The 55,087-nt window shown below is 67.7% G+C and carries 47 protein-coding genes and 1 other RNA gene; 29 read left to right on the top strand and 19 right to left on the bottom strand.

Annotation, left to right across the window (positions count from 1 at the left end; translation table 11 throughout):
- Positions 1 to 238: 238 nt before the first annotated feature.
- Together NXI30_27935 and NXI30_27930 are read right to left on the bottom strand one after the other, a co-directional pair.
- Positions 239 to 1,120, bottom strand: a complete 882-nt coding sequence (locus tag NXI30_27935; protein ID MCR9098068.1) for a phytanoyl-CoA dioxygenase family protein — start codon at positions 1,118 to 1,120, stop codon at positions 239 to 241.
- 103 nt (positions 1,121 to 1,223) lie between these two features.
- The gene (locus NXI30_27930) at positions 1,224 to 1,946 is read right to left on the bottom strand and encodes an enoyl-CoA hydratase/isomerase family protein (GenBank protein ID MCR9098067.1); all 723 of its coding nucleotides are present in this window, start codon (positions 1,944 to 1,946) and stop codon (positions 1,224 to 1,226) included.
- A 126-nt stretch (positions 1,947 to 2,072) separates the two neighbouring features.
- Between NXI30_27930 and NXI30_27925 the strand changes: the two genes are divergently transcribed.
- The 5 genes from NXI30_27925 (at position 2,073) to NXI30_27905 (ending at position 8,238) form a co-directional block, all read left to right on the top strand.
- Entirely contained in the window at positions 2,073 to 2,723 is a 651-nt protein-coding gene (locus tag NXI30_27925; GenBank protein MCR9098066.1) for a hypothetical protein, read from the top strand.
- Positions 2,724 to 3,043: 320 nt separating this feature from the next.
- Positions 3,044 to 4,546, top strand: a complete 1,503-nt coding sequence (locus tag NXI30_27920) for a GMC family oxidoreductase N-terminal domain-containing protein (protein MCR9098065.1) — start codon at positions 3,044 to 3,046, stop codon at positions 4,544 to 4,546.
- Positions 4,547 to 4,691: 145 nt separating this feature from the next.
- The gene (locus tag NXI30_27915; protein MCR9098064.1) at positions 4,692 to 5,153 is read left to right on the top strand and encodes a (2Fe-2S)-binding protein; all 462 of its coding nucleotides are present in this window, start codon (positions 4,692 to 4,694) and stop codon (positions 5,151 to 5,153) included.
- Positions 5,150 to 7,321, top strand: a complete 2,172-nt coding sequence (locus tag NXI30_27910) for a molybdopterin-dependent oxidoreductase (protein MCR9098063.1) — start codon at positions 5,150 to 5,152, stop codon at positions 7,319 to 7,321. The genes NXI30_27915 and NXI30_27910 overlap by 4 nt, the downstream gene beginning before the upstream one ends.
- Positions 7,318 to 8,238: a helix-turn-helix transcriptional regulator gene (locus tag NXI30_27905; GenBank protein ID MCR9098062.1), complete on the top strand. Its 921-nt coding sequence runs from the start codon at positions 7,318 to 7,320 to the stop codon at positions 8,236 to 8,238. Before NXI30_27910 ends, NXI30_27905 begins: the two co-directional genes overlap by 4 nt.
- 17 nt (positions 8,239 to 8,255) lie before the next feature.
- Here the strand turns inward: NXI30_27905 and NXI30_27900 are convergent, their stop codons facing one another.
- A complete protein-coding gene (locus NXI30_27900; protein ID MCR9098061.1) occupies positions 8,256 to 8,657 on the bottom strand; it encodes an MAPEG family protein in 402 nt (133 codons plus the stop codon).
- A 187-nt stretch (positions 8,658 to 8,844) separates the two neighbouring features.
- Here NXI30_27900 and NXI30_27895 point away from each other — a divergent pair, with 187 nt between their 5' ends.
- Both NXI30_27895 and NXI30_27890 read left to right on the top strand, forming a co-directional pair.
- The gene (locus NXI30_27895; GenBank protein ID MCR9098060.1) at positions 8,845 to 9,510 is read left to right on the top strand and encodes a TetR/AcrR family transcriptional regulator; all 666 of its coding nucleotides are present in this window, start codon (positions 8,845 to 8,847) and stop codon (positions 9,508 to 9,510) included.
- 35 nt (positions 9,511 to 9,545) lie between these two features.
- Positions 9,546 to 10,712 (top strand): FAD-dependent monooxygenase, encoded by a 1,167-nt coding sequence (locus NXI30_27890; GenBank protein ID MCR9098059.1) that lies wholly within the window; start codon positions 9,546 to 9,548, stop codon positions 10,710 to 10,712.
- 21 nt (positions 10,713 to 10,733) lie between these two features.
- Here the strand turns inward: NXI30_27890 and NXI30_27885 are convergent, their stop codons facing one another.
- Positions 10,734 to 11,351 (bottom strand): TetR/AcrR family transcriptional regulator, encoded by a 618-nt coding sequence (locus NXI30_27885; GenBank protein MCR9098058.1) that lies wholly within the window; start codon positions 11,349 to 11,351, stop codon positions 10,734 to 10,736.
- Positions 11,352 to 11,663: 312 nt separating this feature from the next.
- Between NXI30_27885 and NXI30_27880 the strand changes: the two genes are divergently transcribed.
- Positions 11,664 to 13,349, top strand: a complete 1,686-nt coding sequence (locus tag NXI30_27880) for an FAD-dependent monooxygenase (GenBank protein ID MCR9098057.1) — start codon at positions 11,664 to 11,666, stop codon at positions 13,347 to 13,349.
- Positions 13,346 to 14,365 (top strand): VOC family protein, encoded by a 1,020-nt coding sequence (locus NXI30_27875; protein MCR9098056.1) that lies wholly within the window; start codon positions 13,346 to 13,348, stop codon positions 14,363 to 14,365. The genes NXI30_27880 and NXI30_27875 overlap by 4 nt, the downstream gene beginning before the upstream one ends.
- Before the next feature lie 27 nt (positions 14,366 to 14,392).
- Here the strand turns inward: NXI30_27875 and NXI30_27870 are convergent, their stop codons facing one another.
- Positions 14,393 to 15,070: an inorganic diphosphatase gene (locus tag NXI30_27870; protein ID MCR9098055.1), complete on the bottom strand. Its 678-nt coding sequence runs from the start codon at positions 15,068 to 15,070 to the stop codon at positions 14,393 to 14,395.
- Positions 15,071 to 15,433: 363 nt separating this feature from the next.
- Between NXI30_27870 and NXI30_27865 the strand changes: the two genes are divergently transcribed.
- A complete protein-coding gene (locus NXI30_27865; protein ID MCR9098054.1) occupies positions 15,434 to 16,777 on the top strand; it encodes a flippase in 1,344 nt (447 codons plus the stop codon).
- 14 nt (positions 16,778 to 16,791) lie between these two features.
- Here NXI30_27865 and NXI30_27860 read toward each other — a convergent pair whose 3' ends face one another.
- On the bottom strand, positions 16,792 to 17,949 hold the full coding sequence (locus NXI30_27860) for a hypothetical protein (GenBank protein ID MCR9098053.1): 1,158 nt from the start codon (positions 17,947 to 17,949) through the stop codon (positions 16,792 to 16,794).
- Between the two features lie 110 nt (positions 17,950 to 18,059).
- Positions 18,060 to 19,799: a hypothetical protein gene (locus tag NXI30_27855; protein ID MCR9098052.1), complete on the bottom strand. Its 1,740-nt coding sequence runs from the start codon at positions 19,797 to 19,799 to the stop codon at positions 18,060 to 18,062.
- Positions 19,800 to 20,167: 368 nt separating this feature from the next.
- Between NXI30_27855 and NXI30_27850 the strand changes: the two genes are divergently transcribed.
- The 3 genes from NXI30_27850 to NXI30_27840 all read left to right on the top strand — a co-directional run bounded on the left by NXI30_27850 (position 20,168) and on the right by NXI30_27840 (position 24,340).
- Positions 20,168 to 20,851, top strand: coding sequence for a DUF4956 domain-containing protein (locus tag NXI30_27850; protein MCR9098051.1), 684 nt, complete (start codon positions 20,168 to 20,170; stop codon positions 20,849 to 20,851).
- Positions 20,852 to 20,942: 91 nt separating this feature from the next.
- Positions 20,943 to 23,651 carry a CotH kinase family protein gene (locus NXI30_27845; protein MCR9098050.1) on the top strand — a complete coding sequence of 903 codons (2,709 nt, stop codon included), beginning with the start codon at positions 20,943 to 20,945 and terminating at the stop codon, positions 23,649 to 23,651.
- On the top strand, positions 23,648 to 24,340 hold the full coding sequence (locus NXI30_27840; protein ID MCR9098049.1) for a polyphosphate polymerase domain-containing protein: 693 nt from the start codon (positions 23,648 to 23,650) through the stop codon (positions 24,338 to 24,340). Before NXI30_27845 ends, NXI30_27840 begins: the two co-directional genes overlap by 4 nt.
- A gap of 42 nt (positions 24,341 to 24,382) precedes the next feature.
- On the opposite strand, the gene NXI30_27835 is transcribed toward NXI30_27840, so the two are convergent.
- Positions 24,383 to 26,044 (bottom strand): sulfatase-like hydrolase/transferase, encoded by a 1,662-nt coding sequence (locus tag NXI30_27835; GenBank protein ID MCR9098048.1) that lies wholly within the window; start codon positions 26,042 to 26,044, stop codon positions 24,383 to 24,385.
- Positions 26,045 to 26,164: 120 nt separating this feature from the next.
- Here NXI30_27835 and NXI30_27830 point away from each other — a divergent pair, with 120 nt between their 5' ends.
- Both NXI30_27830 and NXI30_27825 read left to right on the top strand, forming a co-directional pair.
- Positions 26,165 to 26,749, top strand: a complete 585-nt coding sequence (locus tag NXI30_27830) for a TetR/AcrR family transcriptional regulator (GenBank protein ID MCR9098047.1) — start codon at positions 26,165 to 26,167, stop codon at positions 26,747 to 26,749.
- Positions 26,750 to 26,775: 26 nt separating this feature from the next.
- Positions 26,776 to 27,819 (top strand): MBL fold metallo-hydrolase, encoded by a 1,044-nt coding sequence (locus tag NXI30_27825; protein MCR9098046.1) that lies wholly within the window; start codon positions 26,776 to 26,778, stop codon positions 27,817 to 27,819.
- Between the two features lie 13 nt (positions 27,820 to 27,832).
- Here NXI30_27825 and NXI30_27820 read toward each other — a convergent pair whose 3' ends face one another.
- Genes NXI30_27820 through NXI30_27805 form a run of 4 tightly spaced genes read right to left on the bottom strand, consistent with a single transcriptional unit; the run spans position 27,833 to position 32,608 of the window.
- The gene (locus tag NXI30_27820; protein MCR9098045.1) at positions 27,833 to 28,924 is read right to left on the bottom strand and encodes a hypothetical protein; all 1,092 of its coding nucleotides are present in this window, start codon (positions 28,922 to 28,924) and stop codon (positions 27,833 to 27,835) included.
- A gap of 41 nt (positions 28,925 to 28,965) precedes the next feature.
- A complete protein-coding gene (locus NXI30_27815) occupies positions 28,966 to 29,847 on the bottom strand; it encodes an LLM class flavin-dependent oxidoreductase (GenBank protein ID MCR9098044.1) in 882 nt (293 codons plus the stop codon).
- A gap of 48 nt (positions 29,848 to 29,895) precedes the next feature.
- Positions 29,896 to 31,761, bottom strand: coding sequence for a PQQ-binding-like beta-propeller repeat protein (locus NXI30_27810; protein ID MCR9098043.1), 1,866 nt, complete (start codon positions 31,759 to 31,761; stop codon positions 29,896 to 29,898).
- Positions 31,762 to 31,804: 43 nt separating this feature from the next.
- The gene (locus tag NXI30_27805; GenBank protein MCR9098042.1) at positions 31,805 to 32,608 is read right to left on the bottom strand and encodes a VOC family protein; all 804 of its coding nucleotides are present in this window, start codon (positions 32,606 to 32,608) and stop codon (positions 31,805 to 31,807) included.
- A 152-nt stretch (positions 32,609 to 32,760) separates the two neighbouring features.
- Here NXI30_27805 and NXI30_27800 point away from each other — a divergent pair, with 152 nt between their 5' ends.
- From NXI30_27800 to NXI30_27790, 3 genes are all read left to right on the top strand, one after another.
- On the top strand, positions 32,761 to 33,879 hold the full coding sequence (locus tag NXI30_27800) for a Rieske 2Fe-2S domain-containing protein (GenBank protein ID MCR9098041.1): 1,119 nt from the start codon (positions 32,761 to 32,763) through the stop codon (positions 33,877 to 33,879).
- A gap of 175 nt (positions 33,880 to 34,054) precedes the next feature.
- The gene (locus NXI30_27795; GenBank protein ID MCR9098040.1) at positions 34,055 to 34,693 is read left to right on the top strand and encodes a TetR/AcrR family transcriptional regulator; all 639 of its coding nucleotides are present in this window, start codon (positions 34,055 to 34,057) and stop codon (positions 34,691 to 34,693) included.
- 48 nt (positions 34,694 to 34,741) lie between these two features.
- Positions 34,742 to 36,034: a cytochrome P450 gene (locus NXI30_27790; protein ID MCR9098039.1), complete on the top strand. Its 1,293-nt coding sequence runs from the start codon at positions 34,742 to 34,744 to the stop codon at positions 36,032 to 36,034.
- A gap of 97 nt (positions 36,035 to 36,131) precedes the next feature.
- On the opposite strand, the gene NXI30_27785 is transcribed toward NXI30_27790, so the two are convergent.
- On the bottom strand, positions 36,132 to 37,217 hold the full coding sequence (locus NXI30_27785; GenBank protein MCR9098038.1) for an alcohol dehydrogenase catalytic domain-containing protein: 1,086 nt from the start codon (positions 37,215 to 37,217) through the stop codon (positions 36,132 to 36,134).
- 270 nt (positions 37,218 to 37,487) lie between these two features.
- Between NXI30_27785 and NXI30_27780 the strand changes: the two genes are divergently transcribed.
- From NXI30_27780 to NXI30_27765, 4 genes are all read left to right on the top strand, one after another.
- Complete coding sequence (locus tag NXI30_27780) at positions 37,488 to 38,258, top strand: SDR family oxidoreductase (GenBank protein MCR9098037.1); 771 nt, start codon at positions 37,488 to 37,490, stop codon at positions 38,256 to 38,258.
- Between the two features lie 16 nt (positions 38,259 to 38,274).
- Complete coding sequence (locus tag NXI30_27775; GenBank protein ID MCR9098036.1) at positions 38,275 to 38,691, top strand: VOC family protein; 417 nt, start codon at positions 38,275 to 38,277, stop codon at positions 38,689 to 38,691.
- Positions 38,692 to 38,813: 122 nt separating this feature from the next.
- Positions 38,814 to 39,389, top strand: coding sequence for a TetR/AcrR family transcriptional regulator C-terminal domain-containing protein (locus NXI30_27770; protein MCR9098035.1), 576 nt, complete (start codon positions 38,814 to 38,816; stop codon positions 39,387 to 39,389).
- 22 nt (positions 39,390 to 39,411) lie between these two features.
- The gene (locus NXI30_27765) at positions 39,412 to 40,491 is read left to right on the top strand and encodes a hypothetical protein (GenBank protein ID MCR9098034.1); all 1,080 of its coding nucleotides are present in this window, start codon (positions 39,412 to 39,414) and stop codon (positions 40,489 to 40,491) included.
- A gap of 251 nt (positions 40,492 to 40,742) precedes the next feature.
- On the opposite strand, the gene NXI30_27760 is transcribed toward NXI30_27765, so the two are convergent.
- Positions 40,743 to 41,339: a glutathione S-transferase family protein gene (locus tag NXI30_27760; GenBank protein ID MCR9098033.1), complete on the bottom strand. Its 597-nt coding sequence runs from the start codon at positions 41,337 to 41,339 to the stop codon at positions 40,743 to 40,745.
- A 614-nt stretch (positions 41,340 to 41,953) separates the two neighbouring features.
- On the opposite strand from NXI30_27760, the gene NXI30_27755 reads away from it, so the two are divergent.
- The 4 genes from NXI30_27755 to NXI30_27740 all read left to right on the top strand — a co-directional run bounded on the left by NXI30_27755 (position 41,954) and on the right by NXI30_27740 (position 45,891).
- Positions 41,954 to 42,484, top strand: coding sequence for a MarR family transcriptional regulator (locus NXI30_27755; GenBank protein ID MCR9098032.1), 531 nt, complete (start codon positions 41,954 to 41,956; stop codon positions 42,482 to 42,484).
- Positions 42,485 to 42,693: 209 nt separating this feature from the next.
- Entirely contained in the window at positions 42,694 to 43,548 is an 855-nt protein-coding gene (locus NXI30_27750) for a class I SAM-dependent methyltransferase (protein ID MCR9098031.1), read from the top strand.
- Positions 43,541 to 44,386, top strand: a complete 846-nt coding sequence (locus tag NXI30_27745) for a methyltransferase domain-containing protein (GenBank protein ID MCR9098030.1) — start codon at positions 43,541 to 43,543, stop codon at positions 44,384 to 44,386. The genes NXI30_27750 and NXI30_27745 overlap by 8 nt, the downstream gene beginning before the upstream one ends.
- A gap of 8 nt (positions 44,387 to 44,394) precedes the next feature.
- Complete coding sequence (locus NXI30_27740; GenBank protein ID MCR9098029.1) at positions 44,395 to 45,891, top strand: BCCT family transporter; 1,497 nt, start codon at positions 44,395 to 44,397, stop codon at positions 45,889 to 45,891.
- Positions 45,892 to 46,425: 534 nt separating this feature from the next.
- Here NXI30_27740 and ssrA read toward each other — a convergent pair.
- Positions 46,426 to 46,792: a transfer-messenger RNA gene (gene ssrA / locus NXI30_27735) on the bottom strand.
- Positions 46,793 to 46,985: 193 nt separating this feature from the next.
- Here ssrA and NXI30_27730 point away from each other — a divergent pair.
- Positions 46,986 to 47,831, top strand: coding sequence for a glutathione S-transferase family protein (locus tag NXI30_27730; protein MCR9098028.1), 846 nt, complete (start codon positions 46,986 to 46,988; stop codon positions 47,829 to 47,831).
- Here the strand turns inward: NXI30_27730 and NXI30_27725 are convergent.
- Positions 47,812 to 48,426: a hypothetical protein gene (locus NXI30_27725; GenBank protein MCR9098027.1), complete on the bottom strand. Its 615-nt coding sequence runs from the start codon at positions 48,424 to 48,426 to the stop codon at positions 47,812 to 47,814. The two genes, NXI30_27730 and NXI30_27725, sit on opposite strands and share 20 nt — an antisense overlap.
- A gap of 495 nt (positions 48,427 to 48,921) precedes the next feature.
- Between NXI30_27725 and NXI30_27720 the strand changes: the two genes are divergently transcribed.
- Positions 48,922 to 51,180 (top strand): DUF3604 domain-containing protein, encoded by a 2,259-nt coding sequence (locus NXI30_27720; GenBank protein MCR9098026.1) that lies wholly within the window; start codon positions 48,922 to 48,924, stop codon positions 51,178 to 51,180.
- 204 nt (positions 51,181 to 51,384) lie between these two features.
- Positions 51,385 to 52,344, top strand: coding sequence for a thioredoxin family protein (locus NXI30_27715; GenBank protein ID MCR9098025.1), 960 nt, complete (start codon positions 51,385 to 51,387; stop codon positions 52,342 to 52,344).
- A 135-nt stretch (positions 52,345 to 52,479) separates the two neighbouring features.
- Here the strand turns inward: NXI30_27715 and NXI30_27710 are convergent, their stop codons facing one another.
- From NXI30_27710 to NXI30_27700, 3 genes are all read right to left on the bottom strand, one after another.
- Positions 52,480 to 53,553: a Zn-dependent alcohol dehydrogenase gene (locus NXI30_27710; protein ID MCR9098024.1), complete on the bottom strand. Its 1,074-nt coding sequence runs from the start codon at positions 53,551 to 53,553 to the stop codon at positions 52,480 to 52,482.
- Positions 53,554 to 53,717: 164 nt separating this feature from the next.
- A complete protein-coding gene (locus NXI30_27705; protein ID MCR9098023.1) occupies positions 53,718 to 54,710 on the bottom strand; it encodes a phosphotriesterase-related protein in 993 nt (330 codons plus the stop codon).
- A 161-nt stretch (positions 54,711 to 54,871) separates the two neighbouring features.
- On the bottom strand, positions 54,872 to 55,087 hold a 216-nt coding region (locus NXI30_27700; protein ID MCR9098022.1), incomplete at its 5' end, for a hypothetical protein.

Raw genomic sequence — 55,087 nt, 5'->3', positions numbered from 1 at the left:
GTGCGTACAGCGGTACCGCTGGATCCGGCGCGGCCGTGCCTCTCGTTCGTAGAAGCCCTTCTTCTGAAATCGCCAACCGGCTGGATTTGCATGGAAATCACAGTCGGGGTTGGGGCAGTGGGGTGGGCGGCGCAGGAAGGGCGTAGACGACATGCAGACCGACATCGCACGATGCGTGCCGGGTGCAGACTACGGTCCACGTCTCATCCGATGCGCATCGGCCGACGACCCCGCGACGCTAGCCGCGTCGGGACTCGCGCTGGCGCAGCGCCTGGTACGTATCGCGATCGACGGGAATCGCCGGGGGGATCACGTCCTTCGGCGGCGGCGCATGGTCGTGGGCGCGGCCTCGCACGAGTGTGAACTGCCGCTTGTCCTCGTCGGGCGTCGCCCAGGTCCGCACGCACTCCGCCGACACGTAGTGCCCCGAGATCGCGCGACGGAATCCGTTGCTCCGATTGCGGCCCGATCCATGGAGGAGGACCGGATGGAAGAAGAGCGTGTCGCCCGGCTCGAGCTCGACGTGCACGCGGTCGGGATGGGCCCCCACGCCCTTGGCGCCCCAGTAGCCGGCGTTCGCGCCTTCCCACGGCATCGTCTCGTGGTCGATCAGTCCGCGATCGTGGGAGCCGGGGACGACGGAGAGGCACCCGTTCTCCCGGGTCATCGGCTCGAGGGCCGTCTGCGCCGCCACGATCTTGTCCGCCGGCCGGAACCCGAAGTAGACGAGGTCCTGATGGAGCGGGTGGCGACCGTCGACGTTCGGCGGCTTGTTGATCAGCATCGTGTGCAGGGTCTGGATGTCGGGGCCGATGATCTGCTCGACGACATCGAGGATCCGGTCGTCCTTCGCGTAGCCGAAGAAGACAGGGTCCTCCGCGAAGTCCTGGATCTTCGCGATCTCCTCTTCCGGCGTCGCCGCCTGGACCTTGCCCTTGGCGACGAGCACGTCGCGCATCACGAGCATGCCCTTGGCCGGCGGAATCGACCCGTGGGTCACGGCCTGGAAGCGGTCGCGCAGGGTCTGGACCTTGTCGGCGTCGATCAGCCCGCGCTTCAGGACGTAGCCATCGAGCCAATAGGACTGCAGCTCTTCCTTGGTCAGGATCGTGCTCGCCACGGGGTCTCCTCGTCCGACGCCTCGGCGACGGCCGGGCGGCATCATAGCGCCGCGGGAGACCACCGACGGGACGTGGAGTTCGCCGAAGGAGCCCTTTCGCGACTCAGCGCCGGATCGACTCGAACGGGTTGCGGGTCGACGCGTCGGCCCTCAGCAGGGCGCTCCTGGCGACGGCGGCCTCCCATGCGGGCTCACGGAGTATGCGCTTGTTCAGGCGATAGGCCTCGGGATCCACGTCCGCGAGCGCCTCCGCCCGAGCGAGCGACGCGCGCTCGAGATCGGCGGCGTCCGACACCAGCTCGTCGGTGATTCCCCGGTCGAAGGTCTCGCGGGGGCTCACGAGTCGGCCGTGCAGGATCAACTCGTTGTGGTGTTGAGGCGGGATGGACGTCGTGCAGAGCGCGGCGGTCCCCGCCGTGATCGGGATCCCCGTGACCGCTTCGTTGAGGCCCATGCGCACGTCGTCGCGGTCGACGGCGACGCGGACGTCGGCCGAGAGGTAGATCATCATCCCGCCGGCGATCGCGTGGCCGTCCGCCGCGGCGATGATCGGCTTCGGAAAGAGGAAGAGCCTGCGCATCGCCTCGACGAACGCACCGGCCGTTCGGCTCAGCTCGTCCGGAGGGAGCTCCGGAAGCTCCTTCAGGTCGAGCCCGGCCGAGTAGATCCCCGGGCGGCCGAAGACGACCAGCGCGTGGGCGGCCGAGCGCTCGATCTCGTCCAGCTTCTCGTTCAGCTCGGCCAGGAACGCGCGGCCGATCGCGTTCGCGCGACCGTCGTCGAGGGTCAGCGTGGCGACGCCGTCCCGCTCGCCGAGGGCCATCATCGGGCGATCGCCGGCGAGGCGAAGTCTTCGAGGGCGACGAGCGATCGGAATCGGCGGTCAGCGTGCATGGCTAGACCCTAATCGACGCCCCCGGTACGGTCTACCACTCGCCCGCGAAGGTCCCCCATGCACTACACCGATCGCATGCTGCTCCACACCCCCGACGCACTCCCCTTCGAGAGCGGCGTGGAGCGGCAGGACGACGGCGTCTATCACGTCGCCGCACTGACCCGCATGCCGGGCGTCCGCGCCGAGATGATCGCCTGGTGGTTCGGGACCTACATGCAGACGACCGAGCACTACAAACGCTGGCACCCCCGCGACCACGTCTGGATGGACTGGGCGAACAAGTCGCCCGGGACCCACATCGGCGCCTCTCATCTCGTCCACGAAACCATCGGGGGCAAGATGAACGAGCTGGCGATCACCTTCGTCGACCCGACCGAGAACATGGGCCCCGAGGCGAAGACGGCCGGCCGCCTCTTCGTCTGCGCGAAGGTGAGCCCCCTCGATCGGCGGGACGTCACGATCGCGCGCATGGTCCACGCCGCCTACGACACGGAATGGGGATGCCAGCTCCGCAGCCACTTCTGGATGGGGATCGTGGAGACCGACCTGCTGGGCGGACTCGCGCAGAAGCTCGCCAGTACGCGCTTCGCACGAGAACGGCTGGTCCCCCGTGCGGCGGCGCAGGCGCTCGAGGCGCACTGTTTCGAAGAGATGACGACGCTCGCGGGCTTCCTGCCGGCGCTCCATGCGAGCGAGACGGGAACCTGAGGCGTGGCCCCACGCGTCCGGATCGCGCGGACGCGGTCTCGATTTCCTCGCGATCGGCGTAGAGGCTGGCGAACCGCCGGCATGGAGGGCGCGCTCGCGCGCTTCAACGACAGCGTCGACGCGTTGATCGCGCGCTGAGGCGCGCGGCCTCCCGAGTCCGCCCCGCGCGCGCTTTCGAGCTCGAAGTCCGCTGACTCTCGTCCCTCGCGCAGCCCATCGATCTGGGCGACCGTGCGAGTCGCGCGTGCGGCGGTCGCGCTCGGTCGACCCGGAAGTGTGCGGTCGATCGGGCATGCGGCGCGCGACACGGGGGAAGCGACGTGGACCCGAAGGCGAGACGCATTCTCATCGTGGGCGGCGGGACCTCGGGCGCCGTCCTCGCTGCCCGTCTCAGCGAAGACCCGCGCTTCGCCGTGACCCTCCTCGAAGCCGGCCCCGACCACGCCGAATATGACGAGGGGATGCTCGACCCCGCCCTCGCGCCGGACCGCTGGCCGGGGGTCGGCGAGCACCTGATCGTCCAGCCCATGACGAGCGACACGGGGCCGGTCCCCATGATCCAGGGCCGCATCCTCGGCGGCACGTCGGCGGTGAACGGGCTCGCGACCCTGCGCGGTCAGCCCGCCGACTACGACGACTGGGCGAAGGCCGGGCTCGAAGGCTGGGGCTGGAAGGACGTCGAGAGCACGTTCGCGGCCGTCGAACGGGACCTCGACTTCGGGGACGCCCCGATCCACGGCTCGACCGGCCCCCTCCCCGTCCGTCGTTGGCGCCCGGACGAGATGAGCCGGAGCCAGCTGGCATTCCGCGAGGCGATGGTCGAGTGCGGTCAACCGGCGAGCGCCGACATCAACGACCCACGAACGCTTCCGGGGGTCGGGGTCTTCCCCGTCACGATCGACGAGAACACGCGGCGCGTGAGCACCAGTCTGGCTTTCCTGGACGACGAGGTCCGCGCGCGCCCGAACCTCGAGATCTGGACACGGGCCGAGGTCGCACGGATCGAGATCGCCGGCGGCGCCGCGCGCGGCGTCGTCCTCGCGAGCGGTGAGGAGATCGAGGCGGACCAAGTCGTCGTGACCGCAGGCGCGATCTGGACGGCGGCGATGCTGCTTCGATCCGGGGTCGGTCCGAAGGAACACCTCGGCGAATACGGCCTCGCCGTCCACGCCGATCTCCCGGTCGGATCGACGATGGCGGACCACCTCGGTCCCGGCATCCCCTACACCCACCCCGGTCCGCGCGGCGGGATCGCCGGTCCCGCACAGATCGTCTACGTCGGCGCGTCGGACGGCGCGCGCGTCGACCATCACCTGATGCCGATCTCGCTCCACGATCCCGCGCGACAGCCCCTCGACGCCGAGGTCGAGAAGACGATGTTCGTGCTCGCCGTCTTCCTGCTCTGTTCGAGCGGTCGTGGGAGCGTGCGGTTGGGGATCACGCCCGACGGCACCCCGGTCGTCGTCGCGCCGCCTCTGCCGGACCACGCGCCCCGGATCCTCCGGCACGCGCTCGATCGCGTCGCCGACTGGGAGCGCTCCGAAGCCTTCCGCACCCTGGGCGCCGAGCCGCTCATGCCCCACGACCTCGCGGACCCCGACGCCGGACAGGCCGCCCTCGAACGGAACACGATCAGCTACGGCCACATGGTCGGCACCTGCCCGATGGGCCCGGTCCTCGACGCGGAGGGTCGCGTGCGCGGGATCGCGAACCTCCGCGTCGCCGACGCCTCGGTCATGCCGATCATTCCGGCCGGCAACACCTACCTGGGCTGCGTGATGGTCGCGGAGCGCATCGGGCGGAAGATGCTGGCCTCCGACTAGGCGACCCGCTCCGTCTCCGAGCCGACCAGAATGCTCCGCCTCTCGGCCCGGCTCGGTTGGCGCGAATATTCAATCGCGACGGGTCGAGATACAGCACACTCTCCTCCGGAAGGTCGCACGCCCTCGGCCGGCCGGGAGGGCCGCAGTGAAGCTCGAGATCAACGGGAAATCGATCGAGATTCCGGAGGCCTGGCGAGAGGCACGGCTGCTCTGGTGGCTGCGCGACGGCCTCGGCCTGATCGGTACGCGGTTCGGGTGCGGCGTGGGGGCCTGCGGCGCCTGCACGGTCCACGTCGACGACGCGCCACAACGAAGCTGCCTGCTGCCCGTTTCGTCGCTCGAAGGGCGGCGTGTCCGGACGATCGAGGGACTCGCCGACCCGGACGGAACGCTCCATCCCGTCCAGCAGGCGTGGATCGACGAATCGGTGCCCCAATGCGGCTACTGCCAGGCCGGACAGATCATGAGCGCCGCCGCGCTCCTCGAATCGGAGCCTGCGCCTGACGACGAACGGATCGAGCGAGCCATGTCCGGAAACCTGTGCCGCTGCGGGACCTACGCACGGATCCGCAAGGCGATCCGTCGCGCGGCCGAGGCGCAATCGTGAGCGCTGCGGGGGCGACGCGCGTACGCCGGCGCGACGTCCTTCGCGCGCTCGGCTGGTCGGCGACGGGGATCACGGCGCTCATCGCATTCCCGGGTTGTTCCCGCCTCCTGCCGCCGCTCCCGACCTCCGGCGCACCGGACGCGGGCGCGGGCCACGCGTGGCTCCAACTCGACGCGCAGGGCCACTTTCGTCTGGTCTCGCCTCGACAGGAGATCGGACAGGGAATCAGCGCCAGCCTTCGCGCGATCGTGGCCGAGGAGATCGGGATCGCGCCAGAACGCGTCCTCCTCTCGCTGCTGCGCACCGATCGGATCGAACCGGTGGGCTCGACCGTTGGTAGCCAATCGATCCTCGACTACGCGCGTCCCCTCGCCATCGCAGCGGCGAACCTGCGCGAAGCCCTCGTGGATCGCGCCGCGACGCAGCTCGACGTGTCGGCCGCGGACGTCACGCACTCGGACGACGGCATGGCCGCCGGCGGGAAGCGCCTCGACTGGGCAACGCTCGCCGCCGGTGAGCCCATCCTGCTCGAAGGGATCGAATCGAAGGGCCTCTCCCTTCGTAGCTTCGCGCCGGAGGGGCGCCGCCACGTCGGCCAGCCCCACGCGACAGACCGGATTCGGGAGATCGTGACCGGCGGCGCGCTCTTCGCCGGGGACGTCCGACGAAAGGGCATGCTCTACGGCCGGTTCGCCCAACCCGCGAAACTCGGTGCCCGGCTGAGCGGATTCGAGGCACGAGCCGCCGAGGGCGAATCGGGCGTCGTCTCGGTCGTCGAGTTCCTGGGAAGCGTCGGCGTCGTCGCCGAGACGCCTATGGCACTCGAACGCGGGCTCGTCTCCCTCGCCTGTCGCTGGGAGGTCGACGGCGAGGTCGACCAGGGGGCGATCGACGCGGCCATGGACATCGACGCGAACGAGCACGCGCTCGAGCACGAGATCCGGGGCGATCGGGTCGAGACCGACAGGGGCTGGTCCGTCGACCTCCGCGTCGACGTCCCGATGGCGGCCCACCTCTGCATGGAGCCCAAATGCGCGGTCGCCGAGGTGCAGGACGATCGCGCCGAGATCTGGACGGGGACCCAGGATGCCTTCTTCGTGCGCGACGCCGTTCGCAAGCATCTGGGCCTCCCGACCGAGAACGTGGTGGTCCACAGCCAGCGTCTCGGAGGTGGCTTCGGTTCGGGAAGCCTCTACTGGCCAGCCGTCGAGGCGGCCCTCCTCTCGCGCGCAGTCGGGCGCCCGGTCAACGTCACCTGGACGCGCTCCGACTGTTTCCAACGAGGCTATCACCGACCTCCTTCGACGCACCGTCTCCGTGTTCGCGTCGGCGACGATGGACGAATCACGGACTGGCACCACCGTTTCAAGTCGGGGCACGTGATCTTCACGTCGGCCGCGATGCCGGCGTGGCTCCAGAAGGCGACCAGCCTGATCGGCGACTTTGGCGTCGCGCGCGGCGCGGACCCGCCCTACGCGGCGAACCGAACGCGCGTCGAGTTCTCGGACGTTCGCATCCCCGTCGACACCGGACCGTGGCGCGGACTAGGCGCCGCGCCGAACCACTTCGCGGTCGAGAGCGCCGTGGACGAAACGGCGCGGGCGACTGGGCAGGACCCCCTCGCCTTTCGCCTCGCGCACATCGACGACGAACGACTGCGCCGAGTCCTCTCCCGCGCCGCCGAGCTCGCGGGTTGGACCGAGGGCGACGAGCGACGCGGTCGCGGCCTCGCCTGCGGGATCTACAAGGAGATGAGCTACGCCGCCGTCGTCGCCGACGTCGAACTCGGCGAGACCACGGGCACGCCTCGCGTACGGCGCCTCGTCTGCGCGCACGATTGCGGGCTCGTCGTGAATCCCGACCAGGTCCGTGCACAGATCGAGGGCAACTTGATCTGGGGGCTCGGAATGGTCCTGAGCGAACGACTCGGCGTCGCGGGCGGGCGGATCGACGCGGATGCACCCGGCCCGTATCGCGTCCCTACCGTGGGCGACGTGCCGGAAATCGAGATCGAACTCGTCTCCGCGGACGCGACAATCCCGACCGGTGCCGGCGAGACCGCGATCGTGGGCGCGGCCGCCATCAGCAACGCCCTCGCCGGGCTCGTCGGCCAGCCGGCCACCCGGCTGCCCGTCCGACCCGAAGCGCTCCTCGCGAGGTTCCGTTGAGCGGCGCTCCCGACGAGACGAGCGCCGCCCTCTACAACGGCGTCCGACGCGTACTCGAGCGGATGGGGATCGCGCTCGAATTCGCGACGGCCGTCCGGGGCGAGTCCCGGGCGCCCCACACCGCGAAGCGCGCGCTCCTGGATGCGGCGCTCGGTCACGGCGGTCCGCACCTGATCCTCTCCCTCGGCGAGAAACTGATGCGCGCGCGCTCCGACCCATCGGTCACCGTGCTTCGCCGCGCGACCGATCCCGCCGACGCGCTTCTCCGCTGGCAGCGCCTCGAACGGTTCTTCCACTCCCGACACCGGACCGAGACCCTCGACGCCTCGGAGCATGGGTTCGGCGCTCGCCACGCCGCGACCCAGGGCGAGGCGCCAGCGCCCGTCGACGACCTGCTGATCGCCGGGATCGTCCTCGCCCTGATCCGAGCAGCCGGCGGGCGCGGAGTGCGCGCACGATTCGGGGACGGCGTTCCCTTCGTTTCGGGCGACGAGCCCTGCCTGGCAAGGCTCTCCGACACGACCGACAGCGCGACCTGGTGGCTCGAGTGGGATCGCCTCGAGCGGCCGGTCCCACCGACGGCCGACGAACCGCCGACGGATCCCGAAGCCCTCGAGGCCCGCCTGCGCGTCGAGTTCACGCGCGACCCCGCACGCGCCTGGACCGTCGCCGATCTCGCCAGCCGCTGCGGTATGAGCGCGCGCACCCTGCAGCGCCGCCTCGAAGCCGCCGGAACGAACGCAGGCACGCTCGTTCGCGAGCTTCGCGGTCGCCACGCCGCACGAATGCTGGCGGAGACGGAGGCCTCCCTCGCACAGATCGGCTTCGCTTCGGGGTACGCGGACCAGGCCCACTTCGGCCGCGAGTTCAAGCGCTGTATCGGCATGCCGCCCGGGCGATACCGGTCGATGCTCTGACCGACCGCGCGCGCTTCCTACATCTGCTGCATCAGCAGCAGGATCGACACGGTCAGCAGCACCAGAAGCGTCGACACCGTCCCGATGAAGCGGGCCGGCTTCGGGTCCGGGCTCGGCGACATGCCGAAGGGGTGGAGGATTCGGCCGACGAGCAGCGTGCCGCCGAGGCCGTGGATCCACGCATCCGAAGCTCCCCCGGCTTCGGCGAAGGCGATCAGCAAGAGGATCATCGGTACGTATTCGACGAAGTTCGCTTGGCTGCGGATGATGACGAGATTGTCCGCGTCGCCGCCGTCGCCGATTCCGACGCCCTTCGCGCGAACCGAGGCGATCACGCGTCCGCTCAGCACGAGCAGGACGAGGCCGAGGAGCGCGGCGTAGAGAGGGGTGATCGTGACGCTGTTCACGAGGCTGTTCATGGCATGCCCTTTCGTCGGGTCGATCGCGACCGATGAGCCGTCACGATCTTAGTCGAATCCCCCCGCCAGGAAACGGTGGCGGGATCACCGCGGCGCGGGGATCCCCTCCTGCGCGGCAGGGAGAGAGACGAAATCACGCGCAGCCCTTGCGCCGACATAAACAGAACGATTATTCTAGTTCTAATTCATGCCGCGCACGACGCAGAACAAGACCGGGGGGCCGGGGAAGGCCCGTGCGCCGAAGCAGGCGCGAAGCCGCCGCACCCTCGAATCGCTCTTCGACGCCTGCACGCGACTCCTCGACGAGCGGGCCTTCGTGGACGTCACCGTCAAGGACATCGTCGCCGAGGCAGGATCCTCGGCCGGCTCGTTCTACGCGCGCTTCGAGAGCAAGCACGAGCTCCTTCACGCCTTGCACGCGCGCATGCACGACAGTGCGCGCGAGGGTGTCGCCGACGCCGTCGAACGTCTCGATGGCGCCAAGCTACCGCCCGGACCGTTCGCGAAGCTGCTCGTCGGGAGCGCTGTCCGACTCCAGGCCGTCCACGCGGGCCTGCTTCGCGCCGTCCTGATCGAATCCCTGACGGATCGCGTCTTCGCCCAACGAGGGCAACAACTCGTTCGCGACACCGGCGACGCGCTCGCCTCCGCGCTGGACGCGAAGGGCTCGAGCCGAGCACGCAGGGCTCGAGCGATCGAGTCCGCCCTGCTGGCCGTCATGGCGATCCTCGATCAGGAGCTCTTCTACGGCGCCGCCCTGCTCGGCGAGCGACGCATTCGGCCGGCGGAGCGGATCGCCCGTCTCGAACGGATCGCGCTGGCGGCGATGAACCTGCCGAACCGATCGACCTGACTCTCTCTTCCCCGAGCCACCCCAAGGAGCCGCTCATGCCCAAGCCCCCCGAACCGAAGTCCGTCCGCCGAGCGTTGATCGTAGGCGGGGGAATCGCAGGACTCGCCACCGCCGCAGGCCTCCACCGTTCGGGCATCGAGTGCGAAGTGCTCGAACGGCGCGACGACTGGGCGCCCACCGGCGCAGGGATCGTCATGAGCGTGAACGCCATGGCCGTGCTCCGGAGGCTCGAGATCGCGGAGGAGGTCGAAGCCGCGGGCCACGTCCTCGGTGCCGGTGCGATCACGAACGAACGGGGCGAGCCGCTCAGCACGGGTGATTTCCGGAGCATCGCCGCCGATCACGGCCCCACCGTCGCGATCCATCGCGTGGCGCTCCACGAAGCGCTCCTCGGCGCCGCGAAGGACGTTCCGATCTCGTTCGGAACGACGATCGACGCGATGACCGAACGGCCGGACGGGATCGAGGTGACCCTGACCGATGGACGCACGCGAGAGGTCGACCTGGTGATCGGTGCCGACGGCATCCGGTCCGCCGTGCGCCAGCATTCGATCGGTCCCGTCGACATCCGCTACACCGGTCATACCTGCTGGCGAATGGCCGTTCCGATTCCCACGCGCTCGATCACTCAGGACATCATGTGGGGGCCGGGCATGGAGTTCGGAATCGTTCCGATCGGGAGCGATCACCTGTACTGCTTCGCCGTCGTCCACGCGCCCTACGGCCAGCCGGACCCGCTCGAAGGGCGACTGGAACGCTTTCGAGAAACCTTCGGCGTCTTCGGGGGACAGGTTCCGGAGATCCTCTCTTCCCTCCAGACGCCCGACCAGCTGATCCATGACGATCTCGAGTACCTGGCCCCCTGCGACCGGTATCGCGGCCGAACCGTCCTCGTCGGCGACGCAGCCCATGCCATGCCGCCCAACATGGGCCAGGGGGCTGCCATGGCGCTCGAGGACTCGGCCGTCCTCGTGGAAGAGTTGACGAGGGCCGGGGAGGCGCCGATCTCCGAGCGGCTCGGGAAATTCGCGGGGCGGCGTGCGCGCCGCGTGCGTTGGGTGCGTTCCCGCTCTCAGCGGATAGGCAAGATCGGGATGATCGCGAACCCGCTGCTACGGGGCCTCCGCAACGCGCTCGTCCGGCGGATGCCCGTGAACCCGGTCGAGCAGGCGCTCCGCAAGCTCGCCGAGGAACCGATCTAGGACGCGGGCCCGAACCGCGCGCTACTCGACGCCGTTGCCCTCGGAGACCTCCGCCCGGAGCGCGAGTCCTGCGGCTTCGGCCGCGTCCACGCCGAGGGCCACGAGCCCTCGCTCCACCGCCTCGCGCTCCGCGCCCTCTCGCGCCCGGCCGTCGACGAAGCGCCGCATCGTCATCACGACGAGCCCCGCGACCTGATCGAGCGCCGCATCCTCCGCGCCGACCGAAAACCGCCCCTGCGCGTACCCCTCGTTCAGGTCCTCGCTCAGATAGCGACTCAGATCGAGCCCCGACCCCGGACGACTCACCAGACGCAGCATCACGCGCGCCCAGGTCTCGTCCCTCCGCGCGCGGCGCAGCATGCCCATCGTGGCGAGAGCGAAGCGCTCGGCGGGATCCTCGATCGGCTGCTTCGCGGCGTCCGCCGCCAGAGAGAGCGCCGAGTGCTCGGTGACCGCGTCGATGAACACCTCGCGGTCGGGGAAGTAGTTGTAGAAGGTGCCGTTCGAGACCTCGGCCTCCGCGACGACGTCGCTCACGGTCAGCCCCTCGCCCTTCGCGGCGAGCGCGCGCACGCCGGCTTCGACCAGCTGGCGTCGCGTCCGTTCCTTCTTCTTGTAGCCCCGCGTACGGGCGGGCATCGGCGTCTCCGGCATGACGCCACGCTAGCAGAATTGCCATCTTTCCCAATATTGACAAATTCATCATTTTTGGATTCAATGCCCGTCGACCGCTGGGACGAGCCCACGAAGCGCCCCCGGTCGCCTCGAAGGAGAGGGCCGAAGCGATCCGGGCTGACCTCGGTCGGCAAGGCAATCTCGAAGGACGTCGCGAAAACGAACGCAAGATCCACGGCCTCCTCCCCGAACGGATCGACACGGCTCGCCAGCGCGGTCGGGCCGAGGTCCACGCGAAGCCCGCCGGCCTGCGCTGAGCAGAGAGAGAAGAACGCCATGCCCGAAGCCACCCTGGACGTTCCCTTCCTGATCGTCGGTGCCGGCCCGGTTGGCATGATCGGCGCCCTCCTGCTCGCGAAGCGAGGCCAACCGAGCCTCGTCCTCGAACGCCGCGACGGTCCCCAGACCGCGCCCGCCGCCCACGTCGTGAACGCGCGCACTTTCGAGATTTGTCGCCAGGCCGGACTCGACATGGCCGCGATCGACGCGGCCTGCAAGAAGCCCGAGGACGCCGGCCACGTCCGCTTCGTGACCCGGCTGGCCGGAGAGCTGATCGGCTCGCTGCCTTTCGAGAGACAGGGCGACGAATGCCTCCGCTTCACGCCGACGCCCCTTCGCAATCTCTCGCAGCACCGATTCGAGCCGGTCCTCGCGGACGAGGTGGGGAAGCGACCGGAGATCGATCTCCGCTACGGCTGGCAGTGGGAGAGCAGCCTCCAGGACGCGGACGGCGTGACGTCCGTCGTGCGCAACCTCTCCACCGACGAGACCGTCGAGGTCCGGAGCCGCTACGTGATCGGCGCGGACGGCGCCGGGAGCCGCGTCCGCCAGGCCCTGGGAATCGAGATGCAGGGGCCGCAGCGCATCCAGAGCTTCCTGATGATCCACGTAGGGGCCGACCTCCGCGAACGGGTCCGCGATCGTCCGGGCGTCCTGCACTTCGTGATGGATCCCGAAGCCGGCGGGGCCTTCATCGCCCACGACATCGATCGCGAGTGGGTCTACATGCACGATTTCGACCCGGACAGCGAGAGCGAAGCGGACTACGACGACGCGCGCTGCAAGGCCCTGGTCCATCGTGCGATCGGCGGGGACGTGCCCCTCGAGCTCCTTCACAAGGGCACGTGGCACATGAGCTCCCAGGTCGCCGACGGGATGCGACGCGATCGCATCTTCCTGGCGGGGGATGCCGCCCATCGCTTCCCGCCGACCGGCGGCCTCGGCCTGAACAGCGGCTTCCAGGACGCCCACAACCTCGTCTGGAAGCTCTGTAGCGTCGAGGAGGGACGCGCCTCGGCGGACCTCCTCGACACCTACGCCGAGGAACGCCTGGCGGTCGCGCGGGAGAACACGAACCAGAGCCTCAAGAACGCGCTCAAGATGGTCCTGATTCCGCAGGCGCTCGGGACCGACACGGAACCCACCACGGCTCGCATGGCGTCGAGCCTCTCCGACCCGCAGAAGCGAGACCGGGTCGTGGCGGCCTGCGAGGCCCAGGCCGAGCACTTCGACATGCTGGGGCTCCAGCTCGGCTACGTCTACGAGACCGGCGCGCTCGTGCCCGAAGGCAGCCCCCCGCCCCTCGAGTCGCCGCGCGAATACGTCCCCACGGCGCACCCGGGCGCGCGGCTGCCCCACGGCTGGCTCGACGTCGACGGAGCGCGGCGCTCGACCCTCGACCTCGTCGACTACGGGACGATGACGCTCGTCAGCTTCGATGCGCACGAGCGCTGGGCGGACGCGATCGCGGACGCCGGTCGCCCCGGAATCGTCCACGTCAGGATCGGCGTCGATGCCCAGCCGGAAGACGCCGCCTGGGCCGCGACCTGCGGAATGGAACGCGGCGGCGCGCTGCTCGTTCGCCCGGACCAACACGTCGGCTGGCGCGCCTCGTCGCTCCCAGACAGGCCGGCGGACGACCTGCGCTCGGCAGTCGATCAGATCCTCGGAGGTGTCTCGTGACCGAACCGCTCGTCAAGGTGAAGCGACTCGCCTACGTCCGCGTGGCCGCGCCGGACCGGCCCGAGGCCGAGGCGTTCCTGCTCGATTTCGGGCTTCAGATCGCCGCTCGAACCGATCGCGCGACCTACCTTCGCGGAACCGACGCGGAGAGCCACTGTTATGTCCTGACCGAAGGCCCCTCGGACGTCCTCGCGATCGCGTTCGAAGTCGACAGCGAGGCGGACCTCGAGTCGATCGCCCGCGTGAACGGCGCCTCGGCGATCGAGAAGCTGGACGAGCCCGCCGGCGGCCACGTCGTCCGCCTGACGGACCCGAACGGCCAGCGGATCGAGATCGTGCACGGCCAGGCCACCCTCGAGCCGATCCCGGCGGCGCCGGCGCACGAGTACAACATGAACGGCGAACGCCGACGTCAGGGCCCCCTCCCCGGCATTCGCCCCGGCGCCTCCCACGTCCGCCGGATCGGCCACCTCGTCCTCGAGAGCCCCGATCCTGCCGGACTCCACGACTGGTACGAGGCGCACTTCGGCCTCCGAAAGTCGGACGAAGTCCACCTGCCCGACGGCAGCACCCAGATGCGCTTCGCCCACGTCGACCGGGGCGAAGAGTACGTGGACCACCACGCCGTCGGATTCCAGTACGCCCTCGACGAAGGCGTGCGCGTGCAGCACATCGCCTTCGAGGTCGGCAACTTCGACGACCTCATGGCGGGGCACCAGCACCTGAAGGCCGAGCGGCGCAAGCCCATCTGGGGCGTCGGCCGCCATCGCTACGGCGGACAGATCTACGACTACTGGGCGAATCCGTGGGGCGTGATCCACGAGCACTGGACCGATACCGACCTCGTCAACACCAGCAGTGTCGCGACGGACAGCGAGTTCGAGCACCTCGAGGAGTACTGGGGGCCGCCACCGCGACCGGCCTTCGTCGTGGCGCGGTGGAACGGAAAGGCCGTTCGCAATCTCGCGAGCCTGCTCTTCGCCCGCTTCCGAGCCGCCCGCAAGGCCGCCCCCTGACGCCCCGCCCGCCGCCGTGCGGCGCCGCTACCGCTCCAGGGGGCGCGGCGAGCGCTCCAGGAGGCGCCGCGAGCGCTCAAGGAAATGGCGGCTCGCTTCACGAATGACGGCCAGCGCTTCTTCCGCATCTCCGAATCCGTCGGAAACCATCTTGCCCGGACCCTTGTAGTTCGTGAACCAGGTCTCGACGATGGTTCGCGCGCCCGCGTACTTCGCGTCGAGCGTCGCGAGGTCCCGCACGTCCGAGAGCGGGCCGTCCTCCCGAACCGCGAGGATCTTGTCGTCCCGTTCTCCGCCGTCGAGGAGGCGGAGAACGCCGATCGGGCGCGCGACGACCACGCTTCCGCGTTCGAGGGCCGGCCCGAGGAGGAGCACGTCGAGCGGATCGCCATCGCCTCCGATCGCCTCCGGCAGGGTCGTGCTCGGGATCATCCCGTAGTTGCCGGGATAGGCGAGGTACTGGACGACGCGGGGGCGCCCATCCTTCTCTTCCCAATGCAGGCCGCCGGTCTGCTTGTCGACCTCCCACTTGTCGTTCGTGCCGGCGGGAATCTCGACGACGAAATGGAAGAGCGCCAAGGTCGGATCGGCGTCCGGGAAGGCGGGATAACCGTCGACGAAGCTCGGGCGGTCTGTGCCAGCCGGGAGCTGACAGGCGCAGAGGAGCGCAGCCGCCAGAAAGAGCAGGGAATGCCCGAGCCGCACCCGCCTTCGCTCGGCGTCCGGTCGACCCTCTCCTGAGCGTCCGGTCCGGATGGAAGCGATTCTTGCGCGAATCGGAAGCGGTTCTGAACGGTTCAACGGCGCAGGCTCCCCCTTCGCCGTCGCGTTCGATCGACGCCCGGCGCGCCCGGAATCTATCACGATCCTCGTCCGAAGCGTGCGTCGCCGGTGTCGCGCGCGAGTCGAGCGAGGCCCCATCGAGCGGATTCGGTACTTTCCCGCTCCGGGGATGCGTCGCATCCGTCAAGCCTCGAGGCAAATCGGCTCCGCCCATGATTCCGCGCCTGGTCCAGAGAGCGAAGCCCCACTGCATCCTGCAACCTGCCCCTACGAGCATGGGATGAGATGGCCGGCTCTTTGTTCGATCGAGTCCTGAAGGGAGGCGGTCTCCGGGCACAGCTCGCGCGCGGCGCGGGCGCCTCGTTCACGTTCCGGATCGGCGCGGTCCTGATCGGATTCGCCCTGCACCTCGTGCTCGCGAGAACGCTCAGCCTGGAGGCGTACGGGACCTACACCTACGCCTTCTCGTGGGCCACGGTCCTCTCGTTCATCGCTCGACTCGGATACACGAACTCGATCGTCCGATTCACGGCGGACTACGTACGCCGCGAGGCCTTCGGCCGACTTCGAGGCCTGCTTCGCCAGGCCCGGACGCGCGTCCTCCTGACGTCGGTGGTCTTCGCCTTGGTGGCCGGTACGGTCGCCTCGCGAACCGGGGACGGTGCAGACGAGGCCTTCTTCCTCTCGCTCCTGCTGATCCCCCTGCTCTCCCTCGCCTCGCTCCAGGACGGAGTACTCCGGGGCCTCAAGCGTCCAGGGCTCGCGATCGCCGTCGACGGCGTGATCAGACCCGGCACGACGATCGTCCTCCTGCTCGGAGCGGCCGCCCTCGGCGTCGCCGGATCGACCGAGGGGGCGATGCTGGCGATGGTCTGCGGTGCCGTCACGGCGCTCGCCCTGTCACGCGTGTGGGAGCGGCGATTCCTCCCGACGCGCGCACGAACCGAGGCCCCCGACTTCGCCGGATCCCGGGAATGGACCTCGGTCTCGCTCGCACTCTTGATGATGGGCAGCATGAGCCTGATCCACAATCGAGCGGACATCATCATGCTCGGGTGGCTGCAGGGGCCGGAGGAAGTCGCGCTCTACGCGGCCGCGAGCCGCTTCGCCGTCATCCTGCTCCTCCCGCTCCAGGCCGTCGCCGCGATCGCTGCGCCCATGATCGCCGAGTCGTACGGCAGCGATGATCCGCCCGCGCTCGAGCGGATCGCCGGCACCTCCGGCCTGCTGATCACGGCACTCACGCTGCCCGCCGCGATCGCATTCATCCTCCTCGGCGAGTACGCCCTCGCGATCTTCGGTCCCGAGTTCCGGCAAGGCCATTCGGCCCTCGTCTGGCTGGTCGTCGGACAGACCGTCAGCGCGCTCTGCGGATGCGTCGCGGCCCTCATGACCATGACGAGCCAGCAGAACCTGGCCGCTCTCTTCAACGGCGGGACCGCGGCCCTCAACCTGGTCCTCAACTGGTTCCTGATCCCGCGCTACGGATCGATGGGCGCGGCGATCGCGACGGGGACCTCGCTCGGCATCCAGCATCTCCTGATGCTGTCGTTCGTCGTCCGCCGGATGCACGTCGATCCGACGGCGGTCACTGCGGGTTGGAGGTGGATTCGCAGGCGTTCGGGGTGAGGCAGGGCGTGATTTCAGGCGCCGGAAAAGCCCCTTCGACTGAAGAACGCCCCCACGCTCACGACCGCGAGGCACAGCAGGAGGAGTCCGCCGCTCGAAAAGGAAGGGACCTGCGCCTCGATCGAGTACTCGGTCGGCGAGTTCGGACCGGTACACCCAGGGTCGTCGAGGTCGATGAGGCTATCGCCGTCGTTGTCGACGCCGTCCTGGCAGTCGGAGACCTCGGTCTCGAAGAGGCGACGCAGGCACCCTGCGTCGGCGGGGATCTCGGGAACGCCGTCGAAATCCAGATCGATTCCGTCGGCGTCCGCGAATCCGTCCCCGTCGTTGTCCAGCCGATCGATGCAAGGCCTCGTCGCCAGGTAATCCGCCCAGGCGAGTTCGTTGCCGACGTGAAGTGCATTGACCCCCAACGGCACCTGCTGCTCCCAGGTGTCCTGGCCGGTCGGCGTCGGAACCGAGTACGTGATCAGCCCGTAGGACTGAACGCGCTCGACCATGTTCCTCGTCAGACCGACGGCGTGGAAGGCGATTCCATAGTCGCCAGCGGCCGCGCGCTGCGCGAGCAGAGCATGAGTGACCGACCCGAGGTCGAAGATGCCGGTGATCTGGCGAATCCCGGGCAGATGAGTGTGGAATTCCTGGTAGGCGAAAGGCGCCCGCGCCCAGATGATCAGGTTGTCGAACGACATGCCCGTCCGGTCGAGGATCTCCTCGATGATCACCGCCTGACCGACCGTCTTTACCTCGACAACGAGATGGGTGCCCGTCCCGTCGACCAGGGTGAGCGCTTCCTCGAGCGTGGGCATCTCGGCGCCGGCGAACGCCGGGGAGAACCACGAGCCGGCGTCAAGCGTCTTGAGTTCCGCCGCCGTGAAGTCCGCGACCCGCGGAAAACGTCCCAGTGGATTGTTCTCCTCCACCACGCAGTCGTATCCCGGCCATGTCTCGATGTCCGTAGTACGACAGAGATCCCGGTCGTGGTGGAGCATCAGAACACCGTCGCTGCTCTCCCAGGAGTCGGTCTCCAGCCACGGGGTCACGCCGAGATTCATCGAGAGCTGGAAGACCTCGAGCGTGTTCTCCGGCCCCAGCATCCGACCGCCCCGATGCGCGACGCCGATCACGCCCTCTCCGTAGGCGGGAACGGAGAGATAGAGCAGAAACAGCACCAGAAACGCGAACGAGCTCAACCGGCTGGGAGGAGGCTCTGCGAATCGGAGGTGCGCCAGGATCGACGAAGGCGCTCTTGTACGAGTCTGACCGTGCGGCATCCGGTCGATCAACCCCGTTCGTCGAGCGCGATCGAATCGCCGCGTCGCGATCTCGCCAGACTACCCGCTGCCGTCGCCAGCGCGACTACGAGCGCAGCCAGTCCGAATGGGCCGAACGCGGGCACGGCGGCCGATTGCCCGGCCTCGGTGGCGTCGGAAGCGTCCGAGCAGCCGAAGTCTTCGGTATCGATCCAGCCATCTCCATCGTCGTCGAGCCCGTTCGCGCACTCGACGCGCTCGGTCAGATCCGCGCCAGAGAGACAGTCCGGGTCCAGGAGGTCGGAGAGTCCATCGAAGTCGTTGTCGAGTCCGTCGCTGCATTCGGCGACTTCGGAGTCGTCGTTGTACCCGAGACACTCGGGATCGTCGGGGAAGTCGATGAAGCCGTCCCCGTCGTTGTCGATCGCATCGTTGCAGGAAGGCTGGATCCCCGACTCCTCGGAAATATCACTTGCGCTGTCACAACCGGGATCACTCGGGTAGTCGATCAGGCCGTCGCCATCGTCGTCGAGCCCGTCCTGGCATTCCGGACGCTCCGTGACGGCAGACGCAGTCGAACATCCCGTGTCGTCCGGATAGTCGACCAGCCCGTCGCCATCGTTGTCCCTGCCGTCGGAACACGCCGGGAGCTCACCCTGGTCGTACGCGGCAAAGCAGCCCAGATCGTCCGGGAAATCGATGCTCCCGTCGCGGTTGTTGTCGACACCGTCGCTGCACTGCGGATCTTCGATCGGATAGAACGGCGCGTAGCAGCCGGGATCGTCGGGATAGTCGACGAGGCCGTCACCATCGTTGTCGACGCCGTCGCTACAAGCGGCGAGCTCGGCGTCGTCTTCGGGTCCCCAACAACTCGGGTCGTCCGGATAGTCGAACAAGCCGTCTCCATCGTTGTCGACGCCGTCCGCACACTGCGGATCGGGCTGCGGGAGGTACTGGCTCGCGAAAAGAGTGGGGTGGCTCGCGACGATGATGTCGACCCCCATGTCGATCTGTTCCTGCCATCGAGGCGAAACGACCGTATTGGAGAGCACCAGCATGCCGTAGCTGTGAGCCAGATCGACGTACGCCTTGTCCAGCCGGGTATACGTCACAGCGACCCCGTCCTCTCCGAGGAGGGCTCGCTGATGGATTCGCGCTTCTCGTTCGAGCAGAGGCGTCGTCACGGTAAGGACGTGGGCACCGGGCATCAGCGCCTTGAACGGCGGCCCCGTCCCGAAGCGGTTCCATACCCAGACGTCGTCCGCAGGAAACTCGTCGGCCTCGAGGTAGTCAACGACGGTGGGCACGTAGGAAACGTCCTTGATGTCGAGAAACAGCTTGCCCGACCCGTCGACGACATCCAGCGCCTCCTCGAAACGCGGCATCGGCGTCCCCGTGTATTGACCGCTGCCGAACCAGAACCCCGCATCGAGCGTCAGAAGCTGGGCCAGCGTCTGATCTGTGATCGGCCCGGTCCCGTTGGTCGTACGGTCGAGGGTCTCGTCGTGATGACAGACAGGGAAGCCGTCGGAACTCAGCCAGACGTCGATCTCGACGCCGGTCACGTCGTTCTCCAGGCTCTCTTCGTAGGTGAGCAGCGTGTTCTCGGGCCGAAGGACCCGTCCGCCGCGGTGTCCGACGATCCAGGGATGGGGATAGGACTGGGCTTCGACGGTCTGGGCGATGAACAGTGTCAGCCCGACGATCAGTGCGAGCCGGAACCCGATCGACGCAGTGACCGAGAGCTTGTCTTCCCGAGCGGGTTTCATGATCTGTTGCAAGCCTTGGAAAGTCCGATTGAGAGACGTGCGGTGAGGCCGGAAGCGAATGAGGACCGAGAACCTGCTAATCAACTGGGGCCTTCACTCCCCCTCGGCTCATGAGCGACCGAGACTCGCACGAAGGGTTTTTACCACTATCTCGCGAATCCCGGCTCGGCACAAGAAATTGTCGGAGCCCGTTTCGAATCGGCCCGCTCAACGGCACTCATCCGAGAACGTCAGCAACGTCTCGGATCTACGGGCCCCACCGATTGAACATTCGGGTTCAGCCAAATACGATTTCACCGAAAAGTGCCAGAGAAGCGCACGCGACCGGCAAATGAACCGAGCGCGACTCCCCGGAGGAAACAGCGTCCATGGACAGTTTGGGACTGGGCCTGGCTCAAGCCGCGCCCTTGTCGATCTCGTCGCTCCTGATCAGCCTGGTCGTCGGCGTCGTACTGGCGTTCGTGTTGCGCTGGCATTTCGAGCGGTTCGGCTCGACGCTCTCGAACCGCACCGAGTTCGCGCAGGTCTTTCCGCTGCTGGTCCTCACGACCGTCCTCATCATCACCGTCGTAAAGTCCTCCCTCGCGCTCTCTCTCGGCCTCGTCGGCGCCCTGTCGATCGTCCGCTTCCGGACCCCGATCAAGGAGCCCGAGGAGCTCGCCTACCTCTTCATCGCGATCGCCACGGGCCTCGGCCTCGGCGCCGATCAGATCATCCCGACGGTCCTCGCCGTCTCCTTCATTCTCTTGATCGTCGGCATCCAGCGTTGGTCGCGCGAGGGAGAGACCCAGCGCAACCTCTATCTCTCGGTCAACTTCAGCCCGGCCGAGGGCAGCGAGCGACCGATGGACGCGCTCGGCGAGGTCGTCGCGCGTCACTCGGAGAACGGCGATCTCCGACGCCTGGACGCCAACGACGACACGATGGAAGTGACCTTCTTCCTCGACGTCGCGACCCCCGAGCAGATCTCGGCGCTCGTCGAGGATCTCCGTTCCTCCTTCCCGGGAATCGGCGTCACCTTCATCGACCAGAACCAGCTCCCAAGCGTCTGATCATTCGCCTGCGGGCGCTCGGCGAGAGAAGCACTCGCCTGCGAGCGCTCGGCGGGCTCGAACGTGGCGACGCAAGGAACGCCGGCCCTCCATGAAGTTCAGAACCGGAAAGCAGGTCGCCTCTTCCACGCCCTCTCCCGGCGAGGGACGGTCTCGCCGCCGCCTCCTGGTCTTCGGGGCCGTGGTTGCCCTCGTCGCGTGGACCGCGCTCTCCTTCCTGGGCGGTGTCGCGTTCCTCGACTTCCTCCGCCCGTCGATCCAGAACCTGACGGGCACCACCTCCGCGAACGACGCGATCAGCGCCGTCACGGGCGCTCCGGTTCGATGGGCTCGCGCCGTGCTGTCGGGCGAAGAGGTGCCGCGCCTCCACATCGACATCAAATACAAGCATCTCCACAAGCTCCACGAGAAGCGCGACCAGGCGTTGGCCCAGGGCCTTCTGCAGTCGAGCGGTGACGACTTCGTGCCCGCGACGATCCGGATCGGGGAGCGCGAGGTCCGCGTGAAGCTCCGGCTGAAGGGCGACTACACCGACCACCTCGAAGGCGAGAAGTGGTCGATGCGCATCCACACGAGGAAGAAGGACCAGATCTTCGGGATGCGCCGCTTCTCGATCCAGGCGCCCCGCACCCGGGCTTTCCAGGCGGAGCCCGTCGTCCTCGACCACTACCGCCGCGAAGGCGTTCTCGCCCCGCGCTACTCGTTCGTCGACGTGTCCATCAACGGCGACGACATCGGCTTGATGGCGGTCGAGGAGAGCTTCTCCAAGGAGATCCTCGAATCCCAGAAGCGGAAGGAGGGCGTGATCATCCGGTTCAACGAGGACGCGTTCTTCGCGAACCAGATGCGAAACGGCATCCACGGCCCCTTCGAGAACTTCTACGTCGCGCCGATCAAGCCCTTCGGAAGCTCGACGATCCGGAAGTCGAGAGACCTGACCACCCAGCTCGAGATCGCCACCGGTCTCATGCGAAGCTTCCTCGAAGACCGGCTGCCAGCCTCGGAAGTCTTCGACGTCGAGCAGATGACCCGCTTCATGGCGGTCTCGGAGGTCTGGAGCATCCGACACGCGCTTCGCTGGCACAACATGCGGTTCTTCCTGAACCCCATCACGCTTCGCCTCGAGCCGATCGCCTTCGACGTCAACATGCAGGCGATCTACACCGGAACGGGCATGAGCACGCTGGCGGAGTCCTTTCCCGAGCGCCTGCTGCGAGACCCGGTCATGCGCGGGGCCTTCGTCCGGAATCTGGCGCGCATCGCGGGCGAGACCCGCGACGGCGTCACGACCGAACGCGTCGAGGAGATCGAAGCCCCGATGCTCGCGATCCTCAATCGGGAGTTCCCGATGCGCACCGGCCTGAAGATGAAGCGCGTCGAAAGGCGCGCGGCGATCCTCGCGGACGTCACCGAAGAGAACCTCGACCTCTTCCGACCGGAGATGGTCCAGCCGCAAGCGCGCTATCCCGACGCCGTCCGCACGTACCTGCAGCAGGACGAAGCGGGCCACTACCTCGAGTTCGTGAACGTCCTGTCCGTGCCCGTCGTCGTGGACGCGCTCTTCCACCCCGCCAAGGGCGACCTGGAGCGGGATCCCCTGATCCTGACGGAGCCGGACGCGCTCCCCATCACGCTGCCGCCCACGCCCCTGGAAGAGCCCCCCTCCCCCGTCCGGGTCCGCTTCGAGCCCGCGCTCGTCAAGGCAGAGGCCGAGGCGGAGAGCGACTGGGAAGTCGAGACGATGCGGCCGGTCGAAGGCCGGTACCGCGTCGAGGGGCAGCGCCACCATCACCCGCTCGAGGCTACGGCCTACTTCCCGTCACTCGATCGTCATCCCCTGGAGCCCCCGGCTCTGGAAGACACGCTGGCTCGACACCCCTTCCTCGAGCGAACCGACGCACCCGACGAATTGCGCGTCGCTCCCGGCGACTGGCGGGTCGACGGCAGCGTGATCCTCCCCGATGGCATCGGGCTCGCGATCGGCCCGGGGACGACCCTGCGTTTCGACGAGAAGCAGGTCCTGGTCGCCAACGGCCCCCTGACCTTCCGCGGCAGCGCCGAATCACCGATCGTCCTCCGGAGCTTCGACGACGATTCGCTGTGGGGCGGCCTGGCTTCGCTCCATTCCGACGCGCCCCACCACTGGGAGCACGTGGTCGTCCTCAACACGAACGGCATCGACCGGAACGGCTGGAAGCTGACCGGCGGCGTCACGCTCCACGACGCGCCCGTCCGGATCGAGAGTTGTCGATTCGAATCGAACCAGAGCGAGGATGCCCTCAACCTCGTGCGTTCCGAGTTCGAGCTGATCGACACCGCCTTCGTGAACACGCCGTCGGACGCCTTCGACGGAGACTTCGTGACCGGTCGCGTCGTCGGCGGATCGTACGAGACGATCGGCGGCGACGGCATCGACGTGAGCGGCTCCGACATCACGGTCGAGGGCCCGACCCTCAGCCGGGTCCACGACAAGGCGCTGTCCATCGGCGAAGGCAGCCGAGCGAAGATCTCCGGCGCCTACGTCGACGATGCCGGCACGGCCCTCGCCAGCAAGGACGCGTCCGAAACGGAGATCTCCGACTCCCAGTTCGAGCGGATCCGACACGTCGCGATCATGGCCTACGTCAAAAAGCCGGAGTATGGCCCCTCCCGGATCGTGGCAGACGGGATCGAGCTTCGAGACGTCGGCCGAGACGGGCTCGCCCAGCTCGGGAGCCGGGTCGTGCTCAACGGCACCGAGCTCGAGCCGGAGGATGCGGACATCGACGAGCTCTACAAGCAGGGGTACATGAAGAAATGAGTGCGCCTGCCGTGCCCGACGAGCTCCGCTACGAGGTCAAGTTCGTCGCTCGTGCGACGGAGCTACCCCGACTGCTCGGATGGGTCCGCGCGAACAAGGCGGGCTTCCACGAGCCCTTTCCGATGCGCCAGGTCAACAACGTCTACTTCGACACCTTCGATCTCTACGCCTACCAGGAGAACATCTCCGGGGCGAGTGCTCGCTCGAAGGTGCGCTACCGCTGGTACGGCGACACGGACGACCCCGACAAGGGAACGCTCGAGGTCAAACGCCGCCGAAGCAGCGTCGGCTGGAAGCTCTCGTTTCCCGTCGGAGCTACGCCGTTGGTCGGCGTCTCGTGGTCGGAGTTCCGGTGCTCTCTGCGCGCGCAGCTGTCGGACCCGGCACGGATCTGGCTCGACGCGAACCCGCAGCCTGTCCTGGTCAATCGGTACGAGCGTCGCTATTTCGTCTCGCGCGACGGGCGGGTCCGGCTGACTGTCGACTGGAACCAACGGGTCTACGACCAACGCCACTGCGCGAAGCCGAACCTGAAGCACCCCGCCAACCTTCCCGACACCCTCGTCGTCGAGATCAAGTTCGACCGTTCGGACCGGAAGCTCGCGAACCGGTATGCCCAGGGCATCCCGATCCGGCTCAGCCGAAATTCGAAGTACGTGATCGGGGTCGACTCGATCACGTACGACTGATCGAACGCGGCTCTTCGACCCGCTCCCGGGCGACGTCCCTCGCTAGTTCGACCAGTAGATGTACTCGTCGTCGGATGCCTCGGGGACCGTGAGGTCCTTGTCGAGCGTGACCGCGGTCGAGATCTGTGCCGACCAGGTCGGCGGCGCCTGCTCGGCGTTGTGCGCCGCGAGCGCCGCCTGGAGCTCGGCGAGCTTGTCGGGGCGCGCAAGGGACAGGTCTCGCTGCTCGGTCGGGTCCACGCTCATGTCGAAGAGCCAGGTCCGACCCGGGGGATCACTCACGTTGAGCTTCCAGCCGTCGACCAGTGCGCTCTGGGACGAGCCGCTCCGCCAGAAGAGCGAGCGATGGGGAACGCCGTCCGCCTCGCCCGTCACGAAGGGCAGGAGGTCGACGCCATCGACCTTGCGATCCGTCGGGAGGGGCGCCCCTGCCGCCGCCGCCGCGGTCGAGTACATGTCGAAGTGGTGAACGGGATCCGCCAGCTCGCTTCCCGCTTCGATCCGCGCGGGCCACTTCGCGAAGAAGGGCACGTGGATCCCTCCTTCGAAGAGCGTGATCTTCCAGCCGCGGAAGGGGCGGTTCACTTCCGGCAGGCCGATGTAGTTGGCGCCGCCATTGTCCGAGGTGAAGAGGACGAGGGTGTTCTCCTCGAGACCGTTCCGCTCGAGGGCGTCGAGCACCTGGCCGACCCCCCGGTCGAGCGCACGGATCATCGCGGCGTAGACCCGCAACCGATGATTCTCGATGTGCGCCAGGGCTTCGTAGTCCGCCTTCGAAGCCTGTAGCGGCGTATGCGGCGCCCAGTGGGCCAGATAGAGGAAGAACGGGCGATCCTTGTTGGCCTCGATGACCTCGACCGCCTGCTCCGTGTAGTAGTCGGTCAGGTAGCCCTCGGGCTCGAAGTAGGGGCTTCCGTTGAACGACGCGGCGTAGCTCATCCGCGCCCACAGGAAGCGGTCGATCGGATCGAAGTCCTGCTTCGAGTTGACGACGCCGGGATCGTCTTCGGGCAGGTAGAGACCGCTCGCCATGAGCAGACTCTCGGCGAAGCCCTGATCGTGGGGAGCCATCCCGTTCGCCCGGCCGAGGTGCCATTTCCCGATGTGGGCCGTGTGGTACCCCTGCTCCGCCAGCAGCTCGGCGAGGGAGATCTCCGACGCGGGCATCCCCATCTCCTCGTACGGAACGGACGCCGCATCGTCGTAGAGGATCGTGGGCCGGAGGCGCGCACCCGGTCCGACGAGCCGCGGAACGATCTGCATCATGCCCGGCGGCGTCGGCGTGAATTCGAAGCCGAAGCGCGTTCCGTAGCGCCCGCTCATGAGCGCCGCGCGCGAGGGCGCGCAGGTCCCGTTGGCCGCGTAGCCGTTCGTGAAGTTCGCGCCTTCCGCGGCGATCGAGTCGATGTTCGGTGTCGGCACCGTCCCCCCCGCGACGCCCCCGCCGCCGAAGGTGAGATCGTTCCATCCGAGATCGTCGGCCAGGATCAGGACGACGTTCGGAGGCCGCTCCGCCGAGGCCCTTCCCTCCGGATCCTGCCCCGTCGACCACACGACGTCCCGGGTCGGCTCGACCGCGTCGCCCCGGTCCGTCGTGAACCGAATGAGACCGAGGACGATCTCCATCCGGTTCACGTACGCGAGCGATCCGACGACCAGCAGAGCGAGGCCGATCCCCACGCCCCATCGAACGATCCCGCTCATCGCCGCACCTCCCACGCCGTACTCGAAACGGGCCGAACCGCGTTGCGGCTTCGACTCGAGCTGGTATTGTCACCTGGCGTGACAATACAGGTTTCCGAGTTGCCGATACAGGTTTCCGAGTTGCCGACAGCCGATGGAAGACATGCGCGATCGCAGCGGACGCGCGTCGCAGTCGCCGAGGCGATGCTCGACTGTTTCGAGGACGGGCTCCTCCGGCCCGGCGCGAGCGAGGTCGCCGAACGTGCCGGCGTCTCGACGCGGGCCGTCTTCCGGCATTTCGACAACATGGAAGCCCTGATCGAGCAGGCGGCCGAGCTCCAGTACGAACGCGTGATGGGGCAACTGCCTCCGCTCACCCTCGAAGGGTCCCGCGAGAAGCGCGTCGAGTCGCTCGTCGCGCGGGTGACACGAGGCTTCGAGCTGACGGCCCCCGTCCGACGGGCGGCGATGCTCCGCGAGCCCTTCTCGGACACGATCCAGGAACGCTACGCGTGGCTGCGCTCGGAGATCCGTCGCAACCTCCGGCGGGCCTTCGAAGAAGAGCTCGCGACGCTTTCCGAGCCGGATCGGCGCGATCGGATCGCGGCGCTCCGCACCCTGCTCTCCTTCGCCGCCTGGGAGGAGCTCCGCCGCCACGAGAGACTCTCGGTCGCCGCGGCGACGCGAACCCTGACGGCGACGGTCCACCGGCTTCTCGACGTCTGAAGTCCCATCACACAGGAAGAACGACCATGCGAAGATCCACCCTCGGAGCGACCCTGATCGCCCTCCTGCTCTCCACCCTCGGTCTCGTCGGCTGCTCGTCGATCGAGGACACGCTCTTCGGACGTGCGATCCGCGCGAACTTTTCGGCGAAGCCGGAGCCGATCGACGGCCTGCGCGTCGTCGTCTGCGGAAGCGCTTCTCCGCTGGGCAATCTCCCCGAACGCGCCCAGGCCTGCATCGCCGTCCTGACCGCGGAGCACTTCCTGCTCTTCGACACCGGGGCGCGGTCCCCGCTGCGCATGGCCCAGGCCCGACTCCCCATGTTCCGACTCGACGGCATCTTCCTCACCCACTTCCATTCCGACCACATCTCCGCGATCCCGGACGTCAACCTGGTCAGTTGGGTGCAGGGCCGCCGCGAGAGCCTTCCGATCTTCGGCGCCGAGGGGGTCGACGAGATCGTCGACGGGTTCAACGCCGCCTATCGCCTCGATCGTTCCTACCGCGTCGAGCACCACGGCTCGGAACTGCTTCCCGCTTCGGCGGGGCCGATGACCGCGAAGACCTTCACCCCGGGCGACGTCGTCTTCCAGGACGATCTGCTGACCGTCACGAGCTTTCCCGTGGAGCATCCGCCGATCGAGCCCGCCGTGGGCTATCGCGTCGACTACCGCGGACGGTCCGTCGTGATCAGCGGCGACACCAACGCGAGCGAGCGTCTGTTCGCTGCGGCGAAGGATGCCGATCTCGTCCTTCACGACGCCCTCGCCCGGCACATGCTCGACGCCATGATCGAGGCGACCACCGAGGTCGGCGTTCCGGTCCTGCCCCGGATCATGACCGACGTGATCGACTATCACGCCGATTCGCTCACCCTCGAAGAGGCGGCGACGGAGGCCGGCGTCCGTCAGCTCGCGCTCTACCATCTCGTTCCGGCGCCGCCGGAGGGAATCGGCGAGCGGATCTTCCGGCGGGGCCTCTCGGACGACACGATCCTCGTCCGCGACCTCCACACGTTCGACCTGCCCGCGGACTCGACGGAGATCCGGATCGGAATCACGGAACCCTAGGGCGCCGGCTCCGCTAGGCCATCGTCATCAGGTCGGGAAAGCCGGAGGGGTCGTGACGACCGATGCAGAGGTGTTCGAAGATCCCGTAGCCGGCCTGGCCCTCCAGCGTGGCACGCGCGGCATGGTCGATCATGCTCCAGGCGACCCGCTGCTTCGTCGCCTCGGCATCCAGATCGTGGTCGACGCGTTCGAGCCACTTCTCGCCCATCCATCGGCCGTGGTTCCATCCATCGTCGTCCGGCCCGTACCCGAGCCCCACGCTGAGGGGCATCGGGCCGAGGGGCTCGATGTCGAGCTCGAGCGCCTTCCCGCCCCGCTCCTTCAGCGCGAGGCGTGCGCGAACCGGATAGCGGGTTCCCGGCGCGTATTCGATGTCGACCTCGGGCCAACCGAGCTGATCGACGCGGCCGTCAGGACGAACCCGGATGGCGTGGTTGATCGTGCGGTAGCCGTCCGGCTGCTCCTCGAGCACGAACATGAGTGAGAAATCGTCGAAGCGAAGCGGAATCCAGCACCACCACATCGCGTGATCACCGAAGGGTCGTTGCGGGCTCGTCGCGTCACCGACGGGACGCACGCCCCAGGAGCGGTCGCGCGCGCCGACCCAGTCCATGGCCGTCGTCGTCCGGTCGTCCACGCGCACCCGGCCCGTGACGTCGGCCTGCTGAACGAAGCGGAACGCGTCGAGGATCGTCGTCTCGCCCTGGCGCATGATGTGACGCGGCTCGTCCGTCGCGGGCACGGCCGCCTGCCAGGTCAGATCGACCTCGATGCCGTTCCCCGCGTCGTCGCATCGGAACGACACGGTCTCGAGGGCCTTCTCCACGTCGATCACCATCGGTCCGACCCGCTGCGTCATCCGGTCGTCGGAGAGCGACCCCGAAGTCCGGAGCGACGTGAGTCTTCGCCCCTCACGAATCGCCACGTAGCAGTCGATGACCCCCACGCCGGGATAGACGCCGAGGCCCGCGGCGACCTGGACCTCCCCGGTGCGGTCGAGGGCGTGCATGATGCAGCGATCGTACACGTTGCGATCGCTCGTCAGGAAGTGCTTCATCGACTCCGGACCCTGATGGATCGGAAACTCGTCGAGGGCGATCGGCATCTCGATTCTCTCTTTTCTCGTTCGTCGGCCGTAGCGGCGGTTCAGATCAGATCGGCCACGCGGTCGACTTCGTCCGGGTCGATCGACGTCGGGATCAACAGGAGCTCGTTCGCCCCCGTGTCGGCGATGGCGGATACGAGGTCGCGAAAATCCTGCGCCGAGCCTCGGAACCCCGCGGAAGCCACCATCGCCTCGCGCGCCGCCGGATCGACCCAGTTGAAGTAGCGCGCGAGGTGCGTGGCCGCCTGCTCGTCGGCGCCGTCGCCGATCGCGAACCAGAGCGCCGTGTTGAGCTCGGGGGGCTCCGTTCGGCCGGCATCGCGCCACGCCTTTCGAGCCATCTCGAAGCTCGCCTCGACGTCGCGCGGGTCGGCCATGATCGTCATACCGCTCAGCCCGTCCGCCCAGCGTGCGGCACTCGCCATCGCCTTCGGCCCCATCGCCCCCGACAGCAATCGGGGTCCGCCGGCCTGGACCGGGAAGGGTTCGACGGGACGGAGCGTGTCCTCCACCACCTTCTCCCCTCGCCAGACCCGTCGCAGGATCTCGACGTGCTCCTCGAGCACGTGAATCCGCTTCTGGTCGCTCGAGACGCCGATCGCGCGGTAGTCCTCGTCCCGCCCGCCGGTCCCGACACCGACCTTCAGTCGGCCCCCGGACATCATGTCGACGGTGGCCAGCTGCTTCGCCGTGAGGACCGGGTCGTGGGCCGAGAGGATCAGCACCGTCGTGACGAGATCCACGCGCTCCGTGAGGACCGCGCACGCCCCGAGCGTCGTCATCAGCTCGGGGTTCGGAAAACAGATCCGTTCGCCGAGGGCGAGACTGCTGTAGGGCCCGGCGTCGATCCGCTTCGCCCACTCGAGCAGGATCTCCCGCGACCATCCCGGCTCCGTCACCGGCAGCGTCATTCCAATCTTCACGTCATCTCTCCGTCTGCCGCGCCGGTCCCGGAGCGTTCGCCATCGCGCCTACTCCGGCGCGAGCGCGATCAGCGCATTGCCGGGCCGCTCGGCCTGGCCGTAGCCCGAGCTCACGAAGAGACGTCCGTTGGCGTACATCGGCCCGACCGTTCCGTAGAGCGCACCGCCCCGTGTCGTCGTCCCACGCAGCGTCTCGAACTCGCGCGCGGTCTCCATCCGCCAGAGAACGGCGCCGGTCTCGCGGTCGAGGGCATAGAGCACGCCGTCGACCGCGCCGACGAAGAGCACCTCGTCCATCGCGAGCGGAGGCGCCCCGATCGCATCGTCGCAGCCCCCCGATCCCGCACAGAGCGTCTCGCGATCCACCGTCCAGATCGGCTTCGCTTCGTCGAGCGTGACCGCGTAGAGCCCGGGCCGCGCGGTCGCGCCGTGAGACGGATCGTCGCGGGCGTCGGTGCTGGGGACGTAGAGCACGCCGTCGCGCGTCGCCATGCCGTAGCGGATCCCGTCTTCCGCCCCGCCCTGCGAGATGCGCCGCCGCCACACCAGCGAGCCGGTCTCGGCGTCGAAGGCGTGCAGCACGCCGGACTTCGCTCCCGCGACCAACACCTCCCGGCCGCCCCGCTCGACGAGCATCGTGGTCGCACCGAAGTCGACGTCGGGTCCGACGGGCGTCGGGCAGCCGACCTGATCCGAGACGCTCCAGAGGCAGGCGGCATTCCAGGCGTCGCCGGTCTGGGCCTGGTGACTCCAGACGACCCGCCCGGTCTCGACGTCCATCGCCAGGATCGAGTCGCTTCTGGGCGACGCCGGCCGGCTGTGATTGTTGCCCGAACCGACGAAGAGCAGGCCGTGGCGGCGCGAGACTGTCGGCGTGTTCCAGACGCTCGCGCCCGACGGACCGCGGATCTCCGTGCCCGCATCGGTATGCCCCGTGACCCGCGGCGCCTCTTCGACCGTCGCGGTCCGCCAGAGGATCTCGCCCGTCCCCGCGTCGACGGCGACGACGGCCCCCGAGTGCGTGCAGCAGGGATAGGTCTTGTCGAGCGGACCGACGTCCTCGTTCGACGAGATGGGCGCCTCTTCGTGCCCATCGAAAGCACTCACGGAGCCCGTGACCGCCGCCGAGGGATGCGGGTCGACGGAGGTCTTCCAGACGAGCGATCCCGTCTCGGCGTCGACGGCATAGGTGTTGGCGGCGCGGTCCGCGAAGACCGCGAGCATGTCGTCCGACCCCGTCGCACCGGGCTTCTGCGTGAGCGTGATCGCGCTGCGCACCTCCGCCCCGGCCTTGAAGTGCCAGCGCGTACAGCCCGTCTCCTGATCGAGGGCGTAGACGGATCCGTTGTGGCTGCCGACGAAGAGCGCCCCGCCGCCCGCGGTCGGGTGGGATCGCAGCTGCGTCGCCTCCGGAAACGCGACCACCCATTGGACGGCGAGCGCTTCGACCTCCGCGCGGGAGTAGCCTTCGCCCGACGCGACGTTCCGATGGTTGCGCAGACTCCCGCCCCAGTTCGGATGGGCCCGGTCGCTCCAGTCGAAGGCGAGCCGGTCGCCCTCGCACGCCGGCGAGACGACGTAGTCGCGTTCGCTCTCGGGGGTCCCGAAGTCCACGCCCGTGAAGAACTCCGCCGCGGCGCGACGGCTCGCCTCGTCGAGGTTCCGACCGATCCGACGCATCGGCCCCGTCGTCAGGGCGTCGTAGACGAAGCCCGGCGGCCGCCCCCTCATCTGGGGGAACTGATAGGCCATGAGCGGCAGCGTGTGACACACGGCGCAGTTGTCAGCGAAGACCTGCGCACCCGACGGATCGGGAGGCGCTTCGATCGCGTCGCGGGTCGAGTCGGCGCAGGCGAGGCCGACGAGGAGGAGGAAGGGAAGGACGATCGGGGCGCGCAGCAGACTTCGGATCATGAACCGAGTATGCGCGGACCGGTCCGTCCGCGCACACTCCCGATCAACCCGGCTGCTCGACCAATCGGAGCGTCACGCCGGCCCAGGATTCGAAATCGACCTCGCGCCCGGCGTGGGTCTCGACCTCGCGGAGAACCTTCAGACCGGCGCGGCGCGCGACCTCGACGGCATCCGGCAGGGCGCGGCAATGGAAACCGATCGTGGACAGACCGGGCTGCCAGACCGCTGGCAGCAGCGCATCGTTCGCGTCGCGCGGGACCGTCAGACGAAGACCGAGACGGCGGTGGAGCCGCGAACGCAGCCCCCGCTCGAGGTCGTGGCGCTCGGGCTCGAATTCGTCGCCGAGGATCGGCGTGAGCGCCTCCGCCGCCGCCTCGAGATCCGACACCCCGAGCTCGATGTGGTGGACGGCGGTCTCCGTCAGCGGCACGTATTCGCCGGGGAGCTGATGTTCGACGAGCTCGAAGGGAAGCTTCGAGACCGGCTCCGGCTCGAGCTGCGCCTGCACGACGTTCTTCCCGAGCCCGATGTCCTCGCTGCCCACCCGGCTTCGCACGACGAGCCCGGCCGACTGGGCCTCCTCGATCCCGTCGTCGATGTCGGCGACCCGGTACGACACGGCGAGGAGCCCGTGTCGCGGCATGGGCGGTCCGCCGAAGACCGACTTCTCGAGCTCGATCGGCTGGATGAAGTCGCCGCCGCTCGAGTTCCAACCGCCCCAGGCGTTCATCTCGGGCCCGCCGTAGTCGGGCACGAACTCGCCGCGCAGGAAGGGCCCGTAGATCTCCTTCGCCCGCTGGAGATCCGGAACGACGAAATGGACGTGATCGAGAGCCTGCAGCTGCATCGTGACCGGAGAGTCTACAGAGCCCCGTGGCCGTCGTCGCATCGAAGTGTCGTCCGGAGCGATCTCCCGTCTGGTTGACACGGGAAGGCGGCGGGATCTAGCGTGATCGGGCGCCCCGGGGAATCGGGACGGGAAGGATCGGGACGAGCGTCATGCAGGCATTCATGGACGACAACGCCGTGACCGAGCGGGTCCTCTCGCACGTGCGCGCCGGCACGACCGACGAGGGCGACGAGGTCTGGCACGAGCCGGTCGAGAACTACCGGAGCGAGGCCCGCCTTCGTCAGGAGGTCGAGCTGCTGCGCCGGATCCCCGTCCCCTTCTGCCCGTCCGCCGCGCTCCGGAATCCAGGCGACTACGTCGCCCGCCAGGCCGCCGGCGTGCCGATTCTCGCCGTTCGTGGAAAGGACGGGCAGGTCCGCGCCTTCCGCAACGCCTGCCGCCATCGCGGCGCGGAGGTGGCGAGTGGAACGGGCTGCGCGAACACTTTCGTCTGTCCCTTCCACGGCTGGACCTACGGACTCGACGGAGAGCTCCTGCGCGTCCAGCACGAGCACGGTTTTCCCGACCTCGACAAGAGCACGCACGGCCTGATTCCCGTCGTCGCCGAGGAGCATTCGGGGATCGTCTTCGTCACCCAGAACGGCAACGCGAGCGGGTACCGGGCCGGCGAAGGGTTGCCCGAGCTGCTCTCCGACGACGACGACCTGATCGACGCGCACGACAACGTGGCCGAAGTGAACTGGAAGGTGTCACTCGAAGGCGCCCTCGAGGGCTACCACATCCGTTTCGGCCATCCGGAGACGTTCTACCCCTACGGCTACGACAACCTGAACGTGATCGAGCACGTCGGGCGAAACAGCCGCGTGACCTTCCCCTTCCGGCGGATCGAGAAGCTGGCCGACGTGCCTGCCGACGAGCGGCGTCTCGAAGGCCGCGTGACCCAGGTCTACCACCTCTTCCCGAATGCGCTGGTCACCGTCCTCTCCCACCATACGATCCTGGTCATCCTCGAACCCGTCTCCCCCGGTCGAACGCGGAGCCTCGCCTACTCGCTGGCGCATACGGCCGGAGATCCGGCCGCCATCGAGACGGCCAGGCGCGACGCCCGCTTCGTGACCCAGACCGGCGCCCCGGAAGACCGCGCCCTCGCCGAGAGCATCCAGCGGACCATGGAGAGCGGCGCGAACGAGCACTTCACCTTCGGCCACTTCGAGAGCGCGCTCATCCACTTCCATCGCAATCTCCGCGAGGCCCTGGCGACGCCGTAGATCGGCGCGGGCAGGCACCGGTCCGCCCCTCGCTCGCGTCGCGCCCCGCGGGACACGTGCGCGCTCTGTCCGCACGCCCGGAATCCGCGCCTGCCGATCAGGGCGACCTCGCGACCCGTTTTTTGACTCGCTGCTCATTTTTGGGTAACAACTCAAAAACGCTGCGAGGGCCCCCGTGTCGACCGACCCCGAACCCCGCCTCTCCAAGGCCGAGCGCACCCGCCGCCAGATCCTGTCGGCGGCCGAGCTGCGCTTCGCTGCGAGCGGATTCGACAAGACGCGGCTCGACGACGTGGCGGACGACATCGGGATGGTCGGCTCGGCGATCCTCTACCACTACCCCGACAAGCGGGAGCTCTACCGCGCCGTCCTCGAGACCCTGACCGCGGACCTCGTCGGCGCGATCGAGGCGGCGATCGACACGCCGGCGCCGCCCCGCGAACGACTCGTCGCGCTGGTTCGCGCGGCGGCGCGCAAGATCGCGGCGCGACCGACGATCGCGATGATCGCGCTTCGTGAAGCGACCTCCGAAGACCAGGAGCTCGCGGAACGAACGGGACTGATCCTCGACCGCATCATCGCGCTCTTCGAAGAAGGGACGCGCTCCGGCGAGATCCGTCCCGTCCACGCCGAGCCCTACCTCTTCTTCACCTCGCTGGCGGGCGCGATCCTCTACACCGTCGCCGCCATCCCCACGATGATCGAAGAGCATCCCGACGCGCCGAGCGCAGACGACGCGGCCCACCGACTCGAACGCGACGCGGTCGCGATGGCGAGTCGGCTGCTCGGCCTGCACGAGCCCCAGCCCGTATAGCCCGCGCGTGCGAATCGCGCGCCGCCGAAACGAACCGAAAGGAACGACATGAGCGAAGCCACCGACCTCGAGACGATGTTCCCCGCCAAGGGTCAGGCCGGCGCCGATCCGTACTCGATCCCGCTCGAGAAGATCGACGTGAGCGACAACGAGCTGTGGACCACCGATTCCCACTGGGGCTACTTCGAACGCCTGCGCAACGAATCCCCGGTCCACTACTGCGCCGAGAGCGAGTTCGGCGCGTACTGGTCCGTCACGAAATTCGACGACATCGTGACGGTCGAGAAAGACCCGGAGACCTTCTCCTCCGAGCCCAACATCGTGATCGCCGACATTCCCGAGGACTCGGTCACCCAGAACGCGGGCTTCATCACGATGGACGGCGAGCGTCACGCCGCCCACCGCAAGGTCGCCCAGCCGGTCTCCTCGCCCCGCAACATCAAGGCCCTCGAGCCGATCGTGCGCGAACGGGCGATCGCGATCCTCGACTCGCTGCCGGTCGGCGAGACCTTCGACTGGGTCGACAAGGTCTCGATCGAGCTGACGACGGCGATGCTCGCCACGATGTTCGACTTCGACTGGGAGACGCGGCGCAAGCTCACCTACTGGTCGGACATGGCCACGATCACCGACGAGGAGCTCGCCGACCAGAATCTGACGACGCAGGATCGCGAGAACGCGATGCTCGAGTGTCTCCAGGCCTTCACCCGGCTGTGGAACGAGCGGAAGGGCAAGGAGTCCGACACCCTCGATTTCGTGAGCGCCCTCGCGAACGCGGACGCCACGAGCGACATCGATCCGGCCGTCGACCCCATCACCTACATCGGGACGCTCATGCTCCTGATCGTGGGCGGCAACGACACGACGCGGAACACGATCTCGGGCGGCGTCCTCGCGCTCAACGAGAATCCGGAGCAGTACGAGAAGCTCCGCAACGACCCGTCCCTGATTCCCAGCTTCGTCGACGAAGTGATCCGCTGGCAGACGCCGCTCGCGCACATGCGGCGAACCGCGACCCGCGACACGGTCCTGGGTGGAAAGCAGATCAAGGAAGGCGAGAAGGTCGTCATGTGGTACGTCTCCGCGAACCGGGACGAGACCGCGATCGAGCGCGCGAACGAGTTCCTGATCGACCGCAAGGAATCGAAGAAGCACCTCTCGTTCGGCTGGGGCCCCCACTTCTGCATGGGCAGCCGGATCGCCGAGATGCAGGTGCGCGTGCTCTGGGAGGAGATCCTGAAGCGCTTCCGCACGATCGAGGTCGTCGGCGAGCCCCAGCGTGTCCGCTCCTGCTTCGTGAAGGGCTACAAGACGCTGCCGGTTCGCGTGCATCCCTGGTAGGGGACGCGGCGAGCGGTCGCTGCTCCGGATCCTGGCACGGGACGACGGACGTCCCGTCCAGAGCGGCGACGGCGAATCGTGGCGCTGCGACGCCCTGCTAGAAGCGGATGACTCCGCGCGTCACGCGTCCGGCGTGGAGATCCGAGAAGGCCGATTCGATCTCGTCGAGGGCGTAGGTCGTGTCCATGAGGGCGTCGAGATCGAGCTGCCCGCGCAGGTAGAGGTCGACGAACTCGGGGATGTGCCGCTGGGGATGGATCGAACCGCCGAACGTCCCCGTCACCCATTTGTGTCGCATGATCTGCGGCGTCGGAATCTCGAAGTGCTCGGCGCCGACGAGGCCGATCGCGACGGTCTTGCCCCCGGGCCGGATCGACTCGATGGCCTGCCGAAGGGCGCCGGGCGCGCCGACCGCATCGAAGGAGTAGTCGGCCCCTCGACCGCCGGTGATCCGTCGAACGGCCGCCGGAACGTCCTCCCCGCTCGCATCGATCACGTCTGTCGCGAGACCGAGTTCCTGCGCCTTCACGAGCTTCGACGGAAGAACGTCGACCGCGATCAACCGCGATGCGCCGCGCAGGCGCGCCCCCATCAGCGCCGAGAGCCCGACACCGCCCGCGCCGATCACGACGACCGAGCTGCCTGATTCCACTTCGGCACGCACGATCGCGGCGCCGAGACCGGTGCTCACGCCACACGCGAGGCCACAGATCTTCTCGAGAGGCGCTTCCCGGGGAACGCGAACCGCGCAGGCGGCCGGCACGACGGCGGACTCCGCGAAGGACGCTTGATACGAGAGGCTGTACACCTCCTCTTCGCCCCGACGGAGTCGCGTCGTGTCGTCCTGCATCTTCCCCGTGTAGAAGACGATGCGCTCGCACATCGGCGCGTCGCCGCGCAGGCACTGCCAGCAGGTGCCGCAGGGCGCGATGATCGAGCAGACGACCTTGTCGCCGATCTCGAATCCCTCGACGCCCTGCCCCACCGCCGTCACGACGCCCGCGCCTTCGTGCCCCAGGACCATCGGCCGCGGGATCGGCGACTTCCCCTCGAGCGCGCTCAGGTCCGTGTGGCAGACCCCCGTCGCTTCGACCCGGATCGCCAGCTCGCCCGCCGACGGCGGCAGGATCTCGAGCTCCTCGAGCGCGATCTGTCCGACTTCACGGGTGACGGCGGCTTTCATCTTTTCCTCTTTCTGCGGCTCGACGGCCGGATGGGCTGGCGAGACGCCGCGGATCCGGCGTCGAGGCTCGCGCCTCGCCGAGTCTACCGGCCCTCCGGCCGCCGACTCCAGATCCGTGCGCTCTGCCCCGGGACATCTTGCCTGAACGCCGGCGGACCGCGGGTGACCGATCTCGCGTCCGCGCGCGCCCGACGGACGCGGCCAGGGTTGCGGCCCGGCTCTGATCGGTGATATTGTGAAATACGTTCACTAATTTGGAGACTCGCTCCCATGGACCGCGAAAAGCTGCAATCCCTCTTCGACATGACGGGTCGCGTCGTGATCGTGACGGGCGGGACCCGCGGCATCGGCCGAGCGCTCGCCGAGGGGTACGCGGCCGCGGGCGCCCGTGTCGTTGCAGCCAGTCGCAAGCCCGACGCCTGCAAGGAGACCGAAGAGCACCTCCGGGCCATGGGCGCCGAAGCGATCGGCATCCCCGCGCGCATGGATGACCTGGACGACCTTCGCGGGCTCGTCGAGAAGACCGTCGATGCCTTCGGAGGCGTGGACGTGGTCGTGAACAACGCCGCGAACGCGCTGGCTCAGCCGATGGGTGAGTACACGCCGGAGGCCTGGTCGAAGTCACTCGACGTGAACTTGAGAGGTCCGGTCTTCCTGACCCAGGAAGCGCTGCCGCACCTGCAGAAGAGCGAGCACGCGGCGGTGCTGAACGTGCTCAGCGGCGCAGCGTTCCTGTTCTCGTCGACGGTGTCGCTCTACGGCATCGGGAAGGCGGGACTGATGGCGGCGACGCGCTCTGCAGCCGCCGAGTTCGCGCCCCGCGGCATCCGCGTGAACGCGCTCTCACCGGGCACGGTCGACACGGACATGGTGCGCAAGAACCCGCCCGAGGCGCAGGCCGAGATGACCAGGATCCAGCTCATGGATCGAATGGCCCACCCGGACGAGATGATCGGCCCGGCGCTGATGCTGACCTCCGACGCCGGAAGCTTCATCACCGGTCACGTCGTCTTCGCGGACGGCGGGATGGTGCCGCGCTGAGCAGCGAGGGTCTCCGATGTCTGCAGAACCGACCGCGACCTACACGTTCACGAAGCTCGTCGTCGATGACCTCGACGTGATGTGTGACTACTACTGCTCGGTCTTCGGGCTCCACCCCGGGACCCGTGAGCGCTTCGACGACGGCGTCGGAGGCGAGCCCATCGAGGAGGTCGCGCTCGTCGCGCAACCTGGTGATCCCTTCGGTGCGGTCAGCCTCTTGACCTTCGAGCAACGCGAGCCCGCCTCGACTCCGCGCGACGAAGTCATCCTCGGGTTCACCACGCCCGACCTGGCTGCCCTGGCGGATCGGGTCACGAAGGCCGGCGGGAAGCTCCTCGGCCCGATCAAGGCGATGCCGTCGCACGGGATTCGCGTGGCATTCGCTCGTGACCCCGAAGGCCACCTCTGCGAGCTCGTCGAGGTCACGGGATGAGTGCTGCGGCGCGCAGGAAGAAGGCGCGGGACACACGGACCGACGTCGAAGCAGTCCCCGCGCGTCGAAGGGGACGTCCGCCGCGACTCTCGCGCGAAAGCGTCGTCGAATCCGTCCTGGGCTTGATCGACCGGGAACCCGGAGAGACCGTCACGATCGCTCGGGTCGCAGCCGAGGTCGGCGCATCCCCCGCTGCGCTCTATCGACACTTCGAGAATCTCGACGATCTGCTGGACTCCGTCGTCGCGGCCGTGCTCGCCGACGTCGACGCGGAACTCGATCTCGATGCGCCCTGGGAGCAGCAACTCGAGGATTGGATGCACGCGCTACGCGCTCAGCTCTTGCGAGTGCCCGCCGTGCTCACGCTCATCGGACGGACTGGCCGCACTTCGCCGGCGTGGCTGAACGCATCCTCGGTCCTGCTCGAGATCCTGGAGCGGGCCGGACTCGCCGGCGACTCGCTCGCGTTCACCTATCTATGGCTCCTGGAGACGACCACGGGCCTCGTTCTCCAGGAGGCCGCCCTTCCCGTCGCGGACCAGCTGGCGAACGCCCGCGCCTCGATGGATCAGCTCCATGACACGGCCGCGGCGCGGTTCAGGGCCGTCTCCCCCGACCTCGAATCGATCGACGGAGATCGGTTCTTCTCCTTCGCCGTCCGGCGGGCGATTTCTGCCGTGGCGCTACGCGAGAGCTAGCCGCCCTCGACCTGGAGTCCTCATGAACAAGACCACCGCACCGATCGCAACCGAGATTCGACCGGTTTCGCCGCCTCGTCTCCTGGAGAACGTCTACTCGGACGATCAGCTCGACCGCATGTTCAAAGTCGTTCGCGACAACGGCCCGTGGCAGCTGATTCTCGCACAGCACTTCGATTCGCCGGAGGAAGTCGTCGCGACGCTGAGCGGCGTCGAGGTCGAAGAAGGAGCAGACGTCGACTACGACATGTTCCTGACCGCGAACTTCCGGGGATACCTCGCGACCAACGGCGTGTGTCTCTATCCGGACGAGATCGAGGATTGCTTTCTGAACTCGACCTTCCTGGACCATGCGCGAGCGTACTGGAAGGCGGACTTCGCAAAGCCAGAGCACGTCCTGTTCAACATCAACGGCCCCTGCGAGAGCTACGACCCGGCCCACCTCGACGCGACGCAGTACCGCGGCATCGACATGAAGAACTCGCCCATCTGGCTGATGAACACGATGAGCAAGTCGGGCCTGTTCAACGCCTGGCTGATGAAGAAGGCGCAGGTCATCACCTGGAACTATCACGGCTCCGTCGGCGGCGGATTCACCTACTGGCCGGACGGCATCAGCAACCCTCCGAGTCGGATCCCCGCTCCGATGTGGAACGTGGGCGCGGTCGTCCAGAACGAACAGATGTACCACCGCGGCGAGGCGAACGGACCGAAGGAGAGACGGAGGCCCGCGGGCCTGGCCTTCGACTCGCTGTTCGAGGCCGACCCCGATGACCCGACGGGCTGGCGAATCACGACGAATGGCCAGCCGATCCAACACGTCGCTGCAGAAGAGACGCGTTTCCTGGTGCACTGGACTGCCGAGGTCTTTCAGGACCGGGAGGAACTGAACAAGGTCCTCGACCACACGGACGACCTGACCCACGACAGGGTCATCGGCATGTTGATCGAAGATCTGCGCGGTCGGGGATTCGAAGTGGAAGAGCCGTCCGATCCACTGCGGGATCGGGAGTTCATCGGGTTGCTGACCCAGGCCTACGATCCGGGGGCCCCGCGCATCTATCCACCCGAGGCTCCGGGACCCGCGCAGCAGGCCGCCTAGAGGGTGCTTTCGATCCGCGCGCCGGAAGCAGGCGCGCATCGCGCCGAATCCCCTGGTTCCGGAGCCGGCGGAGACGGAGACCACGCTACGAGCGATTGGCTGAACCGAGAACTCACTCCCCTCGGATTCGCCGTTGCGTCGCACACTCGGACGGAATGCCCGAGAGCGAGAACCGAGCGAATCCGAGGGCGGCGCATCGAGAACGCCGAGTCCGGATCGCGGCCCGAGAGCCGGCTCGTCTGCAGCCGGTCTCAGCCAGAAGCGAAAGCCGCATGCGTCGCCTGGTAGGCCGGTCGACTCCTGAGCCGCTCCAGATAGGCGCGAACGCGTGGAGACGCTTCGAGCCCGGCCAGCATCACGAGCGAGTCGAGCGTGCCTCCGAACACGACGTCGGCTGCGGTGAACGGAGCGCCAAGCGCCCATCCCGATTCGGGGGTCATCGATTCGATCGTGGCGAGTGCCCGCGCCACGTCACCCCAACCGGCACTTTGCGGCGCCGGGTGCTCGATGCCGAGCGCAGCGAGCGAGAACGCGGGCTCGAGCGTGTTTCCCGGAACGAAGAGGTATCGGTAGTACGCACCGCGTTCACTCGAGAGCGGATCGGGTGCGAGGCCACGGTCGGGGAATCGGTCGGCCAGGTAGGCACAGATCGCCGCCGCCTCGGTGACGACGACGTCGCCGTCGACGAGCGCGGGAACCTTTCCCATCGGGTTGACGGAGCGGTACTCGAGCCTTTCTCGTTCGCTCGCTTGCAGATCGACCACGATGGCTTCGTGCTCGACGTCGAGCTCGGCGAGCATCCAAGCAGTGGTCGCACCGCGACTGATCGGATTGAAATAGTGCTTCATGACGGTCTCCTCTCGGGTGAATCGCCCACTCGATCTCTCGCCGAGTGAGGCGTGCGGGACGACCGATCGCGGACGATGCGATTGGAGACCAGGGCGCCGAAGGCGAGATTACAGGAACCCTGGGTCCGCGACGAGCGCGTCGAGACGGCGCCCCGATCCGAACCGAGGGCGGCGCCCGGGACTCATTGCTTCCGGCGTGTCATCCCTCCGTTCGCGCGAGGAGCCTGGCCCGGAGGTGCGAGCGCGATCTCCCACGCGGCCAACGCCAGGAGTTCGTGAGGGTTCTCGAATTCGGCGGTGGAAATCGAACGGATCGCCAGGTGGCCCGCAGAAGCGTCATTCCATTGCAGAATGGTGGAGGCGGCGGGAATCGAACCCGCGCGCCAATCGAAGAAAGCGACGAAAAATCGGATACTTTGGACTTCGGATGGAAGTGCGAGGGCGGCGCGGCGGCGGCGCGGGGCCCCGGCGATCACACGCGGACCGAGGCCGCTCGGGCCCCGTCGACATAGCGGAGGTCGTCTCTCCGCGACGGAGAACCCCGCGCGACGCGACATCGTACGTCGATTGCATACGCTCTATCGATGTCGGTATTCGGTGATCTGGAGAAGGCAGTGAGCACACCCAACGAAATCGAAGACCAGATCGTCGCGTCGATCCGGCGCATCATCCGCGCGATCGATCTGCAATCGCGGCGCCTACAGGACCGTCACAAGCTGACCGGCCCGCAGCTCGCGACCCTTCGCGAGGCCGAGCGCGTCGGACAGCCGTCGATCAGCGCGCTCGCCCGCGCCGTGCACCTGAGCCAGCCCACGGTGTCGGGGATCGTCACTCGCCTGGAACGTCGCGGCCTGGTCGCCCGGAAGCGATCGGAAGGCGATCGACGGAGCGTGGGCATCGAGGTCACGCAGGAGGGGCTCGACGTTCTGGACGAGGCGCCGTCGCTCCTGCAGGAAGATTTCCGCGCGGAGTTGGCGCGGCTCGAAGATTGGGAGCGGCACTGGATGCTGTCCGCGCTCGAACGCATCGCGTCGATGATGGATGCCGAGCACCTCGATGCCGCCCCGATCCTCGAGACGGGCCCCGTTGCACAGCCCGCCGAGGAGTCGCCCACGCCGGGCGGCATCGAACCCCGAGGGGATTGATTGCGGCGAACACAATTGATTCTATTCATTGTGCTCTCAACGAAATACCCGTCCAAACGCGAAATTGCGACTCTAGAGACGCTTTTCCGGCTCTCAATTCCATAGCCCTCACTCATTCAATACATTGCATCGAATGGGTTTGGCGCCTACTGTGCGGGTCCTTCGCGGGCCGGCGCTCGGTCCCGAAGTCTTCGCCAGAAGAGGGGCCCATGTCGTCGAACCCGACCGAGATCCTCCGCGAGCAGGCCGAACGATCACTGCGCGCGATCAGCCAGGACTTCGGTGACGCGCCCACGGCCATTCGCGAAACCGACCACTACCAGGCCGAGTACGTCCAGACCTTCGTCGAGAAATGGGACGAGCTGATCGACTGGGGATCCCGCGCCGAGAGCGAGGGCCGGTTCTTCATCGAGCAGCTCAAGGCGCGCGGAAAGACGAAGGTGCTCGACGTCGCGACGGGAACGGGCTTCCACTCGATCCAGCTCGCGGATGCGGGATTCGAGGTGACGAGCGTCGACGGCAACGCCGCGATGCTCTCGAAGGCGTTCCAGAACGCGACCGACCGACACCTGATTCTCAAGACGATTCACGCCGATTGGCGGTGGCTGAATCGCGAGGTGCACGGAAAATTCGACGCGATCATCTGCCTCGGCAACTCGTTCACCCATCTCTTCGACGAGCAAGACCGCCGACGCGCCCTCGCCGAGTTCTATGCCGCGCTGAAGCACGACGGCATCCTGATCCTCGATCAGCGCAACTACGACTCGATCCTGGATCACGGCTTCTCGTCGAAGCACAGGTACTACTACTGCGGAGACGACGTCAGTGCCGAACCCGAGCACGTCGACGAGGGCCTCGCCCGGTTCCTCTATTCGTTTCCGGACGGCTCCGAGTTCCGACTCAACATGTTCCCGCTTCGCAAGAACTACACGCGGAAGCTGATCCGCGAAGCAGGCTTCGCATCCGTCAAGACCTACGGCGATTTCCAGGAGACGTACCAGGAAGCTGACCCCGACTTCTTCGTCCACGTCGCTGAGAAACACATGGATCATCCCGATGCCTGACGAAGCCGGCGCCGCCTCAGTCACCGCCACGACCGAGGCCTACTACGACAGCGACCAAGCCGACTCGTTCTACGCAGAGATCTGGGGCGGCGAAGACATCCACATCGGCGTCTATCAGCATCCCGACGAGGACGTCGCCACGGCGAGTGCGCGCACGGTCGAGACCGTGGCGGGACGCGTCGACTTCTTGAATCCAGCGCATCGCGTGCTCGATCTCGGCGCAGGCTACGGCGGCGCCGGGCGGTACGTGGCGACGAAGTTCGGCTGCCAGGTCGACTGTCTGAACCTGAGCGACGTCCAGAACGAGCGCAACCGCATCATCACGGCCAAGGCCGGGCTGTCCGACCTCGTTCACGTGGTGCACGCGAACTTCGAGTCGATCCCGGGGTCGGATGCCCGATATGACGTCGTGTGGTCACAGGACGCGATCCTCCACAGCGGGGCCCGTGAGCGAGTCCTCGCCGAAGTCGCGCGTGTCCTCAAGCCGGGCGGCCACTTCGTCTTCACGGACCCGATGCAGACGGACGACTGTCCACCCGATGTACTGCAGCCGGTGCTCGACCGCATTCACCTCGACTCCCTGGCTTCACCCGCCTTCTACCGAAAGAATCTGGCCGGTCTGGGCTTCGCGGAAGTCGAGTTCGGCGAAATGACGAGCCAGCTGCGCAACCACTATGACCGGGTACGGCAGGTGCTCGGAGCGCGGCGTGACGAGATGATCGAGCGCTGCGGCGACGAGTACGTGACCCGGATGCTCGAGGGGTTGGGGCACTGGGTGAACGGGGCCGACCGCGGACACCTGACGTGGGGCATCTTCCACTTCCGGAAGAGCGGCTGAGCTCCGACGTGAAGACGGACGGGTCCCGAATCGAGCCGGCTGTCTTCCTCTCCTCGGCCGCGGTGGTGCTGGCCGTGCTCGCGTTCGGCGTCGCCGATCCGGAGCGGGCGAGGGATCTCTTCGTCGGGCTCCAGGACTGGATCGTCGGAACCTGGGGATGGCTTTTCGTCGGCTCAACCGCGTTCTTCCTGCTCTTCTCGGTCTGGTGCGCACTGGGCAAGCGGGGCACCGTGCGACTCGGCCCCGAAGGCGAGCCCCCGGCCTTCGGTCGTCCCTCCTGGTTCGCGATGCTGTTCAGCGCCGGCATGGGCATCGGCATCAGGTTCTACGGCGTCGCCGAGCCGGTCACGCACTATGCGAGTCCTCCCGCCCTCGCCGGCGGCACGCCCGAAGCAGCACGACAGGCGATGACGATCACGTTCTTCCACTGGGGCCTGCATGCCTGGGGCATCTACGCCGTCATGGGGCTCGCGATCGCTTACTTCGGACACAGGCAGGGGCTGCCACTCGCGATCCGTTCGACCCTGCATCCGCTTCTCGGCGATCGGATCCATGGATGGATCGGACACGGCGTCGACGTGTTCGCGGTATTCGGAACGATCTTCGGCCTCGCAACCTCGCTTGGGCTCGGCGCCATGCAGATCAATGCTGGCCTGGCGCGGCTCTTCGACGTTCCGGTGTCGTCCAGCGTGCAGGTGATGGTAATCGCCGTCATCACGGCAGGCGCGACCTCTTCGGTGGCCCTCGGCCTCGATCGCGGGATCCGGCGGCTGTCCGAACTCAACGTCGCACTCGCGACCCTGCTCCTGCTCTTCGTCGCGTTCGCCGGACCGACGGGGGCGCTACTCGAAGCCTTCCCCGCTCGCCTCGTCGACTACGCCGCCGCGCTCGTTCCGCTGGGAAGCGGCTACGAGGCACCCGGTCCCATCGAATGGCAGAAGGGATGGACCCTCTTCTACTGGGCCTGGTGGATCGCCTGGTCTCCCTTCGTAGGGATGTTCATCGCGCGCATCTCGCGGGGCCGGACGATTCGCGAGTTCGTCCTTGGCGTCCTGATCGTCCCGACGCTGATCAGCTGCCTTTGGTTCACCGTATTCGGCTGGTCCGCTCTCACACTCGACGCGCAGAGCCCCGGAATCGTGGCCGCGGTCGAGGGCGACATCTCGATCGGGATCTACGCGCTGCTCGAAAGGCTTCCCGCCGCCGAAGCGACTTCGCTTCTCGCGGCGCTCGTCGTGGCGATCTTCTTCGTCACGTCTTCGGACTCGGGCTCGTTCGTGATCGACATGCTGACGTCCGGTGGCCATCCGGACCCGCCGGTCTGGCAACGCGTCTTCTGGGCAGTGAGCGAAGGCATCGTGGCTGCGGTCCTGCTCGTGGCCGGGGGGTTGGCCGCGCTTCAATCCGCCGCCATCAATACGGGACTGCCTTTCTGCGTGATCCTGCTGGCGGTGTGTGCGGGCCTGGGGCGCGCGCTTTGGCGCGAAGGTGTGCAGGATCGATAGGCTTCTCGGCCTCAGGAACGAGTCGCCATCATCGTCCCGCTGCGTTTCGTCCCGAAGAAGGCTCGATGCGCGGCTTCAGCTCCAAGGCCTCGAAATCGCCAACGGCGTGTCAGACTTCGGACCGATACGGAGGTGCGAACGGGCCGGCGACGGCTGCCGAGCCCCAAGATTTGCTGGAACGTTCGAATTCGGCGGCGGGAACGTTCATGTCGGGCCAACTGTCCGAATCCTCTTGAGATTCCGAAAGCCGATCTTCGGGAGTACCCCTATCTATACCCCCCAACGCGAGAAACCGAATCGGTCCCGTGCTTTTGGATCGCCAAGCCGCGCCCTCCGTACACCTCGCCTCGCTCTTGGCGGGTGACAGGTCGCGGGAGCGAGCCTCGGACCCTTGAGCCGATTCATCGAGCGCCCGGCCGGCAGCCGAATCCAAGGCAACAGATTCACCACTCTCAGGAACGATCGTTACGACCTCCGGTGGCTCTTGGATATCCGGCGTCGCGGGACTCTATGGGATCTGCTGGGAAGGCTTAGTGGTGGAGGCGGCGGGAATCGAACCCGCGTCCGCATGGCGTCTTCCGGACGCGTCTACGTGCGTAGTCTCCCCTTGGCTTCGGGGTTCGGCCGGCGTGGAGACGGGCCAACCGATCCCTAGCTCGACGTGGTTCTCGTCCCCGGATACGGCCGAGCAGCGCTCGGGGACCAGCCTGCATATCGCTACCGCGACCCGCTAGTAGGCATCACGGACGGTAGTCGCTAGTTCCTAAGGGTTAGTTAGGCAGCGAGAGCGTAGTTGTCATCGGCAGTTATGAGCTACCAGACTGCAGCTGTTTAACGAGGTGGCTACGACCTCGACACGCAACGCCCGGCCTCGACCACCCGTCGAAGCCAGATCGCCCCCACCGGGGCCGGCGCAGGACTGCGCCGAATCGTGAAGGTACATCTATGCACGCAGCGCAGCCAATCAAGCGGAGACTCGCAGCTCCGACGATTCTCCGACCGTCCTTGCGCCTCGCTTATACGACCGCATAATCTCTCCTGTTCGATTGAACAGGAGCGGCTTCGCCCCGCTCGCTCGGCCCCGGAGTCCGATCATGCGCGTCCCTCCCGAGCAGATCACGACCGAGGAGGTGAAGTCCTGGCAGGGACTCCACCTCCTCCACTTCCAGAGCTCGACCTGCTCCCAGAAGGTCCGGATCCTGCTCCGGGAGAAGGGCCTCGAGTGGACGTCCCACCCGATCGACCTGCCGCGCAACGAACACGTGAGCGCGTGGTTCCTCGGGATCAATGCGCGCGGCGTCGTCCCCGTCCTCGTGCACGACGGCGAGGTCCACGTCGAGAGCAACGACATTCTCGCCCACCTCGACGCGCTGCCGTCGAGCGCCCCGCCCTTCTTCCCGAAGGACCCGGCCGCCCTCGCGGACGTGAACGCGGAGCTCGCGCGGGAGGACGCCATGCACATGGATCTGCGGAACCTCACGATGGGATTCCTCATGCCCCACGTCCTCGCCAGGAAGCCCGAGAAGACGCTCGAGCGCTGGGAGCGGGAAGGCCGACAGGATCCGAAACGCGCGAAGGAGGTCGCGTGGTGGCGGGACTACGCGCGCCAGGGGATCCCCGACGAGGTTGCCCAGGCCTCCGTCGATCGCCACCGCGAGGTCTTCGACGACCTGGACGCCCGCCTCGCGACCGGGCGATTTCTCGGCGGCGAGTCGCCCTCGGTGATCGATCTCTCCTGGTTCATCACGGTCCTGCGCGTCTCGAAGTCGGGCTATCCGCTCGGGCGTCACCCCCGGCTCGCCGAGTGGTTCGCGCGTCTCGCGGCGCGCCCGGCCTTCGCCGAAGAGACGCGAGATCCCTTGCCCCTGCGACTCGCGCTCCCGATCTACGGCTTCTACCGGAAGCTCACGGGAACGACGCTCACCGACCGGACGCGCTAGTCCGGCTCCGTCGGCTGCTTCGAGACGAGTACCGAGAGCTCGTGGCCGGGTGACCCGCCCGCCGAGCGCCCGCCGCCAGCAGAGCCAGCGATCCGACTGCGAGGAGAGCCGCCGTCGCCGGTTCCGGCAGGACGCGGATCGCGCGGTTGCCACGGAACGAGAGCCCCGGGGTCCACGGATCGGCGTCGGTGCCGAAGCGGTCCGCGATCAAGACCGGAAGTTCGTCCGCGGAGACCCAGAGCCAATCACCGGGTGTCGGGGACACCTGCACGATCGACAACCACTGATCCCCCCCGAAGAGGAGAAGCGGCGGGTCGATCGCGGCCGAGTAGGCGTAGATCGCGTCTCCGTTCCCCGTTGCGAAGCCCGTGGGCGTCGCCTCGAAGTCCAGGGAAACCACCTCCGTCGCCGCAGTCTCGGGAAGACCGAGATCGTCCGCGAAGAGCCGAAGTTCGAGCGTGACGGCGGTGGGATCGGTGGCCGGCGAATCGTGCGCGCCCCACCACTCGATCGCGACCGCTTGCGATCCGTCGGGTACGGAGAATCCCGCAGCGATCTGCTGCCCGGAGGCGCCACCGGTTGCAGAGACGCTCACCAGACCTCCCCGTGCGCCGGGATCGCTCGTGAGGGGCTGGTCGACCAGCACCTCCTGGGCCGAGGCAGCCCCAGCAAGGAGGAGAAGAGCGATCAGAGAGCGAAGAACTCGATCCGGGCCGAGCATGCGAAGAACCCCCTTGGGTTGGCTGGGTGTCGTGAGACCACTGCCGGCCTCGCAGGCAGACCCGATCGCGAATCGGCCCTTGCTCGCGGGCAACACGATCTGGCGTCTCATGGCACCGCACGGGTCCACGAGGAGGGGTGCCCGTCGTCTCGCGTTGGGTTCCTCGAGTACGGCCGAGCCGAGCGCGGAGCGCACGGCCGTGTTCCCGGTCTCCGTCCCCATCCCACGGTGGGCCAGCTGCGATCCGATCGCGAGCACGTGCACGCTCGAAGCAGAGGCGAACACTTCGCGCGCGCGTGTCCGGATCGGAGACGGCCGTATGATACCGTCGCCCTTCGCCCGCGGCGAAGCCCGGGCTGGAGGGTTTCCATGTCGCGCATTCTCGTCCTCGTCGTCGTCGCCCTGCTCGCAGTGCTCTTCTTCTGGTTCGACTACGTCGGCGAAGGCGGCCTGGGCGAGCACGAAGTCCCCGGTCAGGTGACGGATCAGGCTCGCCCCGCCGACGCCGTCGCGGCGACCACTGCCGCCGTCGTGTCCGCCGCCGACGAGATGCTCGTCTCTCGCCCGAAACAGATCCTCTTCGGCGATCTCCACGTCCACACGACCTTCTCCTTCGACGCGTTCATGATGAGCCTGCCGCTCCAGGGCGGTGAAGGGGCCCACCCGCCGGCGGACGCCTGTGACTTCGCGCGCTTCTGCTCGGCCCTCGACTTCTGGTCGATCAACGACCACGCCGAGAGCATCTCGCCGACCCACTGGGGGGAGACGATCGACACGATCCGCGCCTGCAACGACGTCGCCGGCGATCCCGCCAACCCGGACACCGTCGCCTTCCTCGGCTGGGAGTGGACCCAGGTCGGTCAGACCCCCGAGACCCACTACGGCCACAAGAACGTCGTGGTCCGCGGACTCGCCGACGACGAGATCCCCACCCGGCCGATCGGTTCGGTCGGCACACGCGCCATGATGACGGACGCGAACCCCTTCGGCGGCGCGGTCGCCGGGGCCTTCCTCCACGGCATGGGCGATGAACGCCTCCACGATCTCGCGAGCTTCTTCATGGAGCGCGACCCGCTCGAGGTCTGCCCCCTCGGCGTGCCCGTCCGCCGCCTGCCCGAAGACTGCGTCGAGATGGTCGAGACACCGGACCTGCTCTTCGAGAAGCTGGACGACTGGGGCTTCGACTCGATGGTGATCCCGCACGGGACGACCTGGGGCTTCTATACGCCGCCGGGCTCGGACTGGGCGAAGCAGCTCGAAGGGCCGATGCACGACGAGGACCGCCAGATTCTGATCGAGGTCTACTCGGGCCACGGCAACAGCGAGGAGTGGAGCGACTTCGACGACATGCTCTTCGCCGAGGACGGTACGGCGATCTGCCCGGAGCCGCGAAACGGCTACACGCCGACGTGCTGGCGGGCCGGCGAGATCATCGAGGAGCGCTGCCTCGCCGAAGGCAGCGCCGCCGACGCGTGCGCCGAGCGCGCCGCGAAGGCACGCGCGTGGTCCGCCGAGGCCGGCCCGCAGGGCCACCTCGCGATCCAGGGCGCCGAGCCGGAAGAGTGGCTCGACGCCGGGCAGTGCCCCGACTGTGCGCAGCCGGCCTTCAACTACCGCAACAAGGGCTCGGCCCAGTACATCACGGCCCTCGGCAACTTCGACGACGACCCGAACGACCCGCGGCGCTTCCGCTTCGGATTCATGGCCTCGAGCGACAATCACTTCGCTCGTCCCGGCACGGGCTACAAGGAGTCCCTTCGTGTCGGCTTCACCGAATCGCGCAACGCCCTCGCCAACGCGGAGGGCGTCATGGCCTCGGTCCTCGCGCCGCCGGCAGAAGCGCCCTCCTCCGAGCCCCGCGAGTTCGACCGCGAGAACACGGACCTCGTCGGTTTCGCGCTCATGGAGATGGAGCGCCAGGCCTCCTTCTTCCAGACCGGCGGCCTCGTCGCGACTCACGCGAAGGGACGCGACCGCGATGCGATCTGGGAGGCGTTCCAGCGCCGCGAGGTCTACGGCACGAGCGGTCCGCGCATGCTGCTCTGGTTCGATCTGCTGAACGCGCCCAACTCGCGCGGCCGGCCGGTCCCGATGGGCGGCGAGACCTCGATGAACGAGAGCCCGATCTTCCAGGCGCGCGCGGTCGGGTCCTTCGAGCAGGTCCCGGGCTGCCCCGACTACGCAGCGAACGCCCTGGGCGCCGATCGTCTCGAGAACGTCTGCCGGGGCGAGTGCTACAACCCGGGCGCCGAGCGACGTCCGATCACCCGGATCGACGTGATCCGGATCCGCCCGCAGAACGCGCCCGACGAGCCGGTGGACGCGCTGATCGAGGACCCCTGGCGGAGCTTCGCGTGCGACGGCGACCCGGCGGGCTGCGCGGTCACCTTCACCGATCCCGAGTACGCCCGTTTCGGCCGCGATACGGTCTACTACGTCCGCGCCCACGAGGCGCCCGCCCCGGCCGTCAACGGCGACAATCTCCGCTGCGAGCGCGACGCCGAGGGCCGATGCACGAGCGTGGATCTGTGCGACGGCGGCGCCGAGGACCTGTGCCTTGGCGAGCACGAGCCGCAGGCGTGGAGCTCCCCGATCTTCATCGACTTTCTACCGCCTGGGCGGGGCTGAGTCGGGGAGGCGGAGCGCCGGATGGGGAGCGCTGCGGGTCGGGTGAAAACCTGGACGCGGTGTGGTGCCGCGCTTCGTTGTGCCAGGGGTGGGGCGCTGCGGGCCCTTCGTTCTTCGTACAACTCCTCTTTCGAAGAGAGCGAAACCGATTCGGGGTGATGGCGTAGTAGGGGGTGACCTGCCTGCCGCCCTGGAGGACACGCTTTGCTCGATCGCATCGGAATCGGATTCGCGCTCGTGATCGCCGGACTGCTCTTCGTCGCGACCCGCGTCGACGCCGAGCGGTCCGCAACGCCGGCAGAGCTCGGAGAGGTCGCCTGGCTCCGAAACTACGACGAAGCCGCCCGATCGAGCGCCGACTCCGGCAAGCCTGTCTTCCTCCTCTTCCAGGAGGTCCCGGGCTGTGCGACCTGCGTGAACTTCGGCGGCGAAGTGCTCTCGCACCCGCGCCTCGTCGAGGCGATCGAAGACGAGTTCGTTCCGCTCGCGATCCTGAACAACGTGGGCGGACACGATCGCGAGGTGCTCCGCCGCTTCGGGGAGCCCGCCTGGAACAACCCGGTCGTGCGCTTCGTCGACGCTCGGGGAAACGACCTCCTTCCCCGCCGCGATCGCGTCTGGACCGACGAAGCCGTGGCGACACGCATGATCGACGCGCTCGAAGCGTCTGGGCGGGCCGTTCCCCGCTACGTCGCTTCCTTGCGCGACGAGCTCGCCCCCGCGCGCATCGAGCGCGCCACCCTCTCGATGGCCTGCTATTGGGTCGGCGAAGCCTGCCTCGGCGGGATCGACGGCCTGCTCTCGAGTCGCGCCGGCCATCTCGGCGGCCGCGAAGTCGTCGAGGTCCGCTTCGACCCGACCCGCGTGAGCTACGCGCAGCTCCTCCGAAAGGCCTTCCGGAACGGCTGCGCCGACGGCGTCTTCGCCCACGACGACGCGCAGCTCGCGATCGCGAAGGCGATCTACCCCGGAACCGCCCGGCGGGCACCCGGCATCGCCCGCGACGCGAGCGACCGCGACCAGCTCTTCCACCTGAAGCGCTTCCCGGCCCTCGCCGCCCTCGAAGCCACCCCCGCCGAACGCCTCCGCCTCAACCACGCCGCCTGGAAAAAACAGGACCCCACTCCCCTCCTCTCCCCGAGACAACGCGAAGCCCTGAACTGATTCGCGACCGCGACGCCGGGCCCTGAACGAAGGAGACCCCACTCACCAGCTGGCGAGCGGGGCCTTCAAGAACGAACGGTGAGCAGCGAGTCGACCGGCAGCCCCAGGCTGCCCGACGACGTCACTCCCAAACGGTCAAAAGTCGATGACGCTCCGGATCACCTCTCCCGCTTCCATCGCGCGGAAGGCGTCGTTCACCTCGTCGAGCTTGATGCGTCGGGAGATCATGCTCTCGAGATCGAGCTTGCCGTTCGTCCAGAGCGAGAGCAGCTCTGGCATGAAGGTCCGGACGTTGGCCGAGCCGTACATCGAGCCCTTGAGCGTCTTGTTCGCGTAGAAGAGCTCGAAGGCCGAGAACTGCACCATCTGCTCCATGCGACCGACGCCGACGATGACCGCCGTACCGCCATTGCGGGCCGCGTCGTAGGTCGCGCGGATCGTGTTCGGGTTGCCGATGCACTCGAGGGCGAAGTCGAAGCCCTCGCCGCCCGTGAGCTTCATCTTGGCGTCGTCGAAGCCGTCCGGCGTCGTGACCGAGGTCGCGCCGAAATGCTTCGCCTGCTCGAGCTTCCCTTCCATCATGTCGACGGCCAGGATCTCCGCGGCGCCGGCGATCCGCGCGCCCTGGATGGCGGAGATGCCCACACCGCCGCAACCGAAGACGACGACCGACGAGCCCGGCGTGATCTGCGCCGTGTTGATCGAGGCGCCGACGCCGGTCGTGACGCCGCAGCCGATCAGGGCCGCGACGTCCAGCGGGACGTCGTTGTCGATCTTGACGCAGGCGGCCTCTCCGATGATCAACTCTTCCGCGAAGGTTCCGAGGCCGGTCATGCCGCCGATCGGATTCCCGTCCATGCGGAAGTTCTGGCTCATCGCCTGCGGTCCCGCCTGCTGGCAGAGGTAGGACTGCTGGCGCAGGCAGGGGTTGCAGTGGGAGCAGGCCGGAACGAACGACAGGATCACGTGGTCGCCGACCGCGAGGCTGGTCACGCCCTCACCGACTTCCTCGACGACGCCGGCGCCCTCGTGACCGAGGACCGACGGCGGCGGCATCGGGATCGTGCCGTTGACCGCGGACAGGTCCGAGTGGCAGACGCCGCTCGAACCGATCTTCACGCGAACGTCCTTGGGTCCGACGTCACCGAGCGTGACGTCGTCGCGGATCACGAGGTCCGCGTTGTTCTCCATCATGATGGCAGCCTTCATGGCGGCTCCTTTTCGTTGCTGTGTTCCGGTGTTGGCTGACGGTGTCGTCTTCCGGTCACGCGTCACGCACACGGACGGACCGGGTGATTCCCCGGGACGGGTGGGGAATGCGACGCGTACGATAGCGCTGCGTGCGGGCGACGCCGGCGCCCGCGCGAGGGGGCTCAGGCGAGGGAGTCCAGCTTTCCCCCCTCGAAGAAGCGGCGCGGATTCTCGACGACGAGGCGATCGATCTGCTCGTCGGTGACCCCGCGTTCCCTCAGCTGGGGGACGATCTTGCGGTCGAAATGGGTCGGGTCGAAGGCGTCCGGGACGCTCTCGAGCATGCCCGGCGGGAAGGGCTGTCCCTTCCAACACCAGACCGAGTCGTGGGACACGACGCAGCGATCCCCTGCGCCCGCGTCGATCATCGCGGCCAGCGAAGCGACCCGCTTCGCGTCGGGGAAGACGATGTCGAGCCCGAAGCGGTCGAAGCCGAGATAGGAACCGCCCCGGGCGATTTTCATGTGGTAGTCGTGATCGTCGGTCCCGCACGAGTGCCCGATGATGATGCGGTGGGCGGGGACGCCGTTCTCCGTCAGGATCCGTTGCTGCTCGTCGCCGACGGTGCCCTGATCGGTATGCGTGTTGATCGGCGCGCCGGTCTCGACCGACGCCTTCGCGGCAGCGACCAGGACCTGCTTCTCGTAGTCCGTGATCTTCCCCGGGCCGCTCGCGACCTTGATGATGCCGGCCTTGATCCCGGTCTCGCCGATGCCTTCGGTCAGCTCGTGGACGAACTGCTCGGCCATCACCTCGGTCACGTCGCCGAAGTTCGAACGGAAATGCCAGTACGGAACGCCGCCCTCTTCCTGCTTGTAGAGGCCGGTCGCGAGGACGATCTGGAAGCCCGTCTGCTGGGCCACCTTCGCGGCGAGCTCCACGTCGCGACCGAGATCCGACGGACACGGGTCGAGCATCGACGAATATCCGAGGTCCTGGATCTGCTGGATCTTGTCGACACAGATCGCGAGCTCGTCTTCGGGCGACGGGCTCTTCACCTTCGTGTGCGATTCCCAGCCGGGATAGCCGATCACGAGGTGTTCGTGCATCAGCGTTCGACCGAGCTGGTCGGTCGTCGTCTCGCCGCTCGCGGTCGCGATCGTCGTCTGGCTCATGGGACCTCCCGGGCGCGGCGTGGATTCACCGCGAGGAAGGCCATTGTAACGCCCGGAGGAGGCTCGGGACCCGACCTGCCTCAGTCGACGAGACGTGGAACTGGAATTGCGCCTCTTCCAACCGCAACCGCCCGGAAGACGACGTCTGCCAGCCGATTTCCCTAGATCGCGAACCTCGCCCGATGCTGGACGTTGTTCTCGATCGCCCGCGTCCGGATCCGGCCGAAGTAGCACTTCGCTAGCCACCCTCGTATCGACGGGATCCGCCCCGCGAACTGTCGCTCACACAGCACGTCCCCAAGGTCGAGCGCCCGCTCCGTGATCCCAAGCGCCTGCGCCGGCGTCCCTCTCTTCCGGTTCTCCGACCGATCCTTCAG

The sequence above is a fragment of the bacterium genome (assembly GCA_024742285.1).
Classification (GTDB): Bacteria; Myxococcota_A; UBA9160; order UBA9160; family UBA4427; genus UBA4427.
Note: the sequence above shows the minus strand (reverse complement) of the source record. Positions and strands in the feature narration are given on the sequence as shown.

Bases quoted from the DNA above. Each gene is read 5' to 3' on its own strand.
- NXI30_27930 (MCR9098067.1), bottom strand. From the start codon at position 1,946: ATGATGGCCCTCGGCGAGCGGGACGGCGTCGCCACGCTGACCCTCGAC.
- NXI30_27925 (MCR9098066.1), top strand. From the start codon at position 2,073: ATGCACTACACCGATCGCATGCTGCTCCACACCCCCGACGCACTCCCC.
- NXI30_27900 (MCR9098061.1), bottom strand. From the start codon at position 8,657: ATGAACAGCCTCGTGAACAGCGTCACGATCACCCCTCTCTACGCCGCG.
- NXI30_27895 (MCR9098060.1), top strand. From the start codon at position 8,845: ATGCCGCGCACGACGCAGAACAAGACCGGGGGGCCGGGGAAGGCCCGT.
- NXI30_27890 (MCR9098059.1), top strand. From the start codon at position 9,546: ATGCCCAAGCCCCCCGAACCGAAGTCCGTCCGCCGAGCGTTGATCGTA.
- NXI30_27885 (MCR9098058.1), bottom strand. From the start codon at position 11,351: ATGCCCGCCCGTACGCGGGGCTACAAGAAGAAGGAACGGACGCGACGC.
- NXI30_27880 (MCR9098057.1), top strand. From the start codon at position 11,664: ATGCCCGAAGCCACCCTGGACGTTCCCTTCCTGATCGTCGGTGCCGGC.
- NXI30_27865 (MCR9098054.1), top strand. From the start codon at position 15,434: ATGGCCGGCTCTTTGTTCGATCGAGTCCTGAAGGGAGGCGGTCTCCGG.
- NXI30_27855 (MCR9098052.1), bottom strand. From the start codon at position 19,799: ATGAAACCCGCTCGGGAAGACAAGCTCTCGGTCACTGCGTCGATCGGG.
- NXI30_27850 (MCR9098051.1), top strand. From the start codon at position 20,168: ATGGACAGTTTGGGACTGGGCCTGGCTCAAGCCGCGCCCTTGTCGATC.
- NXI30_27845 (MCR9098050.1), top strand. From the start codon at position 20,943: ATGAAGTTCAGAACCGGAAAGCAGGTCGCCTCTTCCACGCCCTCTCCC.
- NXI30_27840 (MCR9098049.1), top strand. From the start codon at position 23,648: ATGAGTGCGCCTGCCGTGCCCGACGAGCTCCGCTACGAGGTCAAGTTC.
- NXI30_27835 (MCR9098048.1), bottom strand. From the start codon at position 26,044: ATGAGCGGGATCGTTCGATGGGGCGTGGGGATCGGCCTCGCTCTGCTG.
- NXI30_27825 (MCR9098046.1), top strand. From the start codon at position 26,776: ATGCGAAGATCCACCCTCGGAGCGACCCTGATCGCCCTCCTGCTCTCC.
- NXI30_27820 (MCR9098045.1), bottom strand. From the start codon at position 28,924: ATGCCGATCGCCCTCGACGAGTTTCCGATCCATCAGGGTCCGGAGTCG.
- NXI30_27810 (MCR9098043.1), bottom strand. From the start codon at position 31,761: ATGATCCGAAGTCTGCTGCGCGCCCCGATCGTCCTTCCCTTCCTCCTC.
- NXI30_27805 (MCR9098042.1), bottom strand. From the start codon at position 32,608: ATGCAGCTGCAGGCTCTCGATCACGTCCATTTCGTCGTTCCGGATCTC.
- NXI30_27800 (MCR9098041.1), top strand. From the start codon at position 32,761: ATGCAGGCATTCATGGACGACAACGCCGTGACCGAGCGGGTCCTCTCG.
- NXI30_27790 (MCR9098039.1), top strand. From the start codon at position 34,742: ATGAGCGAAGCCACCGACCTCGAGACGATGTTCCCCGCCAAGGGTCAG.
- NXI30_27785 (MCR9098038.1), bottom strand. From the start codon at position 37,217: ATGAAAGCCGCCGTCACCCGTGAAGTCGGACAGATCGCGCTCGAGGAG.
- NXI30_27780 (MCR9098037.1), top strand. From the start codon at position 37,488: ATGGACCGCGAAAAGCTGCAATCCCTCTTCGACATGACGGGTCGCGTC.
- NXI30_27775 (MCR9098036.1), top strand. From the start codon at position 38,275: ATGTCTGCAGAACCGACCGCGACCTACACGTTCACGAAGCTCGTCGTC.
- NXI30_27765 (MCR9098034.1), top strand. From the start codon at position 39,412: ATGAACAAGACCACCGCACCGATCGCAACCGAGATTCGACCGGTTTCG.
- NXI30_27760 (MCR9098033.1), bottom strand. From the start codon at position 41,339: ATGAAGCACTATTTCAATCCGATCAGTCGCGGTGCGACCACTGCTTGG.
- NXI30_27750 (MCR9098031.1), top strand. From the start codon at position 42,694: ATGTCGTCGAACCCGACCGAGATCCTCCGCGAGCAGGCCGAACGATCA.
- NXI30_27745 (MCR9098030.1), top strand. From the start codon at position 43,541: ATGCCTGACGAAGCCGGCGCCGCCTCAGTCACCGCCACGACCGAGGCC.
- NXI30_27730 (MCR9098028.1), top strand. From the start codon at position 46,986: ATGCGCGTCCCTCCCGAGCAGATCACGACCGAGGAGGTGAAGTCCTGG.
- NXI30_27720 (MCR9098026.1), top strand. From the start codon at position 48,922: ATGTCGCGCATTCTCGTCCTCGTCGTCGTCGCCCTGCTCGCAGTGCTC.
- NXI30_27710 (MCR9098024.1), bottom strand. From the start codon at position 53,553: ATGAAGGCTGCCATCATGATGGAGAACAACGCGGACCTCGTGATCCGC.
- NXI30_27705 (MCR9098023.1), bottom strand. From the start codon at position 54,710: ATGAGCCAGACGACGATCGCGACCGCGAGCGGCGAGACGACGACCGAC.